The sequence below is a fragment of the Caballeronia cordobensis genome (assembly GCF_001544575.2).
In the GTDB taxonomy this organism is placed as follows: Bacteria; Pseudomonadota; Gammaproteobacteria; order Burkholderiales; family Burkholderiaceae; genus Caballeronia; species Caballeronia cordobensis.
In genome coordinates this window covers 1-57,671 of the sequence record NZ_FCNY02000028.1, presented here as the reverse complement: position 1 = coordinate 57,671, position 57,671 = coordinate 1, and the positions used below count along the sequence as shown (strand labels likewise).

45 protein-coding genes, 3 tRNA genes and 1 pseudogene (1 of these 49 running past the window's edge) are annotated in these 57,671 nt (G+C 64.9%); 20 read left to right on the top strand and 29 right to left on the bottom strand.

Annotation, left to right across the window (positions count from 1 at the left end; all coding sequences use genetic code 11):
• Positions 1-734, bottom strand: the 5' portion of a protein-coding gene (gene mltG / locus AWB70_RS34135; protein WP_014191309.1) for an endolytic transglycosylase MltG. 277 nt of this gene lie to the left of the window's left edge; only the first 734 of its 1,011 coding nucleotides appear in the window; the start codon lies at positions 732-734; its stop codon lies beyond the left edge, outside the window.
• Positions 735-838: 104 nt separating this feature from the next.
• On the opposite strand from mltG, the gene ygfZ reads away from it, so the two are divergent.
• On the top strand, positions 839-1,825 hold the full coding sequence (gene ygfZ / locus AWB70_RS34130; protein WP_053568078.1) for a CAF17-like 4Fe-4S cluster assembly/insertion protein YgfZ: 987 nt from the start codon (positions 839-841) through the stop codon (positions 1,823-1,825).
• A gap of 8 nt (positions 1,826-1,833) precedes the next feature.
• Positions 1,834-2,655 (top strand): NRDE family protein, encoded by an 822-nt coding sequence (locus AWB70_RS34125; RefSeq protein ID WP_053568077.1) that lies wholly within the window; start codon positions 1,834-1,836, stop codon positions 2,653-2,655.
• 5 nt (positions 2,656-2,660) lie between these two features.
• Here the strand turns inward: AWB70_RS34125 and AWB70_RS34120 are convergent, their stop codons facing one another.
• The 9 genes from AWB70_RS34120 to AWB70_RS34080 form a co-directional block, all read right to left on the bottom strand.
• A complete protein-coding gene (locus AWB70_RS34120) occupies positions 2,661-3,614 on the bottom strand; it encodes an alpha/beta hydrolase (RefSeq protein WP_053568076.1) in 954 nt (317 codons plus the stop codon).
• A 60-nt stretch (positions 3,615-3,674) separates the two neighbouring features.
• Complete coding sequence (locus tag AWB70_RS34115; protein ID WP_053568137.1) at positions 3,675-4,535, bottom strand: SDR family oxidoreductase; 861 nt, start codon at positions 4,533-4,535, stop codon at positions 3,675-3,677.
• Positions 4,536-4,563: 28 nt separating this feature from the next.
• On the bottom strand, positions 4,564-5,568 hold the full coding sequence (locus tag AWB70_RS34110) for an NADP-dependent oxidoreductase (RefSeq protein WP_045451942.1): 1,005 nt from the start codon (positions 5,566-5,568) through the stop codon (positions 4,564-4,566).
• 25 nt (positions 5,569-5,593) lie between these two features.
• The gene (locus tag AWB70_RS34105; protein ID WP_053568136.1) at positions 5,594-6,070 is read right to left on the bottom strand and encodes a PaaI family thioesterase; all 477 of its coding nucleotides are present in this window, start codon (positions 6,068-6,070) and stop codon (positions 5,594-5,596) included.
• 5 nt (positions 6,071-6,075) lie between these two features.
• On the bottom strand, positions 6,076-6,378 hold the full coding sequence (locus tag AWB70_RS34100; RefSeq protein WP_053568075.1) for a Dabb family protein: 303 nt from the start codon (positions 6,376-6,378) through the stop codon (positions 6,076-6,078).
• Between the two features lie 61 nt (positions 6,379-6,439).
• A complete protein-coding gene (locus tag AWB70_RS34095; RefSeq protein WP_053568074.1) occupies positions 6,440-7,618 on the bottom strand; it encodes an acetyl-CoA C-acyltransferase in 1,179 nt (392 codons plus the stop codon).
• On the bottom strand, positions 7,615-8,256 hold the full coding sequence (pncA, locus tag AWB70_RS34090; RefSeq protein WP_053568073.1) for a bifunctional nicotinamidase/pyrazinamidase: 642 nt from the start codon (positions 8,254-8,256) through the stop codon (positions 7,615-7,617). The genes AWB70_RS34095 and pncA overlap by 4 nt, the downstream gene beginning before the upstream one ends.
• Position 8,257: 1 nt before the next feature.
• Entirely contained in the window at positions 8,258-10,342 is a 2,085-nt protein-coding gene (locus tag AWB70_RS34085) for a 3-hydroxyacyl-CoA dehydrogenase NAD-binding domain-containing protein (protein WP_053568072.1), read from the bottom strand.
• 155 nt (positions 10,343-10,497) lie between these two features.
• Positions 10,498-12,156 carry a 3-(methylthio)propionyl-CoA ligase gene (locus AWB70_RS34080; RefSeq protein ID WP_053568071.1) on the bottom strand — a complete coding sequence of 553 codons (1,659 nt, stop codon included), beginning with the start codon at positions 12,154-12,156 and terminating at the stop codon, positions 10,498-10,500.
• A 94-nt stretch (positions 12,157-12,250) separates the two neighbouring features.
• Here AWB70_RS34080 and AWB70_RS34075 point away from each other — a divergent pair, with 94 nt between their 5' ends.
• From AWB70_RS34075 to AWB70_RS34055, 5 genes are all read left to right on the top strand, one after another.
• Positions 12,251-13,843 (top strand): protein adenylyltransferase SelO, encoded by a 1,593-nt coding sequence (locus tag AWB70_RS34075; RefSeq protein WP_053568070.1) that lies wholly within the window; start codon positions 12,251-12,253, stop codon positions 13,841-13,843.
• A 47-nt stretch (positions 13,844-13,890) separates the two neighbouring features.
• Complete coding sequence (msrB, locus tag AWB70_RS34070) at positions 13,891-14,307, top strand: peptide-methionine (R)-S-oxide reductase MsrB (protein ID WP_014191295.1); 417 nt, start codon at positions 13,891-13,893, stop codon at positions 14,305-14,307.
• A gap of 117 nt (positions 14,308-14,424) precedes the next feature.
• The gene (locus AWB70_RS34065; protein WP_014191294.1) at positions 14,425-14,961 is read left to right on the top strand and encodes a septation protein A; all 537 of its coding nucleotides are present in this window, start codon (positions 14,425-14,427) and stop codon (positions 14,959-14,961) included.
• Complete coding sequence (locus AWB70_RS34060; RefSeq protein ID WP_014191293.1) at positions 14,958-15,272, top strand: BolA family protein; 315 nt, start codon at positions 14,958-14,960, stop codon at positions 15,270-15,272. The genes AWB70_RS34065 and AWB70_RS34060 overlap by 4 nt, the downstream gene beginning before the upstream one ends.
• Before the next feature lie 85 nt (positions 15,273-15,357).
• Entirely contained in the window at positions 15,358-16,140 is a 783-nt protein-coding gene (locus tag AWB70_RS34055) for a peptidylprolyl isomerase (RefSeq protein ID WP_014191292.1), read from the top strand.
• A 58-nt stretch (positions 16,141-16,198) separates the two neighbouring features.
• Here the strand turns inward: AWB70_RS34055 and AWB70_RS34050 are convergent, their stop codons facing one another.
• Together AWB70_RS34050 and purL are read right to left on the bottom strand one after the other, a co-directional pair.
• A complete protein-coding gene (locus tag AWB70_RS34050; protein ID WP_053568069.1) occupies positions 16,199-18,700 on the bottom strand; it encodes a family 20 glycosylhydrolase in 2,502 nt (833 codons plus the stop codon).
• Positions 18,701-18,869: 169 nt separating this feature from the next.
• A complete protein-coding gene (gene purL / locus AWB70_RS34045) occupies positions 18,870-22,901 on the bottom strand; it encodes a phosphoribosylformylglycinamidine synthase (RefSeq protein WP_053568068.1) in 4,032 nt (1,343 codons plus the stop codon).
• 455 nt (positions 22,902-23,356) lie between these two features.
• Between purL and AWB70_RS34040 the strand changes: the two genes are divergently transcribed.
• The 3 genes from AWB70_RS34040 to pgi all read left to right on the top strand — a co-directional run bounded on the left by AWB70_RS34040 (position 23,357) and on the right by pgi (position 28,140).
• Positions 23,357-24,649, top strand: coding sequence for an FAD-dependent oxidoreductase (locus AWB70_RS34040; RefSeq protein WP_053568135.1), 1,293 nt, complete (start codon positions 23,357-23,359; stop codon positions 24,647-24,649).
• A 78-nt stretch (positions 24,650-24,727) separates the two neighbouring features.
• Positions 24,728-26,299, top strand: a complete 1,572-nt coding sequence (locus AWB70_RS34035) for an NAD(P)H-hydrate dehydratase (RefSeq protein WP_053568067.1) — start codon at positions 24,728-24,730, stop codon at positions 26,297-26,299.
• 206 nt (positions 26,300-26,505) lie between these two features.
• Positions 26,506-28,140, top strand: a complete 1,635-nt coding sequence (pgi, locus tag AWB70_RS34030; protein WP_053568066.1) for a glucose-6-phosphate isomerase — start codon at positions 26,506-26,508, stop codon at positions 28,138-28,140.
• A 42-nt stretch (positions 28,141-28,182) separates the two neighbouring features.
• Here the strand turns inward: pgi and AWB70_RS34025 are convergent, their stop codons facing one another.
• Complete coding sequence (locus AWB70_RS34025; protein WP_053568065.1) at positions 28,183-28,884, bottom strand: ABC transporter ATP-binding protein; 702 nt, start codon at positions 28,882-28,884, stop codon at positions 28,183-28,185.
• Between AWB70_RS34025 and AWB70_RS34020 the strand changes: the two genes are divergently transcribed.
• On the top strand, positions 28,883-29,554 hold the full coding sequence (locus AWB70_RS34020; protein WP_053568064.1) for an arylesterase: 672 nt from the start codon (positions 28,883-28,885) through the stop codon (positions 29,552-29,554). The two genes, AWB70_RS34025 and AWB70_RS34020, sit on opposite strands and share 2 nt — an antisense overlap.
• Positions 29,555-29,677: 123 nt before the next feature.
• Positions 29,678-30,016 (top strand): hypothetical protein, encoded by a 339-nt coding sequence (locus AWB70_RS34015; protein ID WP_045450482.1) that lies wholly within the window; start codon positions 29,678-29,680, stop codon positions 30,014-30,016.
• A gap of 79 nt (positions 30,017-30,095) precedes the next feature.
• On the opposite strand, the gene AWB70_RS34010 is transcribed toward AWB70_RS34015, so the two are convergent.
• The 8 genes from AWB70_RS34010 to tig form a co-directional block, all read right to left on the bottom strand.
• The gene (locus AWB70_RS34010) at positions 30,096-32,018 is read right to left on the bottom strand and encodes a peptidylprolyl isomerase (RefSeq protein WP_045450481.1); all 1,923 of its coding nucleotides are present in this window, start codon (positions 32,016-32,018) and stop codon (positions 30,096-30,098) included.
• Between the two features lie 294 nt (positions 32,019-32,312).
• Positions 32,313-32,389 (bottom strand) — tRNA-Asp (locus AWB70_RS34005).
• Between the two features lie 26 nt (positions 32,390-32,415).
• Positions 32,416-32,491 (bottom strand) — tRNA-Val (locus AWB70_RS34000).
• 75 nt (positions 32,492-32,566) lie between these two features.
• Positions 32,567-32,902, bottom strand: a complete 336-nt coding sequence (locus tag AWB70_RS33995; RefSeq protein ID WP_268760515.1) for an HU family DNA-binding protein — start codon at positions 32,900-32,902, stop codon at positions 32,567-32,569.
• A 224-nt stretch (positions 32,903-33,126) separates the two neighbouring features.
• Entirely contained in the window at positions 33,127-35,550 is a 2,424-nt protein-coding gene (gene lon / locus AWB70_RS33990; RefSeq protein ID WP_014191279.1) for an endopeptidase La, read from the bottom strand.
• Positions 35,551-35,734: 184 nt separating this feature from the next.
• A complete protein-coding gene (clpX, locus tag AWB70_RS33985; RefSeq protein WP_008349753.1) occupies positions 35,735-37,006 on the bottom strand; it encodes an ATP-dependent Clp protease ATP-binding subunit ClpX in 1,272 nt (423 codons plus the stop codon).
• Between the two features lie 172 nt (positions 37,007-37,178).
• A complete protein-coding gene (gene clpP / locus AWB70_RS33980) occupies positions 37,179-37,832 on the bottom strand; it encodes an ATP-dependent Clp endopeptidase proteolytic subunit ClpP (protein ID WP_014191278.1) in 654 nt (217 codons plus the stop codon).
• Between the two features lie 138 nt (positions 37,833-37,970).
• A complete protein-coding gene (gene tig / locus AWB70_RS33975) occupies positions 37,971-39,317 on the bottom strand; it encodes a trigger factor (protein WP_053568063.1) in 1,347 nt (448 codons plus the stop codon).
• A gap of 539 nt (positions 39,318-39,856) precedes the next feature.
• Between tig and AWB70_RS33970 the strand changes: the two genes are divergently transcribed.
• The gene (locus AWB70_RS33970) at positions 39,857-41,014 is read left to right on the top strand and encodes a glycerate kinase (RefSeq protein ID WP_014191276.1); all 1,158 of its coding nucleotides are present in this window, start codon (positions 39,857-39,859) and stop codon (positions 41,012-41,014) included.
• Here the strand turns inward: AWB70_RS33970 and AWB70_RS33965 are convergent, their stop codons facing one another.
• The 3 genes from AWB70_RS33965 to AWB70_RS33955 all read right to left on the bottom strand — a co-directional run bounded on the left by AWB70_RS33965 (position 41,015) and on the right by AWB70_RS33955 (position 45,344).
• The gene (locus tag AWB70_RS33965) at positions 41,015-42,445 is read right to left on the bottom strand and encodes a PepSY-associated TM helix domain-containing protein (protein WP_053568062.1); all 1,431 of its coding nucleotides are present in this window, start codon (positions 42,443-42,445) and stop codon (positions 41,015-41,017) included. It lies immediately after the preceding gene.
• A gap of 41 nt (positions 42,446-42,486) precedes the next feature.
• Positions 42,487-44,844 (bottom strand): TonB-dependent receptor, encoded by a 2,358-nt coding sequence (locus tag AWB70_RS33960; protein WP_053568061.1) that lies wholly within the window; start codon positions 44,842-44,844, stop codon positions 42,487-42,489.
• A gap of 92 nt (positions 44,845-44,936) precedes the next feature.
• The gene (locus AWB70_RS33955) at positions 44,937-45,344 is read right to left on the bottom strand and encodes a DUF2946 domain-containing protein (RefSeq protein ID WP_053568060.1); all 408 of its coding nucleotides are present in this window, start codon (positions 45,342-45,344) and stop codon (positions 44,937-44,939) included.
• Between the two features lie 191 nt (positions 45,345-45,535).
• On the opposite strand from AWB70_RS33955, the gene AWB70_RS33950 reads away from it, so the two are divergent.
• Positions 45,536-45,622: transfer RNA gene (locus tag AWB70_RS33950), tRNA-Leu, on the top strand.
• A 43-nt stretch (positions 45,623-45,665) separates the two neighbouring features.
• On the opposite strand, the gene AWB70_RS33945 is transcribed toward AWB70_RS33950, so the two are convergent.
• Complete coding sequence (locus tag AWB70_RS33945) at positions 45,666-46,052, bottom strand: DUF5594 family protein (protein ID WP_045450474.1); 387 nt, start codon at positions 46,050-46,052, stop codon at positions 45,666-45,668.
• A gap of 201 nt (positions 46,053-46,253) precedes the next feature.
• On the opposite strand from AWB70_RS33945, the gene AWB70_RS33940 reads away from it, so the two are divergent.
• Positions 46,254-47,096 carry a squalene/phytoene synthase family protein gene (locus AWB70_RS33940; protein WP_053568059.1) on the top strand — a complete coding sequence of 281 codons (843 nt, stop codon included), beginning with the start codon at positions 46,254-46,256 and terminating at the stop codon, positions 47,094-47,096.
• Here the strand turns inward: AWB70_RS33940 and AWB70_RS33935 are convergent.
• Both AWB70_RS33935 and AWB70_RS33930 read right to left on the bottom strand, forming a co-directional pair.
• Entirely contained in the window at positions 47,093-48,019 is a 927-nt protein-coding gene (locus AWB70_RS33935) for a DUF1501 domain-containing protein (RefSeq protein WP_053568058.1), read from the bottom strand. The two genes, AWB70_RS33940 and AWB70_RS33935, sit on opposite strands and share 4 nt — an antisense overlap.
• A gap of 15 nt (positions 48,020-48,034) precedes the next feature.
• On the bottom strand, positions 48,035-48,427 hold the full coding sequence (locus AWB70_RS33930; protein WP_235024411.1) for a hypothetical protein: 393 nt from the start codon (positions 48,425-48,427) through the stop codon (positions 48,035-48,037).
• 245 nt (positions 48,428-48,672) lie between these two features.
• Between AWB70_RS33930 and ompR the strand changes: the two genes are divergently transcribed.
• From ompR to AWB70_RS33910, 4 genes are all read left to right on the top strand, one after another.
• Positions 48,673-49,398, top strand: coding sequence for a two-component system response regulator GluR (ompR, locus tag AWB70_RS33925; RefSeq protein WP_008349770.1), 726 nt, complete (start codon positions 48,673-48,675; stop codon positions 49,396-49,398).
• A gap of 60 nt (positions 49,399-49,458) precedes the next feature.
• Positions 49,459-50,823 carry a two-component system sensor histidine kinase GluS gene (locus AWB70_RS33920; RefSeq protein WP_014191268.1) on the top strand — a complete coding sequence of 455 codons (1,365 nt, stop codon included), beginning with the start codon at positions 49,459-49,461 and terminating at the stop codon, positions 50,821-50,823.
• 197 nt (positions 50,824-51,020) lie between these two features.
• Entirely contained in the window at positions 51,021-51,569 is a 549-nt protein-coding gene (locus AWB70_RS33915) for a peroxiredoxin (RefSeq protein WP_014191267.1), read from the top strand.
• A 98-nt stretch (positions 51,570-51,667) separates the two neighbouring features.
• Entirely contained in the window at positions 51,668-52,192 is a 525-nt protein-coding gene (locus AWB70_RS33910; RefSeq protein ID WP_053568057.1) for a carboxymuconolactone decarboxylase family protein, read from the top strand.
• A 6-nt stretch (positions 52,193-52,198) separates the two neighbouring features.
• On the opposite strand, the gene ispF is transcribed toward AWB70_RS33910, so the two are convergent.
• Positions 52,199-52,690, bottom strand: a complete 492-nt coding sequence (ispF, locus tag AWB70_RS33905) for a 2-C-methyl-D-erythritol 2,4-cyclodiphosphate synthase (RefSeq protein WP_053568056.1) — start codon at positions 52,688-52,690, stop codon at positions 52,199-52,201.
• A gap of 30 nt (positions 52,691-52,720) precedes the next feature.
• Positions 52,721-53,443, bottom strand: coding sequence for a 2-C-methyl-D-erythritol 4-phosphate cytidylyltransferase (ispD, locus tag AWB70_RS33900; protein WP_053568133.1), 723 nt, complete (start codon positions 53,441-53,443; stop codon positions 52,721-52,723).
• 116 nt (positions 53,444-53,559) lie between these two features.
• On the opposite strand from ispD, the pseudogene mfd reads away from it, so the two are divergent.
• Positions 53,560-57,056, top strand: a pseudogene (gene mfd / locus AWB70_RS33895) (transcription-repair coupling factor).
• The last annotated feature ends 615 nt before the right edge of the window (positions 57,057-57,671 follow it).

The following is a 57,671-nucleotide window of genomic DNA, read 5'->3' as shown; positions in this document are numbered from 1 at the left end:
TGCAGCGGCATGCCGATGCGCAGCCGGTTCGCGAACACCGCCGCGACGAGCGGCCGGTCCTGCGCGCGCCCGGTTTCCTTCTCGACGATCGACGCCATGATGAGCGCTTCATAAGGCGTCTTGTAAGGCAGATTCTGCGCGCGCGTGTTCCATGCTTCGGTCAGGCGCGTCTGCATCAGCCGGTACGCGCGTTTGTAGACGGTGAGATCGCTCGTGCCTTTATCGAAAAGATAGGTGTCGGGGAAGAACAGCCCCTCCGCCGACGCCTTCTCCACTTCCGCCGCGCCGATCGCGCGCAGCAGGTCGATGTCGGTCATGCCGGCCGTGTCGTGTTTGAGCGCGGGATTGCCGTCGAGTTCGCTGCGCATTTTCTGCAGCGTCCAGCCTTCGATGACGGTCGCGACATACTCGTTCACGTCGCCGCGCGCGATCTTTTGCAGCACTTCGTAAGGCGTGATGCCGCTCTTGAAAGCGTAATTGCCCGACTTCAACTGTGCGGAGAGGCCGAGCACGCGCGTCATCAGCACGAAAAGCTCCGGTTCGACGGGCACGCCGCCGCGGTTCAACTGGGCGCTCACGCTGCGCAGGCTGCTGTGGGGCTTGATGGTGACGTCGAGTTCGGGCGTCGACAGTTCCATCGGGCGGTTGGCCCACCACCAGACGCCGCCCGCGACGGCCGCCGCGAGCATCGCGGCGAGCACCGCCGCCACGACGCATTTCTTCAAAAAGGTCATGCGAAACACGCTTGAGATAAGACCAATATAATAACTTGCCGCCTGCGCCCAGGCCGCATTCGCCGGCCCCGGCCCAAACGATAGGATTGACAGCCGCCTACTCCATGAATTCCCAGACCACAGCTCTCGCCGCTTCCGACTTCGAATCCGTCAAGACCGCCGGCGCGTACATGCCGCTCACCCAGTTCGGCGTGATCGACGTCAAGGGCGAGGACGCCGCCGCTTTCCTGCACACGCAAATCACGAACGATGTCCAGCATCTCGACGCCTCGACGGCGCGTCTCGCGGGCTATTGCTCGCCGAAGGGCCGGCTGCTCGGCTCGTTTCTGATGTGGCGCACGGCGGAGGCCGTGCGGCTTCTGATCGCCCAGGACGTGCAGGCCGCCGTGCAAAAACGCCTGTCGATGTTCGTGCTGCGCTCGAAGGTCAAGCTCACCGATGCCACGCCGGAAACCGCCGCCGTCGGTTTCGCGGGCGATGTGCGTGCGGCGCTGTCCGGCATTTTCGATGCGCTGCCCGACGGCGTGCACGTGAAGGTCGAAGGCCCGCACGGCTCGCTGATCCGCGTGCCGGACGCGGCGCATCGGCCGCGCTTCCTGTGGGTCGGACCGAAGGCCGATGTGGAGGCGCAGCTCTCGAAGCTCGAAGGCAAGCTCGCGCGCGTGCCCGAAGCGATGTGGGACTGGCTCGATATTCACGCGGGCGAGCCGCGCATCACGCACGCAACCGTCGAGCAGTTCGTTCCGCAGATGGTGAACTTCGACGTCCTCGGCGCCGTGAACTTCAAGAAGGGCTGCTATCCGGGGCAGGAGATCGTTGCGCGCAGCCAGTATCGCGGCACGATCAAGCGCCGCACCGCGCTTGCGCATGCCGAGTCCGCCACGCCCGGCGCCGAACTGTTTCACTCCGACGATCCGGGCCAGCCGTGCGGGCTCGTGGTCAACGTGGCGCCCGGCGAAGGCGGCGGCGTGGACTGTCTCGTCGAGGTCAAGCTCGCGGCGCTGGATAGCGGTACGGTGCATGTCGGTTCCGCGTCCGGCCCGGCGCTCGCCTTCGTGCCGCTGCCCTACGCTTTCCCCGCCGACGCCTGAGCACGCACATGTGTCTGATCGTATTCGACTGGCAGCCGGACGCTTCGCAGGAAAACGGCCGCGCGCTGCTGACGCTGTCGGCCAATCGCGACGAGTTCTTTCGCCGTGACACCGAGCCGCTGCATTGGTGGAGCGAGGCGCCGGGCGTCCTCGCGGGCCGCGATCTGACGGGCGGCGGGACGTGGCTCGGCGTGTCGGGCGATGGCCGCTTCGCCGCGCTGACCAACTATCGCGCGCCCAGCGAGATGCGTCCGAATGCGCCGACGCGCGGCACGCTCGTGAGCGCGTTTCTCGCGGGCGAGCGCGTCGCGCCGATGGACTATCTGCGCGGCGTCGCGCGTGAGGGGCATCGCTACAACGGTTTCAATCTGCTGTGCGGAGATTTCACGCGGCGCGAGCTCGGCTGGTACGGCAATCGCGCCGATGCGCCGCCCGTTCTGCTCGAAGCCGGCGTGCACGGCTTGTCCAATAGTCTGCTCAACACGCCGTGGCCGAAGCTCGTCGCGCAACGCGAGGCGCTCTGCGATCTGATTCACGCCGACGAGCATCCGACGCTCGATGTGCTCATCGACACCTTGCGCGATCCGCGCATCGCGAACGACGAGCATCTTCCAACGACCGGCATTTCCATCGAGCGCGAGCGCGTGCTCTCGGCGGCGTTCATCGAATCGCCGGATTACGGAACGCGCAGCACGACGGCGTTGCGCGTGATGCCGTTAGCGCGCGGGCTGTCGCTCGAGATCAAGGAGCGCAGCGACGATGACGGTTCGCATCGCCTCGTGCGGCCGGGAGCGTTCGAGCGGGCGTTCGGGTTCGGGATCGAAGGCTAAACGGATCACGCCAGCGCGGCCCGCAACGCCTCCACCGCGTCCGCATGCGCCTGCGCCACGTCCGGCACGAACCCGCCTATCTTGAAGAATTCGTGGATCATGCCTTCATAGCACATGAGCGTGACCGGCACGCCCGCTTCGCGAAGCATCGATGCGAACGCGATGTCTTCGTCGAATAGCGGATCGTGGTCCGCCGCCGCGATCCACGCCGGCGCGACGCCCTTGAAATCCGGCACGCCGCTCGCCGCATCGAGCGGCGCGAAGCGCCAGTCGTCGCGGTCGCAGTCATCTCGCAGATACTGGTCGAAGAACCATTGAATCGTCTCGCCGGAAAGCAGATAGCCTTCCGCGAGCCGCGCATGCGACGCGCTCTTTTGCCATGCGCTCGTGCCCGGATAAATCAGCAATTGCATCCGCAAGTCGATGCCCGCATCGCGCGCGAGCACGGCGCAGACGATGGCGAGCGTGCCGCCCGCGCTATCGCCGCCGATGGCGAGCCGCGCGGGATCGATCCCGAGCGTCGGCGCTTCGCCGTGCAGCCAGCGCAGCGCGTCGAAGGCATCGTGGACCGCGACGGGAAACTTGTGCTCAGGCGCGAGCCGGTAATCGACCGATACGACGGCACAGCCCGCATCGTGCGCGAACTTCCGGCACAGCGCGTCGTGCGTCGCCACGCTGCCGACCGTGAAGCCGCCGCCGTGAAAATACAGCAGTCCCGCGGCAGGTTGCGCCCAGCCCGGCTCCGTCGGATGGTAGATGCGCACGCCTATGGTTTCGCCGTCGCGCACGGGAATGCGCAGGTCTTCGACGCTGAACATCGGCAGCGGCGCGATATCGAGAATCTGCGCGCTCATCGCATAGGCGGCGCGCGCCTGCTGCGGCGTGAGCGTGTGGTACGGCGGGCGATTGGCGCGCGCGACCATCTCCAGAATTTGCGCGATCTTGGGATTGAGCGGCATCGGCGAAGAAGCTTGAAAGAAGCGACGAAGGGTCACGATGATGCCACGAAGCGCGCCCCGTCAGCGCGGACGTTTCAGCGACATCGGATCGGTGGGCGCGCGCAGTTGCGCGATATCGTCGAGCCGAAGCTGCACCGACGGCATGATGGCCGGATGCGTGATGACGTAGAAACGCCCTTCGCGCACCGCGTCGAACGCCGCTTCGGCGACTTCGCGCGCGGTGAGCTTGCCGCCCTCCACCGCTCGCGTCAGTTGCCGCGCCGCGAGCTTTTGCGAGGCGGTGTAAGGCGCCTCGTTGGCGAGCGCTTCGGGCCGCGAACGTTCGGCGTCGGCGATGCCCGTCGGCACGAACGCCGGGCACAGCAGCGACACGCCGATGAACGGCGCGCCCGCCAGCCGCAAGTCGTGATACAGCGTTTCGGTCATCGCGACGACGGCATGTTTCGACGCGTTATAGACGCCCATGGCGGGCGCCGCGAGCAGACCGGCCACCGACGCCGTGTTGACGATATGCGCGGGCTCCTTGCGTTCGAGCATGATCGGCACGAATGCGCGCAAGCCGTTCGCGACGCCCATCACGTTCACGCCGAACACCCATTGCCAGTCGTTCGCGCTGTTTTCCCAAACGAAGCCGCCCGCGCCGACGCCCGCGTTATTGAAGAGCAGATGCACGCCGCCGAACGCATCGAGCGTGGCGCGTGCGAGCGCCTGAACCTGCGCGCTGTCGGATACGTCCGTCGGCACGCCGATCGCGTCGCCGCCTTGCGCGCGCACCGCTTCGACGGTCGCGGCGAGCGCGGCGGCGTCGAGATCGGCGAGCACGAGCTTCATGCCGAGCGCCGCGCCCTGCTTCGCGAACTCGCGCCCGAATCCGCTGCCCGCGCCCGTGATGACGGCGACCTTGCCTTCGAAGCGATCCACCTGCGACTCCTTGCGAATCAATCGCGCGTCAAATGAGCTTGACGAGTTGCTTGCCGAAGTTCTTCCCGCGCAACAGGCCGAGAAACGCTTCGGGCGCATTGTCGAGCCCTTGCGCGATGCTCTCCCGAAAATGCAGCTTGTTCGTCGCGAGGCGCTCGCCGAGTTCCTTCAACGCCTGTGGCCAGATGTCCAGATGCTCGTAGACGATGAAGCCCTGCAGCTTCAGGCGTTGCGTGAGGATGAGTCTTGGCGCATCCATCGGCAAGGGCTTGCCGTCGTAGCCGGAAATCATGCCGCACACCGCGACGCGCCCGAACGCGTTCATGCGCGCGAGCACGGCATTGAGCACTTCGCCGCCGACGTTCTCGAAATAGCCATCGACGCCATTCGGTGTCGCGGCTTTCAGATCTTCGTAGAGCTTGCCCGCCTTGTAGTCGACGCATGCATCGAAGCCGAGCGTCTCGACGACATAGCGGCACTTTTCCTCGCCGCCCGCGATGCCGACCGCGCGGCAGCCGGCCGCCTTCGCCAGTTGCCCGACGACGCTGCCCACCGCGCCGCTCGCCGCCGAGACGACGACCGTCTCGCCCGCCTTCGGCTCGATGATGCCGTTGAGTCCGTACCACGCGGTGACGCCCGGCATGCCGAGCGCGCCGAGATACGCGGAAAGCGGCACGCGCGAGGTATCGACCTTGTTCAGCCCCTTGCCGTCGGACGTGCCGAACTCCTGCCAGCCGAGCATGCCGACGACGTTGTCGCCCGCCTTGAACGCGGCGTTGCGCGACTCGGTCACGACGCCCGCGGTGCCGCCGATCATCACTTCGTCGAGCGGCTGCGGCGCGGCGTACGATTTCGCGTCGTCCATGCGGCCGCGCATGTACGGATCGAGCGACAGATAGTGATTGCGCACGCGCACTTCGCCGTCCTGAAGCGGCGCGAGCGGCGTTTCGACGAGCTTGAAATTCGACACCGACGCCTCGCCTTGCGGCCGCGAGACGAGCAAAATCCGACGGTTGATCTGTGCGTCTGTCATGCGCATGCTCCTTCGCAAAAATGGTTTAGGCGTCGCTCGGTCCGGGCATTGCCTTCGGATCGGAACGCATCTTCTGTTTGACGATGTCGCGCCCGACCGCGAGCCGCTTCATGTACTTGAACGTGCCGAGCGCTTTCGCGACGAAATGACCTTCGCTGTCGCGGATCTCGCCTTCGCAATAGGCCATCGTCGTCGAGCGGTGCAATACGCGCCCGTAACCGCGCAATTCGCCGCGCCCCGGCTGCATGAAGTTGACCTTCATCTCGACGGTCACGACGCCGATGCCGTCGCCCGCGATGCTGCGCGCCGCGAGCGCGAGCGCGCTGTCGAGCAGCGTCATGGTGACGCCGCCGTGCGCGATGCCCCACGTATTCATGTGCTCGTCGCGCAGCGGCATGCGCACTTCGCTTTCGCCGTCCTTCGCCTTGACGAGCACGACGCCGAGCGCGTCGATGAACGGGCTTTCGATGGACACGCCGCCTGCGGATTCGGAAGAGGACATCGTGCTCACACTTCGTAATCGACGCACTGACGTTCGTCGCGGATCGCCGCGACGAAGTCCTTCAGCGCCTGATGCTTCGGATGAACCTGATACGCTTCGAGCGCGGCTTTGTCGTCGAAATCGGAGACGAGCACGACGTCATACGTGCAGTCGAAACCCGGCTGCGCGGTGCCGACTTCGAAATGCCCCTGGCCCTTCACGATGCTGCGGCAGGTTTCCAGCTTCGCCTTCAGCTTCTCCGCGTTTTCCGCACGGCTCGCGCCCTCGGCGTTTTCTTTCAGCTTCCACATGACGATGTGACGTAGCACGGCGGCTCCTTCATTGCGAGTGAATCCCGAAGCGTAGCAAAAAACCTCGGATCGCAACGCCTCACACGATTTCGAAGAGCCCCGCCGCGCCTTGCCCGCCGCCGATGCACATCGTGACCACGACGAACTTCGCGCCGCGCCGCTTGCCTTCGATCAGCGCGTGGCCCGTCAGGCGCGCGCCCGACACGCCATACGGATGCCCGACCGCGATCGCGCCGCCGTTCACGTTGAGGCGCTCGTCGGGAATGCCGAGCTTGTCGCGGCAATAGAGCACCTGCACGGCGAAGGCTTCGTTCAGTTCCCACAGGTCGATATCGTCGACCGTGAGGCCCGCGCGCCGCAACAGCTTCGGCACCGCGAACACCGGGCCGATGCCCATTTCGTCCGGCTCGCAGCCCGCGACCGCGAAGCCCCGGAAAATGCCGAGCGGCTGCAAGCCCTGCTTTTCCGCGAGCGCCGCGTTCATCACCACGCACGCCGACGCGCCATCGGAGAACTGGCTCGCGTTGCCCGCCGTGACGACGCCGCCCGGCAGCGCCGTGCGAATCTTCGACACGCCTTCGAGCGTCGTGTCGGCGCGGATGCCTTCGTCGGCGGCGAGCGTGACTTCCTGCGTGAACATGCGGCCCGTCGCCTTGTCGGCGAGACCGGCGAGCACGGTGATCGGCACGATTTCGTCGGCGAACTTGCCGGCCGCCTGCGCCGCCGCCGCGCGCTGTTGCGAGCGCGCGCCGTACGCGTCCTGCCGCGCCTTCGAGATGTCGTAGCGCCGCGCGACGTTCTCGGCGGTTTGCAGCATCGACCAGTAGATTTCGGGCTTGTGCCGGGTAAGCCAGCCTTCGGTCAGCATGTGGCGGTTCATCTCGTTCTGCACGCACGAGATCGATTCGACGCCGCCCGCGACGAAGACATCGCCCTCGCCCGCCATCACGCGCTGCGCGGCGAGCGCGATCGTCTGCAGGCCCGACGCGCAGAAGCGGTTCACCGTCATGCCGGGCACGGAAGCCGGCAACCCCGCGCGCAAGGCGATCTGCCGCGCGATGTTCATGCCCGTCGCGCCTTCCGGATTCGCGCAGCCCATAATCACATCCTCGACGCGCCCAGGATCGATACCCGCGCGCTCGACGACCGCCTTCGTCACATGGCCGCCGAGCGTCGCGCCGTGCGTCATGTTCAGCGCGCCGCGCCAGGACTTGGCGAGCGCGGTGCGCGCCGTCGATACGATGACTGCATCGGTCATGTGGTCTCCCTTGCCTTCACGATGTTGTCAGACTGCACGCGCTTCACGCCGGCCGCGTGCATGTCTTGCCAGGCCTTGTCGAGCGAGCCGTTCAGATCGATCGCCCGGCACGCGTCTTCGATCACGGTGACCTCGAAGCCGGCGGCGCGCGCATCGAGCGCGGACCACGCGACGCAATAGTCGGTCGCGAGTCCCGCGAGCCACACGCGTGTCGCGCCGACATCGCGCAGATAGCCTTCGAGGCCGGTCGGCGTCACACGATCGGCTTCGACGAAGGCCGAATAGCTGTCCACTTGCTCGTGGTGCCCCTTGCGCACGACGAGCCGCGCGTGCGGCACGTGCAAGTCGCGATGCAGCGCCGCGCCTTCGGTGTCCTGCACGCAATGCACCGGCCACAGCACCTGTTCGCCGTAAGGCAGCGTCATCGTCTCGAACGGCTGGCGTCCCGCGTGATTCGCTGCGAACGACACGTGCGAACGCGGATGCCAGTCCTGCGTCAGCACGACATGCGAGAACGCGCGCGCGAGGCGATTGACCACGGGCACGACTTCGTCGCCGCGCGCGACGGCGAGCGCCCCGCCCGGCATGAAGTCATTCTGGATATCGACGACGAGGAGCACGTCTTCGACGGGTTTCATCTCAGTCATTGAAGCGTCCATTCGATGTAGCGAGTTCGGTCACGCGCGCGGACGGCTGCCACGCCTCGCCGTTGGCCTGTTTCGCGTATTGGCGGATCGCGCGCTCCACGTTGTAGAGGCCGATGGTGTCCGCGTAGAGCATCGGCCCGCCGCGCCATAGCGGAAAGCCATAGCCCGTCAGATAGACCATGTCGATATCCGACGCCTTCGCGGCGATGCCCTCTTCGAGAATCTTCGCGCCTTCGTTGACGAGCGCGAGCACGAGCCGCTCGACGATTTCCTCGTCGCCGATCCTGCGCCGCGCGATCCCGCGTTCGTTCGAATACGCGACGATCATCGCATCGACGGCCTGCGACGGCAGCGCCTCGCGTTTGCCGGCCTGATAGTCGTACCAGCCCGCGCCGGTCTTCTGCCCGAAGCGGCCCGCCTCGCACAGTGTGTCAGCGATGCCCGAATAGTGCAGAGCGGGCTGCTCGCGATAGCGGCGCTTGCGAATCGCCCAGCCGATGTCGTTGCCCGCGAGATCGCTCATGCGGAACGGGCCCATCGCAAAGCCAAACTTCTCGATCGCGCGATCGATCTGCGCCGGCAGCGCGCCTTCTTCGAGCATGAAAAGCGCCTGGCGAATGTATTGCTCGATCATGCGGTTGCCGATGAAGCCGTCGCACACGCCCGACACCACCGCCGTCTTGCGGATCTTCTTTGCGAGCTGCATGACGGTGGCGAGCACGTCCTTGCCGGTCTTTTCGCCGCGCACCACTTCGAGCAGCTTCATCACGTTGGCGGGGCTGAAAAAATGCATGCCGATGACATCGCCAGGGCGCTGCGTGAACGATGCGATGCGGTTCAGATCGAGCGTCGAGGTGTTCGATGCCAGAATCGCGCCCGGCTTCGCGCATTGATCGAGCTGACGAAACACGCTTTCCTTTACGCTCAGGTCCTCGAACACCGCTTCGATGATGAGATCGGCGTCGGCGAGATCGCCATAGACGAGCGTCGGCGTGATGAGCGCCATGCGCGCTTCGGCTTGTTCCCGCGTGAGCTTGCCCTTTGCGGCCTGCGCTTCGTAATGGCCGCGAATCGTGGCGAGGCCGCGGTCGAGCGCCTCCTGCTTCGTTTCGAGCAGCGTGACGGGAAGGCCCGCGTTGAGGAAGGTCATCGCGATGCCGCCGCCCATCGTGCCCGCGCCGACCACGCCCACGCGAGCGATCGTCCTGACCGGTGTGCCCGGCGGCACGTCGGCGATCTTGCCCGCCGCGCGTTCGCCGAAGAACGCGTGACGCAGCGCGCGGCTTTCCGACGTCTGCACGAGCGAGAGAAAGCATTCGCACTCGAAAGCGAGACCGCGTTCGAAGCCTTCCTTCACGCCCTTCTCGATCGCGTCGATGCACTTGTGCGGCGCCGGGAAATGCTTCGCGGCGGCCGCGACGCCATTCCTCGCGAACTGAATGAAACCCTCGGCGTTCGGATGCTCGATCTTGCGATCGCGGACTTTCGGATGCTCGCTGCCCTTGTCGGCGGCCTGGCTGGCGAGCGACAGCGCGGCTTCAAGCAGATCACCCTCGGCGAGTTCGTCGAAGAGCCCGGTTTGCGCGAGCTTTTCGGACAGAACCGGCGTGCCCGACACGATCATGTTCAGCGCCATCTCCAGCCCGACCACGCGCGGCAAGCGCTGCGTGCCGCCCGCGCCGGGCAAGAGCCCGAGCTTCACTTCCGGCAGCGCGATCTGCGCGCCGGGCGACGCGACGCGGTAATGCGCGCCGAGCGCGAGTTCGAGACCGCCGCCCATCGCGACGGCGTGAATCGCCGCGACCACGGGCTTCGCGCTGGCTTCGAGCGCCTTGATCACGGTGGTAAGCGTCGGCTCCTGCGTGGCTTTCGGCGTGTTGAATTCGGTGATGTCCGCGCCGCCCGAAAACGCCTTGCCCGCGCCGATGATGACGATGGCGCGCACGTTTTCATCACCATTCGCGCGCCCGATGCCTTCGACGATGCCGAGGCGCGTCGAATGCCCGAGCCCGTTGACGGGCGGATTGTCGAGCGTGATGACGGCCACGCCGCCGCGGATCGTGTAGTCCACTGCCATGAAGGTGTCTCCTGTCGACCGATACCGGATTTATAGCGGGATCGAAGCAGAATACACAAAAAAGAACGATCGTTCAAATACCGCGGAAACAAGGCGAAAAAAGAAAAACCCCGGCGCCGCGCGAACGGGCCGGGGTCTTTCGAAGCGAAGAAAGTTCAAGCGGGATTTTCGGCGGCGTTCGGCAACACATACTCCCGATACAACTCCCGCAGCCTGACCTTCTGCAGCTTCCCCGTCGCGGTATGCGGCAGTTCGTCGGCGAACACGACATCGTCCGGAATCCACCACTTCGCCACCTTGCCCTCGAAGTGGGCGAGCAGTTCTTCGCGCGTGAGGGTCGCGTCCGGCTTCAGCACCGCCACGATCAACGGCCGCTCGGTCCACTTCGGATGCGCGCACGCAATGCACGCCGCTTCCGCGACCTGCGGATGCGACACCGCGATGTTCTCCAGATCGATCGAGCTGATCCACTCGCCGCCGGACTTGATCACGTCCTTGCTGCGGTCGGTAATCTGCATGAAGCCGTCCGGATCGATGGTCGCGACATCGCCCGTCGGGAACCAGCCGTCGACGAGCGGCGAATCGTCGCGACGGAAATAGCGGTCGATGACCCACGGACCGCGCACGTACAGATCGCCGAACGACTTGCCGTCCCAGGGCAGCTCGCGGCCGTCGTCGCCGACGACTTTCATGTCGACGCCGAATATCGCGTGACCCTGTTTCTCCAGCGAATGGCGCTGCGCGTCGAGCGGACGCTGCTTCTGCTTGAACGACAGCCGCGAGAGCGTGCCGAGCGGCGACATCTCCGTCATGCCCCACGCGTGAATCACCTGCACGCCGTAGTCTTCCTCGAAGGTGCGCAGCATCGCGGGCGGGCACGCGGAGCCGCCGATCACCGTGCGCTTCAACGTCGAAAAACGCGCGTCGTGCTGCTTCATGTGAGCGAGCAGGCCCATCCAGACGGTCGGCACGCCGGCCGAATAAGTGACGCCTTCGGCCTCCATCAACTCGTAGAGCGACTTGCCGTCGAGGTCCTTGCCGGGAAACACGAGCTTCGCGCCGACGAGCGGCGCCGCGTGCGGGATGCCCCACGCGTTGACATGGAACATCGGCACGACAGGCAGGATCGCATCGCTCGACGACGCGCCCATCGCATCGGGCAGTGCCGCGCCGTACGCGTGCGGCACCGTCGAGCGATGCGAATACAGCGCGCCCTTCGGATTGCCCGTCGTACCGGAGGTGTAGCAGAGAAACGAGGCCTGCCGCTCGTCGAGCATCGGCCATTCGTAGTTGCCGTCGTGCGCGCCGATGAGCGTCTCGTAGCTCAGCACCGGCACACTGAGGTTCGACAGATGTTCATCGATGCACGCGGCGTCGCCAAGCGCGATCCAGCCTTTCACGTTCGGACACTGCGGCGCGACGAGCTCGACGAGCGGAGCGAACGTCATGTCGAAGAAGACGTAGGCGTCTTCCGCGTGATCGATGATGAACGCGATCTGATCGGGAAAGAGCCGCGGGTTGATCGTATGGCAGACGGCGCCCATGCCCGAGACGCCGTAATAGCATTCCAGATGTCTGTAGCCGTTCCATGCGAGCGTGCCGACGCGCTCGCCCTCTTCGACGCCCAGCGCGCTCAGGGCCTGCGCGAGTTGCTTCGCGCGCTTTTCGCAATCGCGATACGTGTAACGGTGGATGTCGCCTTCGATGCGGCGCGACACGATCTCGTTGTCGCCGAAGTGACGCGAAGCATGAGACAGCAGGGACGACGCGAGCAGCGGTAATTCCATCATCTGGCCGTAGAGCGGCGACGTCATAAGCGATGATCTCCGTGGTGTCGAGCGACGTGTGGCGCTCCTGCAGGCCCGCGGGCGCGGAATTACAATATCGTTTAACTCAGAGGCGCTCAACATGTCGTTTTCCCCAAGCAATGCCGTGCGCGCGGCGCGCGACGAGACGCCCGCCGGCGCGCGTTCCATGAACGAAATCGCCAGCGCGATACGCATCGGCCAGCCCGGTTCGTTTGCCGCGCTCGGCACCGCTTTCCTGACCCGTTTACCCGCCGCGCCGGTCGAAGATCCCTACCTCGTCGGGCTTTCGCGCGAGACCGCCGAATCGCTCGGCTTCGATTCCGACGTCGCGACGGGTGCCGAAAAGCATGCATTCGCCGCGTACTTCGCCGGCAATCCGACGCGCGACTGGCCGGCCGATTCGCTGTCCTATGCCGCCGTGTATTCGGGCCATCAGTTCGGCGTCTGGGCGGGGCAACTCGGCGACGGCCGCGCGCTCACGCTCGGCGAGGTAGAGCGCGATGGCGAGCGCCTCGAAGTGCAGCTCAAGGGCGCGGGGCGCACGCCCTATTCGCGCATGGGCGACGGCCGCGCGGTGCTGCGTTCGTCGATCCGCGAGTTTCTCTGCTCGGAGGCGATGCACCATCTCGGCATCCCGACGACGCGCGCGCTCGCCGTCATCGGCGCCGATCTGCCGGTGCGCCGCGAGACCATCGAGACGGCCGCGATCGTCACGCGCGTCGCGCCGAGCTTCGTGCGCTTCGGGCACTTCGAGCATTTTTATTCGAACGACCGCGTCGAGGATTTGCGCAAGCTCGCCGATCACGTGATCGACCGCTTCTATCCGCATTGCAGAAACGCCGAGGATCCATACCTCGCGCTGCTCGACGAAGCCGTGCGCACGACGGCCGATCTGATGGCGCAATGGCAAGGCGTCGGCTTCTGTCACGGCGTGATGAATACCGACAACATGTCGATCCTCGGCCTCACGATCGATTACGGCCCGTTCGGCTTCATGGACGCGTTCAACGCGCATCACGTCTGCAATCACTCGGATACGCAGGGGCGCTATTCCTACGGCCGCCAGCCGCAGGTCGCGTACTGGAACCTCTTTTGTCTCGCGCAGGCGCTCGTGCCGCTCTTCGGCGCGAATCTGCCGGAAGAAGGCCGCGCCGAACGCGTCGTCGAGGAGGCGCAGAAAGTGCTCGAAGGCTACAAAGAGCGTTTCGGGCCGGCGCTCGTCGCGACGATGCGCGCGAAGCTCGGCCTCGCCACCGAACTCGAAGGCGACGACAAGCTCGCCAACGGGCTCTTCGAAATCATGCACGCGAATCGCGCGGACTTCACGCTGACGTTCCGGAACCTCTCGAAGCTCTCGAAGTCCCACGCGAGCGGCGACGCCCCCGTGCGCGATCTCTTTCTCGACCGCGCCGCGTTCGATGCGTGGGCCGCGCTTTATCGCGAGCGCCTCGCGCACGAACCGCGCGACGACGCGGCGCGCGCGGCGGCGATGAATCGCGTGAATCCGAAGTACGTGCTGCGCAATCATCTGGCGGAACAGGCGATCCGCCGGGCGAACGAAAAGGATTTCTCGGAAGTGGCGCGCCTCCTGGACGTGCTGCGCCGCCCCTTCGACGAGCAGCCGGAAAACGAGGCCTACGCCGGCCTGCCGCCCGACTGGGCGGGCGCACTGGAAGTGAGTTGTTCTTCCTAGCATCGCCCTCATATACGAGGCCTTCGAGGCCAGAAAAGGACCGACAGATGAGCAAAGACGACACCCCGACCAGCTATCCGCTGCAGAAAGACGACGCGACGTATCGCCGCGAGCTCGACGACATGCAGTATCAGGTCACGCGCCACGCGGTGACCGAGCGCCCCTTCACCGGCAAATACTGGGATCACGACGAGCGCGGCATCTACGACTGCGTGTGTTGCGGCACGCCGCTTTTCGAGTCCGACACGAAATTCGACGCCGGTTGCGGCTGGCCGAGCTATTTCAAGCCGATCAACGGCGAGGTGATCCAGGAGAAGACCGACCGCACGCACGGCATGCTGCGCATCGAAGTGCTGTGCAAGAACTGCGGCGCGCATCTCGGCCATGTGTTCGAGGACGGCCCCGCCCCGACCGGTTTGCGGTATTGCATCAACTCGGCTGCGCTACAATTCGAACCCAAGTAAGCGCCAGGTCCGCGTCACGCCGTACCTGAAACGTCGCACCGGCGCCCGCCGCTTCTCGCGGGCGCTTTTTTCGTCGCGCGCCCGCCGTCATCCGATGCCCATCACGTCCGCACGCCAATGAAATTTCTGTTCGATCTGTTTCCGATCATTCTCTTTTTCGTCGCATTCAAGGTGTGGGGCATCTACACCGCGACGGCCGTGGCGATCGCGGCGACGCTCGTGCAGATCGCGTGGGTGGCGTTCCGGCATCGCAAGGTCGATCCGATGCTGTGGGTGAGCCTCGGCGTGGTCGTCGTGTTCGGCGGCGCGACGCTCGTGCTGCACAACGACACCTTCATCAAATGGAAGCCGACCGCGCTTTACTGGCTGTTCGCGTTCGCGCTGATCGTCGCGCAGCTCGGCTTCAGAAAGAACCTGATCGAAGCGATGATGGGCAAGCAGATCGTCCTGCCGCATCGCGTGTGGGGACAATTGAACGTGGCGTGGGCGGTGTTTTTCGCGCTGCTCGGCATCGTGAATCTGTTCGTCGCGTATAACTTCACGACGGACCAGTGGGTGAACTTCAAGCTCTTCGGCGCGACGGGCTGTCTCGTCCTGTTCATCGTCGCGCAGAGCTTCTGGCTCGCGAAATACATGAAGGAGGACGGACAATGAGCGCATCGTTCGATTTCACGAGCGCATCGGCGGCGGAAAAGATCGCGCATCTCGAAGCCCGCCTGAACGCGGCGCTCGCACCGCAATCCGTGCATATCGACGACGACAGCGCCGCGCACGCCGGCCATGCGGGCGCGGCCTCGGGCAGCCACTACACGGTGACGATCGTCGCCGATTGCTTTGCCGGCCGCGCGCGCGTGGCCCGGCATCGACTCGTGTATGATGCGCTGGCTGAGGAATTGCGACGCGGCGTGCACGCGCTCGCGATCCGGGCTTACACGCCGCAGGAGTTCGCAGAACAATTCGAATAGACGCGCGGTTCCGTGTGTTCATCCGCCCTCTTGCCTCTTGAATCTCGCCTGTAAAGGCGTCCGTTTGCTCAGTTAGGAACCTCCGATGACTTTGAAAAAAACCCGCGTCTGGGTGTTGCTGGCTGCATTCGCGGCTGCGCCCGCGTTTGCGCAAAACATCGCCGTCGTGAACGGCACGCCGATTCCCACGTCGCGCGCCGATGCGCTCGTCAAGCAGCTCGTCGCACAAGGTCAGCAGGATTCGCCGCAGCTTCAGCAGGCGGTGCGCGAGGAACTCATCAACCGCGAAATCCTGATGCAGGAAGCCGCGCGCGAAGGCATTCCGACGCGCCCCGACGTGAAGGCTCAGATCGCCGTGGCGCAGCAGACCGTGGTGCTGCGCGCGCTGATCGAAGACTTCGTGAACAAGAACAAGCCGACCGACGCCGAAATAAAGGCGCGCTATGACCAGCTCGTCAAGCAGAACGGCGGCGGCAAGGAACTGCATCTGCATCACATCCTCGTCGACAACGAAGCGCAGGCGAAGGATCTGATCGCGAAGATCAAGGGCGGCGCGAGCTTCGAGGATCTCGCCAAGCAATATTCGAAGGACCCGGGATCGGGCAAGAACGGCGGCGATCTCGACTGGTCCTCGCCTTCCGCGTATGTGCCGGAATTCGGCGCGGCCGCCGAGAAGCTCAAGAAGGGCGAAGTGACGCCCGAGCCGGTGAAGACGCAGTTCGGCTACCACGTCATCCGTCTGGACGATTCCCGCGAGATCGCCCCGCCGCCGCTCGATCAGGTGAAGGCGCAGATTTCGCAGCAGATCCAGCAGGAGAAGCTGCAGACGTTCGAGGAAGGCCTGCGCAGCAAGGCGGTGATCAAGTAAGTTTTTTCTGTAGCTGGTCACGCAAAGCCGCCCTCGGGCGGCTTTTCTCATTGCGCGGTCAACTCCCCGCGCCCTCGCGCATGACGGCTCCCGCGCGCTTGAGCTTGGCCAGCTCGCGGTTCTGCACCACGCTCGCGAACCCCGCCCAATCCCGCGCGAGTGCGGCTTTATCGACCTTGTCGGTGTCGCCGAGCTTGTAGCGCTCGCCATCCCGATACGGCCGCTCCCACTCCGCCCGGTGCCACGCGCGTTCCGCAAGCGCCAGAAGACGCGGATAGACCATGTATTCGAACTGCGGGTCCGTGCGCATCACTTCAGCCCACGCCTGCCCCTGAATGCCTTCGATGTGCGGTGCCGGGCCCGCGCTCGTCACCTCGAACGGCTTGCCATCACGATCGGCCATGATTTCGGCGTTTTGCGGCAGATTGTCCGGCGCGAGCGAGAACGTCTTGAAGCTGTCGGTGCCGTGCGAGCCCCAGTAATAGCCGCGTTCGCGCTGATCGAAGGCATACGGGAAGTCGAAGTACAAATAGTCCGGCAGCGCGAGCACCGTCTTGTAGCCCTGCCCGCTCAGCGCCTGCACGGTGTCCGACGCGCCCCAGAAAATCGTGTCCCACATCGTGACCATCGTGTTCGATGTCGCGAAATCCTGCGGGCCCTTAGCGTGCTTGATGCCGTCCTGCCAGGCGGCCATCGTGCCGATGCCGTTGTTGCGCACGATCTGGCTCACCTGGCGCGCGAACATCGACGGCAGTTCGTCGACGGAAGCCGCCTTGCCCGACGCGATCAGCGCCGCGCATTGCGGCGAGCGGCCCCACGGCTTGTCCTGCGCCGCGAGATTGACGTGGCCCTTGCCGGGGTCCGTGCCGTCGAGCGGCTGGAAGCCCGCGCCGAGCAGAATGTTCTTGGCTTCGTCGCCGCCGAAGTGCCACACGGAGAGCGGCGCGCCGGCCTCGCGATGCATCGCCGCGATTTCGCCGATGACCTTCGACGCGAAGCGCTGCGCGCCATCCCCGCACGGATTGATGAAGCTGCGCCGATCGTAGAACTGGACCGTCGTCGCGTTGGAGGTATCGGCGGGATCCAGCAGACGGTAGGCGTTCGCGCCGGTCTTGTCGCCTTTCGCGCTCAGACGCTGAAACCGCGCTTCCATCGAGACGACCGCGGCGCGCGCGTGGCCGGGCATGTCGATCTCCGGGATGATCTCGACGAAGCGGTCCGCCGCATAACGCACGAGCGCCACGTAGTCGGCGCGGCTCAGATAGCCACCGCCCGAGCGATTGTCCGGGCCGGAGGCGAGCTGCGGCACGAGGCAGCGCGTTTCGGTGAGATCGTGGCAACGCTTCGCGCCGATATCGGTGAGTTCGGGCAGGCCGGGAATCTCGATACGCCAGCCTTCGTCGTCGGACAGATGCAAATGCAGGCGATTGAGCTTGTACGCGCCCATCTGGTCGATGAGGCGGCGCAGCGTCGCGGGCTGGCGGAAGTTGCGCGCGACATCGACGTGCATGCCGCGATGCGTATAGCGCGGCGCGTCTTCGATCGTCATCGCCGGAACGTTGCCGCCGCCCGCGGGCGTGAGTGACAGGAGCGTCTGCGCGCCGTAGAAGAGTCCGGCGGCGTCGAACGCGTCGATGTTTGCGCCGCCCTGTGCGATCGTCAGGCGATAGCCGCCCGCGCGTGCGATATCGGTGGGCAGCGAGCCGCCCGCGATCTGTCCGTTCACGCGCAGGGCCGCGCCGGTGAGACCGAGCGTCGCCGCGCGTGCTTCGAGCGCCGCGCGTTGCGACGACGTCAGGCCGGACCTCGACAACTCGATGCCGCCGATCTGCGCCACGCCTTCATTGGGCGTCGAGCGCAAAACGGCCGGCAGCGCGCGCGCCGCGACTTGCTGCGCCGACGGCAGCGCGGCCTCGGCCCGAGCGCGTTGCACTTGCGCGGGCGTCGCGGCGAACGCGGCGGCGTCGTCGGCGCTTGGCGGAATACGGTCGACGTAGCGGGTTTCGTCGTCGGTATCGTTGTGCTTGAGGATGGCGGGCGCCGCGTTGCCGTCGGCGACGACATACGCGCGCGGCAGCAGATCGCTATAGCGCTGGTACCAGTATTCGCCGACGAACGGCACTTCGATGCGCTCGCCCGCGCCAAGGGTGAACGCACCCGCGCGTGGCGTCAGCGCGTAGAGATCGCCCGTGATGTGCTTCCACGCGAACGCGGGATGCTCGACCATCAGAATGCGCCGGATGCTGTGCACATACAGCGTCCAGCCGCCCGCGGCGATGCTGCGTCCGCCGTCGTTTTCCAGAATCAGCTTGCCGCGCGCGCAACTCGCCCAGTCCGCGCCGAGGTCCGCGCAGTTCGTGCCGGATTTCGCGGCGTCGTTGGTGTCGATTGCGACGCGCACCATCAGGTTGTCGCCGAGCAAGGCCGCGCGCGCTACCGGCGACAGATTCGCCGAGTCCGAATCGGAACTGCCGCCGCACGCCGTCAGCAGGCACGAGACCGCGACGGTCATGCTCGATAAAATTAGCTTAGCTAAGTAATTTGATAATACTTGTTTCATGTCTCCTCCGGGTGCCGCCGCCGATCGCGGCGTGTCGCGGACTATACCCGGAACTTACGGGCGCATTATTTTGGGATATGTGTCGACTGGCAGCAACGATATCGCCCGCGCAAAACAAAACACCCCGAAGCGCTCACTTCGGGGTGTTTGCATGAAACGACAACCGCGATCAGCCGAGGAAGCGTCGCGCGTTCTGGAACACGCGCAGCCACGGGCTGCCGTCGGTGGTCCAGTCCTCGGGCGTCCAGCTCATCTGCACGTTGCGATGCACGCGCTCCATGTGCGGCATCAGCACGGTGAAGCGGCCATCGGGCGTCGTCACGGACGTGATGCCCTGCGGCGAGCCGTTCGGATTGAACGGATACTGCTCCGTCGCGTTGCCGCGATGATCGACGTAACGCATCGCGACGAGCGCCTTCGCCGGATCGCCCTGTTGCGAGAAGTCCGCGAAGCCTTCGCCGTGCGCGACCGCGACCGGAATGCGCGAGCCTTCCATGCCGGCGAAGAACATCGACGGCGAGCTTTGCACTTCGACCAGCGAGAAGCGCGCTTCGAACTGCTCCGACTTGTTGCGCGTGAACTTCGGCCAGTTTTCCGCGCCGGGAATCATCGACGCGAGGCTCGACATCATCTGGCAGCCGTTGCAGATGCCGAGCGCGAACGTGTCCGGACGCGCGAAGAACGCGGCGAACATGTCGGCGAGTTGCGCGTTGAAGCGGATCGTCTTCGCCCAGCCTTCGCCCGCGCCCAGCACGTCGCCGTAAGAGAAGCCGCCGCATGCCACCGCGCCCGCGAAATCGGCGAGCGTCGCGCGGCCTTCGAGCAGGTCGCTCATGTGGACGTCGTGCGCGTCGAAGCCGGCGCGATCGAACGCATAGGCCGTTTCCAGATGCGAGTTCACGCCCTGCTCGCGCAGGATCGCGACGCGCGGACGCTTGTTCGTCGCAATGAACGGCGCGGCCACGTCTTCGGCGGGATCGAACGTCAGCGCGGGCGAAATGCCGGGATCGGCCGCGTCCAGCAGCGCCTCGTATTCGGCATCGGCGCATGCGGGGTTGTCGCGCAGCCGCGCAATGCGCCAGCTCACCTCGCTCCACGCGCGATGCAGATCGACACGCGGCGCATCGAAAATCTTCTTCGCGTCGCGATAAATCTCGATCGCGCCGCTCTCGTTGGGCTTGCCGATCACATGCGAGCACGCCGACAAGCCGTGTTCGCGCAGCGCGACGAGCACCGCATCGCGGTCGGCGCCGCGCACCTGAATCACCGCGCCGAGCTCTTCCGAGAACAGCGCGCGGATCGTGCGATCGTCGCGGCGGCCGCTCGTCTGCTTCGCCCAGTCCTTCGCGTCGCCGTAATCGGATTCGTGTTCGGCGTCGAGCGTCAGCATGTCGACGTTCAGCGACACGCCCACATGGCCCGCGAACGCCATCTCGCATACGGTCGCCCAGAGGCCGCCGTCCGAACGGTCGTGGTACGCGAGCAGCTTGTCGTCGGCGTTGAGCGCCTGAATCGCAGCGAAGAAGCGCTTCAGGTCTTCGGCATCGTCCACGTCGGGCACCGCGTCGCCGACCTGCTGCGTGACTTGCGCGAGGATGCTGCCGCCCATGCGATTGCGTCCGCGTCCGAGATCGATCGCGATGAGCACCGTGTTCGTGTCCTGGACGAGCTGCGGCGTCAGATGACGGCGCACGTCTTCGACCGGCGCGAACGCGCTGATGATGAGCGACACCGGCGAGACGACTTCCTTCGCCACGCCGTCCTGCCACTTGGTGCGCATCGACAGCGAATCCTTGCCGACCGGAATGCTGATGCCGAGCGCCGGACACAGTTCCATGCCGATCGCCTTCACGGTGTCATACAGCGCGGCGTCTTCGCCCGCGCTGCCGCACGCGGCCATCCAGTTCGCGGAAAGCTTCAGCTTGTTCAGCGATTCGATCGGCGCGGACGCGATGTTCGTCACCGCTTCGCCCACCGCCATGCGGCCGGACGCGGGCGCGTCGATGACGGCGAGCGGCGTGCGCTCGGCCATCGTCATGGCTTCGCCGCGAAAACCGGCGTAGTCCATCGTCGTGACCGCGCAATCGGCGACGGGCACCTGCCACGGACCGACGAACTGGTCGCGCGCGGTCGTGCCGCCGACCGAGCGATCGCCGATCGTGATAAGGAACGACTTGCTCGCGACCGTAGGATGCTTCAGCACATCGACCGCGACTTCCGACAGCGCGAGGCCCGTCACATCGACGGCTTCGAAGCGCTCGGCTTCGCGCTTCACGTCGCGATGCATCTTGGGCGGCTTGCCGAGCAGCACGTCCATCGGCATATCGACGGGTTCCTGGCCTTCGTTGGCGTCGTCGATCAGTTTCAACTGACGCTCTTCCGTCGCGACGCCGACCACCGCCACCGGGCAGCGCTCGCGTTCGCAGATCGCCTGGAACGCGGGCAGATCGTTCGGGGAAATCGCCAGCACGTAGCGTTCTTGCGCTTCGTTCGACCAGATTTCGCGCGGCGACAGTCCGCTCTCTTCGAGTTGCACCTTGCGCAGTTCGAAGCGCGCGCCTTTGCCCGCGCCATCGACGAGTTCCGGGAACGCGTTCGAAATGCCGCCCGCGCCGACGTCGTGGATCGACAGGATCGGATTGCCCTCGCCCATCTGCCAGCAAGTGTTGATCACTTCTTGCGCGCGGCGCTGGATTTCCGGATTGCCGCGCTGCACCGAATCGAAATCGAGCTCGGCGGTATTCGCGCCGGTCGCCATCGACGACGCCGCGCCCCCGCCCATGCCGATGCGCATGCCCGGCCCCCCGATCTGGATCAACAGCGTGCCCGCCGGCAGATCGTTCTTGTGCGTGTGCTGGTCCGAAATATTGCCGATGCCGCCCGCGATCATGATCGGCTTGTGATAGCCGCGCACGCGTCCCGCGACGTTCTGCTCGTAGGTGCGGAAATAGCCGCCGAGGTTCGGGCGGCCGAATTCGTTGTTGAATGCCGCAGCGCCGATCGGCCCGTCGATCATGATCTGCAACGGCGATGCGATCCGCTCGGGCTTTCCATACGGCTCATGTGTTTCGGACGGATTGCGCGTGGCCAGAGGCACGGCGGAGTCGCGGGCGTTTTCCCATTTCTCGCGCGCATCGGGCAAATCGAGGTTCGACACCGTGAAGCCCGCGAGGCCGGCCTTCGGACGCGCGCCGCGGCCCGTCGCGCCTTCGTCGCGGATTTCGCCGCCGGAGCCGGTCGCCGCGCCCGCGAACGGCGAGATCGCGGTCGGGTGATTGTGCGTTTCGACCTTCATCAGCGTGTGGGTCATTTCGACGTGCCGCTGATAGTGCTCGCCCTCGCCGCGCGGGAACCAGCGCTCGGCCACGCTGCCCTGCATGATCGCCGAATTGTCCGAATACGCGACGATCGTGCCGGCGTGATTCAGCTTCTCCGTATTGCGGATCATCTGGAACAGCGACATGTCCTGCTTCTCGCCGTCGATGGTCCATTCGCCGTTGAAGATCTTGTGGCGGCAGTGTTCGCTGTTCGCCTGCGCGAACATCATCAGTTCGACGTCGGTCGGATTGCGCTTCAAGGCTTCGAACGCGCTCACCAGATAGTCGATCTCGTCGTCCGCGAGCGCGAGGCCGAGTTCGGTGTTCGCCGCTTCGAGCGCACCGCGGCCCGCGCCGATGATATCGACCGTCTGCAAGGGCTTGGCCGGGAGTTCATCGAACAGATGCAGGGCCGAATCGCGCGACGCCGCGACGCTTTCGGTCATGCGGTCGTGCAAGACAGAGGCGACTTGCGTGCGCGCTTCGTCCGAGAGCGCCTTCTTGCCGCCCAGAAAGCCGCTCTTCATGATGACCGAGTACTCGACGCCGCGCTCGATGCGCCGCACCCTGTCGAGCCCGCAATGATGCGCGATGTCGGTTGCCTTGCTCGCCCACGGCGAAACGGTGCCGAAGCGCGGCACGACCATGAAGGTCTCGACATGGCCGCGCTCTTTCGATTCGTCGAACGGCGCGCCGTAATGCATCAGCGCCTCGATGCGGCTCGTGTCCTCGTCCGTGAGCGGCTCGGTCGAGTTGACGAAATGCAGGAACTGACCGCGCACGCCGACGATATTCGCGTCGATGCGGGCGAGTTTTTCGAGCAGGCGGGTCTGACGGAAATCGGAGAGGGCCGAAGCGCCGGGGAAACACGAGAAGTGGGCCATTGTGACGGTGCGTCGATGACGTCTGTGTGCCGCTCGCGCGACGCTCGCTTCGCAGAATTCGGAAAATCGGATTCGAGCACGCAATACGGCGGGAGGCGAAAGGAAGACCGCGATTATAACCCGGATGCGCGTCTCGAAATCGGGTCGGAGGCTCGCCCTGGGCGCGGCGCGGCGGCGGCCGGGCGTCACGCGCCGCGCCGTTGCGCATCCCGAAATAGCGCGGCGGCGAGTCGGCCGCCCGATCCGCAGCCGGTTCGGGCGGCGCGCGGCGTGCGGCACACGGTCCCCCGCAAACGAATTTGGCGCTATCATGGCGCGCTTTCTCCGGGTACGGCGCGCGCCGCGTCAGGCCGTTCGCCCGTCGTTTCATCGTCAAGCCGCGCGGCCTCGGGCGCTTCCACGCGCGCGTCACGCCACGCTGCACTGCAATCTCGCGCCTTCGGGCACAAAAAGTCATGGATGTCATCGTCATCGGCGGAGGAATCGCCGGCATCGCCACCGCCTATCAGTTGCATGCGGCCGGTCACCGCGTCTGCGTGGTCGAGCGCCACGCGACCGTCGCGCAAGGCGCAACCTATGGGCAAGGCGGCGCGCTCCTGCCCTCGCCGCTCGATGTCTGGTTCGGCCCGACCTTCATGGCGTCGAGCCGGGCGAAGCAAAGCGGCATGATGGTGAAAACCGGCTTCGATTCCGCCGCGCGGGATTTCCTCAAGCAGCACGCGAGCTTGCGCGATCCCGACGCATTCACCGCGCAGTACGCGCGCCTGCAGCCGCTCGTCGCGATGTCGCGCGGCGTGCTGGCCGATATCGAAAGCCGCCTCGAACTCGATTTCGAGCAGCGCCGCGGCGTGCTGCACGTGTTTCGCCAGCAACGCGAGCTCGATGAAGCGCAGCCGGCCATCGCCCTGCTCAAGGCGTGCGGCGTGCCGCATCGCGTGCTGACGCCCGAGGAATGCGTCGCGGTCGAGCCGTCGGTGCCGGATCATCCCGAATTCGCGGGCGCCGTGCTGCTGCCCGAGGAGCGCACGGCGAACTGTCCGCTTTTCACCAAGCAGCTCAAGCAGGTGCTCGAAGACGAAGGCGTGCAGTTCCGCATGCATCGCGCGGTCGCGGCGCTGCGTCTGGACGGCGCGCGCGCGGCGGTCGAGCTGGCCGTGCCGAACGAAACCAGAAAGCGCAGCGCCGACGTCGAACTGATCGCCGCCGATGCGATCGTGGTCGCGGCGGGCGCGGGCACGCCGGCGCTCATCGGCGCGAACCCGTCGGCGGCGTCGCTGTTTCCGCTGCGCGTGCACACGCTCACCGCGCCCGTCGCCTATGAGGAGCGCGCGCCGCATCTCACGGTGGTCGATTCGATCAAGCGCATTACGATGACGCGCGTCAACCAGCGGCTGCGCGTGGGCGGCGCGGGCGTTTTCCAGAGTGCCGCCAAGGCCGGCAAGCCGCTCGACGCCGCGCTGTCCCGCCGCGCGCTCGACCTGCTCGGCCAGGGCACGCACGACTGGATTCCGGGCGCGGCGCGCGTGTCGGCTGCGCGCGCGTGGGATGGCGTGCGCCTCATGACCGTCGACGGCGTGCCGATGGTCGGCGCGACGCGGCATCCGCGCCTCTTCGTAAGCGCGGCGCACGGCCCGGCGGGCTGGGGCCTCGCGTGCGGGTCTGCTAAAGTGATCGCGGACCTCGTTTCCGGCGTCACGCCCGATCTGCCCGCCGATACCCTCGCCGCGCTGAGCCCCGAACGCTTCTAGCGGACCGGCGCGCCGGGCACGATCGCAGCACACGCCGGGTCGTCGAACGATTCGATTCCCGACACGCCTGCCGCCGCCATGACCGCCGCCCGTTCCCCCTACTTCACGCCCAAAGACGATCCCCTCGCGCTCCAGACGCTCGCCGAGCTGCGCACGCTCGAAGCGCGCGCAGCCGCGGCGCTGCCGCCGCATACGCTGATGGCGCGCGCGGGCGCGGCGGCCGCCCAGTGTCTCATCGACGCTCTGGACCACGATCCCGATGCCCGCGCCCTGCCCGTGTGGCTGGTCGCGGGCCCGGGCAACAATGGCGGCGATGCGCTCGTGATGGCGGAGCGGCTGCATCGCGCGGGCATCGCGGTGCGGGTGTGCATGCCGGTGGAAGTGAAACCCGACGATGCCCGCTGGGCGCTCCAATCTGCGCGCGCGGCGGGCGTGCCGATCGACGCCGAGGCGCCCGCCTCCTTCGACGGTTACGGCTGGCTCGTCGACGGCATGTTCGGCATCGGCCTCACGCGTCCGCTCGAAGGCGTGTTCGCGGAAATCGCCGCGCGCATGACGCGCCGGGCTCGGCAGTTGCACGACGGCGGCCGCGTGCTCGCGCTCGACGTTCCAAGCGGCCTGAACAGCGACACCGGTGCGCCGGTGAACGGCGGCGACGCCGTGCGCGCCACCGCCACCATTACCTTCATCGGGGCGAAGCCGGGGCACTTCACGTCGCTCGGACGCGATCTGACCGGCAAGCTCTTCGTCGCGACGCTCGACATCGACGCGAGCACCGCGCCGTCGATCGTGCTCAACGTGCCGGCGCTCTTCGGCGCGTGCATGCCGCCGCGCGACAACGCGACCAACAAGGGCACCTTCGGCTCGCTCGCCGTCATCGGCGGCGATACGGGCATGTGCGGCGCGCCGATTCTCGCCGCGCGCATGGCGCTCTTCGGCGGCGCGGGCAAGGTGCATGTTGCGTTCGTCGGCGAAGGTTTTCCGCCTTACGATCCGCCGCATCCCGAACTGATGCTGCATCGCGCCGACGGTTTCGCGCTCGAAAAAATGGACGCCCTCGCGATCGGTTGCGGCATGGGGACGACCCCGCGCGCCACCACCTTGCTCGCCGACGTGCTGAAGCTCGACATCCCGAAGCTGCTGGATGCCGACGCGCTCAATCTCGTCGCGCAGGACGAGGCGCTCGCCTCCGAGGTCGCGGCGCGCGGCGCGCAGGGCGATCCATGCATCCTGACGCCGCATCCGCTCGAAGCCGCGCGTCTGCTGCATACCGATGCGAAGGCGGTGCAGGCCGATCGCATCGCCGCCGCGCGCCAGCTCGCCGCGCGCTATGGCGCCATCGCCGTGCTGAAGGGATCGGGCACGGTGATCGCCTCGCCGGATGGCCGCGTCGCCGTGAATCCGACCGGCAACGCCGGACTCGCGACGGGCGGCACCGGCGACGTGCTCGGCGGATTGATCGGAGCATTGCTCGCGCAGAAACTGCCGGCATACGAGGCGGCGCTCGCCGGCGTCTGGCTGCACGGTCTCGCCGCGCAAACCCTCACCGACGGCGGCACCGGCCCGGCGGGCCTGACCGCGGGCGAACTCGCACCCGCGGTGCGCGGTCTCATCAACCGCCGCTTTTACGCGGAGCATGCGCAAAGCTGACGCCGCTCACGCGCATCGAGCGCGGCCGCTGTGACGCTTTGCAAGCATCCGTTCACGCATCGTCGCTATACTCTTTTTGATTCGGGCAACCGCGGCCTTAGTTGATGTGCAGTCGCGTTCACCAGACACGACACGCACGCACAGGCAAGCCGAGCCGCAATCGCACGAACGTATTCCTCTGTCACCTTCAGACTATCGGACCGCTCATGACCCAACCCTCGATGCTCAATTCGCTTCCTGCCTGGTCGGCGCTCCAGTCGCATCTCGATGCCATCTCCGGCGAGCGCCTGCGCGACTGGTTCGCCCCGGAAAACGACACCGCGCCCACGCGCGCCGAACGCCTGACCTTCGAAGGCGGCGGCCTCGCAATCGACTTCTCCAAGAACCGCGTCAAGGACGAAACGCTCAAGCTGCTCGTCGAGGTCGCGCAGCAAGCCAAGGTCACCGAGCGGCGCGATGCCATGTTCCGTGGCGACATCGTCAATATCACCGAGCATCGCGCGGTGCTCCATACGGCGCTGCGCGCGCAGTCGCCGGACGCGCCTTTTTACGATCAGGTGCAGAAAGAAAAGGCCAGGATGGCCGCTTTCTCCGATAAGGTCCGCGACGGCGCGTGGACCGGCTATACCGGCAAGCGCATTCGCCATGTGGTGAACATCGGCATCGGCGGGTCGGATCTCGGGCCGAAGATGGTCGTGCATGCGCTGCATCATCTCGCATCGAAGGAACTCGATACGCACTTCGTATCGAACGTCGATGGCGCCGATCTCTGGAACGTGCTGCAGCAAGTGGACGCCGAAGAGACGCTTGCGATCGTGGTCTCCAAAACGTTCACCACGCTCGAAACCATGACCAATGCGCACTCGATGCGCGACTGGTTCCTCAAGTCGGGCTGCCCCGAAGATCAACTGGCGAAGCATTTCGTCGGCGTGTCAGCGAACCCGGCCGAAGTCGTCAAATTCGGCATCGCGAAAGAAAACGTGTTCGAAATGTGGGACTGGGTCGGCGGCCGCTACTCGCTATGGTCGGCGGTTGGGCTGTCGATCATGCTGTCGGTCGGGCCGAAGCATTTCGACGAACTGCTGCAAGGCGCGGCCGCGATGGACGAGCACTTCCGCACGGCGCCGCTCGACAAGAATCTGCCCGTGCTGATGGGCATGATCGGCATCTGGTACCGCAATTTCTTCGGCTCGCAAAGCGACCTGATCGCGCCGTATTCGCAGGCGCTGCACTATCTGCCTTCGTATCTCCAGCAACTGGAGATGGAAAGCAACGGCAAGTCCGCGCGCCTCGACGGCAAGATGGTCGACTATCCGACCGCGGCGGTGATCTGGGGCGAGCCCGGCACGAACGGTCAGCACGCGTTCTTCCAGATGCTGCATCAGGGCCCGACGCTGATTCCGATCGACTTCATTGCCGTGCTGACGCCGGAGCATCCGCTCGTCGATCATCACGCGAAGCTGCTCGCGAACTGCTTCGCGCAAAGCGAGGCGCTGATGCTCGGCCGCACGCTCGAAGAAGCGAAGAAGGTCGCGGGCCCCGGCAAGGAAGAACTCGCGACGCATCTGAGCTTCCCCGGCAACCGTCCGACCACGACGATCATGCTCGATGCGCTCACGCCGCAAACGCTCGGCGCGCTCATCGCGCTTTACGAGCACAAGGTGCTGGTTCAGGGCACGGTGTGGGACGTCAACTCTTTCGATCAATGGGGCGTGGAACTCGGCAAGATTCTCGGCAAGGTCGTCGAGGCCGATATCACCGCGCAAAGCGCCGATCCGAAGAAGCACGACTCGTCGACTTCGACGCTCATCGAGCGGGCGCGCAAAGCGTTGAAGCGCTGATCCCGCCGATGCACACGCAAGCCCGCAGCGATGCGGGCTTCGTCATACGCTCAGGCCGTTGACGAGCCGCCCGGCTTCGATCGTTACCGTGGCGTCGCAGCGCTCCGCGAGTTCAGGGTCGTGCGTGACGAGCACGAGGGTCGCGCCGTTGCGGCGGTTCATTTCGAACATCAGATCGATGATCGCGTAGCCCGTGGCGGCGTCGAGGCTGCCGGTGGGTTCGTCGGCGAACAGCACGGCCGGATGCGTGACGAACGCGCGGGCGAGCGCAACCCGCTGCTGCTCGCCGCCGGACAGCAGCTTCGGATAGTGGCTCGTGCGCTGCGATAGGCCGACCTGATCGAGCAGCGACCGTGCGCGCGCGGCGATTTCAGCGTGCGGCATCTCGGCGCGCAATTCGAGCGGCAGCATCACGTTTTCGAGCGCGGTCAGATGCGGCATCAACTGGAACGACTGAAACACGAACCCGACGGCGCCGCTGCGCAACGCGGCGCGTTCGTCTTCGTTCAGGTTCGTCAGATCCTTGCCCAACAGACGAACCGAGCCTTGGCTCGCGCTGTCCAATCCCGCAAGCAGTCCGAGCAATGTCGATTTGCCCGAGCCCGACGCGCCGACGATCGCGACACTGCTGCCCTTCGCGATCGACAGATCGATCTGATCGAGAATCGTGAGCTCGCCTGTCGCGTCCTTCACCCGCTTGCTTAATCCCCGTACTTCGATGACCGGTTCGATATTGTTTTGCATGGACACTTTGAAAAAGAGCTTGCGCGGCTTCGTGCCCGCGATTGCGCTGGTGGCAACGGGCATCGCGCCCGCGCACGCCGCGGAAGTTCAGGCGGCCACCCAGACGAAACCCGCGATCGTCGTGCTGGGCGATAGCCTCTCGGCCGAATACGGCTTGCCGCGCGATACCGGCTGGGTGAATCTCTTGCGCGAGCGGCTGGCGAAGGAGCGTTTCGATTATAGCGTCGCCAATTCGAGCATCAGCGGCGACACCACGAGCGGCGGGCGCGCACGGCTCACCGCCGTGCTTTCGCGCATCAAGCCCGCCGTGGTGATCGTCGAACTCGGCGCGAACGATGCGCTGCGTGGCGTGCCGCTCGCGACCACGGAGACGAATCTGCGCGGTATTGTCGATGCATCGCAGGCCGCGCATGCGAAGGTTTTACTCATCGGCATGTACGTTCCACCCAATTACGGCCCGGACTACACGCAAAAGTTCCACGCCGTCTACGAGCGTATCGCGAAGGAGCGCAACGTGCCGCTCGTGCCCTTCCTGCTTGCCGGCATTGCTGACAAACCTGCCATGTTTCAGTCCGATCAGATCCATCCGACGGTGCAGGCCCAGCCTTTGCTGCTGGATAACGTCTGGCCAACCTTGAAACCCTTGCTGGGCGCCGCCGCCGTTCATTGACCGCGACGCCGGCCGCGACAGCTTTTTATCGACGCGGAACACGGCCACGATTCAGATATCTGAGACTTTCGCGTAACTCTTATAACCCCGCTCTTTTGTCGAGCGACTCTACAAGGAGGTCACGTGAAATACTTCCCTCTTCTCGCCCTGACCGTTGCGATCTCGGCCTGTGCCGCGCAGCCGCCCGCCGTGCAGCAAGTCGGCACGAGCCAGAAGGCGCCGAACGTGGTCGCGCAATGCGTCGCCCAGAAGTGGGCCGACAAGTCGCAGCAGCAAGTCGTGTCGCAGGACACGCTCGCGGGCGACAAGGCCGTCGACGTCTACGTCCCCGGCCAGCAGCCGCCCAATGGCGCGGCGGCCGTCGTTCGTCCGGCCACGACAGGCGCGGGCACGTGGGTCGGCTTCCGCGCGTCGGGCGCGGCCGGCAGCCAGGCGACCGGCGACATTCAGGCCTGCCTGTAAGCGACGCTTAGCCGTATCTCAAACAAAAGCCCCGCGACCTTTCGGACGCGGGGCTTTCTTGTATGCCGATGCGGATGGATCAGTTCGATGTCGGCGGCGGCGACTGGCTCAGCTTGACCTTCGAACGCGCCTTCAGCGAGCTCAGATAGGCCTCCATTTCAGCTTGCGCGTAGACTTGCGCGACTTGCTGCTGCGCACCCGCGAGACGGTCGGCCGCGACGGGCGTGGCTTTGTCGATGCCGTTCACGCGATAGATCGCGTAGCCGTCCGCACCGAGATCGACGCCGACATACGCGGGCAGCTTCGATGCATCCGCCTTGAAGATCGCGGATAGCGCCGCGGGCGGCAAGCCTTGCGCGTCGTTGCGCGACACCGTGACGGGCGACGTGAAACCATCGGCCGACTTCGACTTCTGCAGTTCCGCGAGCTTCGCCTCGCCTTCCTTCTTCGCCATCGCGGCGGCCAGGTCCGCGACGACCTTCTTGCGCACCTCGTCCTTTACGACGTCGAATGCGGGAACGCTCGACGCCTTGTAATCCGTCACGCGTGCGGCGATCAGCGTGTTGTTGCCGACATCGATCGCCTGCGTGTTGTTGCGGTCCTTCACCGAGTCCGGCGCGAAGATGGCCGCCAGCAGCTTCGGGTTGTTGAGTGGATTGTCCTGCGGCAACTGCGGATTCGGCTTCGGACCCACGGTCGCGGTCTGGATCGCGAGCTTGTATTTGTCCGCCGCCGGTTGCAGCGACTTCGCCTTTTCGTAGACGAGATCGGTGAAGCCTTGCGCGGCGTCGGCGAAGCCCTTCGTGCCCTGCTGCGCCGTGTAGTCCTTCGCGAGCGCGTCCTTCACTTCATCGAACGGCTTCGTGATGGACGGCTTCACGTCGGTCGCCTCGATGATGTGATAGCCGAAGTCCGACTCGACGATATTGCTCACCTCGCCCTTCTTGAGGCCGAACGCGGCGTCATCGAACGCCTTGCCGCCCGCGATCTGGCCGCGTGCGAAGTAGCCGAGATCGCCGCCCTTGTTCGCCGAACCTGGGTCCTCCGAGTTCTTCTGCGCGATCTGCGCGAACTGGTCCGGATGCGCCTTCACTTGCGCGAGCAGTTCTTCGGCTTTCTGCTTTGCCTTCGCTTTATCGGCGGCGCTCGCGTCTTTCGGCGCGTTCACGAGAATATGGCTCGCGCGCACTTCCGCTTCGGTGCGATAGCGCTGGATGTTGTCGTCGTAGTACTTCTTCAGATCGGCGTCGCTCGGTTTGGAGGCCGCCGCGATCGTCGACGGCGACAGCACGAGGTACTGAATCGTCGCGGTTTCGGGCGTCGCGAATTCATTGCGATGCGCTTCGTAGAACGCCGTGAGTTGCGCGTCGGTCGGCTGGATTTTCGCGGCGTAATCGGCCGTGCGCAGCGACAGGCCCTGCACGGAGCGCTTTTGCTCGGCGAGTTCCGTGAGGCTTTGCGCGAGCGACTTCGACGTGAACGACGAGCCCTGAATGCTGCCTGGAATCTGCTCGGTCGCGAGCGTATAGCGCATGCGCTCGTCGTACTGCTCGGGCGTCATGCCCTGCATGGCGAGCAGTTGCTTGTAACGGTCGAGATCGATGCTTCCGTCGGGCTTTTTCAGCGACGAGATCACCGGATCGGTCATGAGCGCGCGACGCACGGCGTCATCCGATGCGGTCAGATGCAGTCGCTGCGTTTCGTCGGCCATCGCCCGCTGCTGCACGAGGCTGTCGACCATTGCGGCGCGCGTTTCGGGCGTGTCGAACATCTTGGCGTCGAACTGGGCGCCGAGCATCGAGCGCGCGCGGTCCACTTGCTGGCGGAAGGCGCTGTCGAATTCGGCACGCGTGATCTTGTGGCCGTTGACGCTGGCGACGTAAGAACTCTCGTCGAAGTAATTGCTGAAACCCTGAATCCCGACCATGCCCAGACCGGGCACGATGATAAGGATCAGCAAGGCCATCATCAGCCGCTGGTGATTTCGGAAGAAGTCGAGCATGCGTAGCGCTGCGTTGTCAGAACAAAACGCTCGATATTACAACAGTGGCGGAGGAAAAGGCGAAAGGCGGGAGCGGATCGGTTTCTTCGAAGGATCGGGCGCGTGGAGCGTGAACCGTTGCAAGCGGGAGATTGCTTTATTTATCAATCGCTTAAAGTGCGATCGAAGCAATTTGCGTGATCCGCGTTTCGTGTCGCGTAACGATAATTAGCACTCTTGATCGACTGCCAGTTGCGCTACGCAAACAAAAAATCCCGCACGCTTTTCAGCGGACGGGATTTTCTGATTGATTCTTGGCGGAGCGGACGGGACTCGAACCCGCGACCCCCGGCGTGACAGGCCGGTATTCTAACCAACTGAACTACCGCTCCTGGGTAGCGCGCAATGAACAGAGACCTGGTGGGTGCTGAGAGGCTCGAACTCCCGACCTACGCCTTGTAAGGGCGCCGCTCTACCAACTGAGCTAAGCACCCGGTCCGCAAATTCACTTGGTTTGCGCTGCGCTGAAACCGGGCTTCGTGTTGAAAGCGCCGTATCCAGCGAGTCCGCTAGTTTAGCGCATCCTTCAACGCTTTGCCAGGGCGAAATTTCGGGACCTTCGCGGCCTTGATCTTGATCGCGTCGCCGGTGCGCGGGTTGCGTCCGGTGCGTGCCGTGCGCTTGCCCACCGCGAACGTGCCGAAGCCGACGAGCGTCACCGTGCCGCCCTTCTTCAGCGTTGCGCGCACGCCGCCGATGACCGCGTCGAGCGCGCGGCCGGCGGCGGCCTTGGAGATGTCGGCTTGCTGCGCGATATGGTCGATCAGTTCCGTCTTGTTCATCGTATTCCCCGAATCAGAATTGGCACGTTGTAGTCGATGTGGCCATGCATCGACGTCAGCCATCGATGCGGCCAGTCATGTCGATAAGTCTGGATGCGGCGCTCATTTAACTTAGCCGAAAGACGCGTGTCAACGGGGGTTGAGCCTGATTCGGCGCGGTTTGCCGGCGCATTAGAGAACGTATTCGAAAATGCCGCGCGCAAAAAAGAAAACCCGCGGGGATGAACCCGCGGGTTTTTAGCAACGATCACTCAACACAGCGGGGAACGCCGTGTTGCGCGAAGCGTTTAGTGCTTCACGACCTCGCCCGAAGCCGGCGCATCTTTCTGCGTTTCGGCAGCGACCGGCGTCGATTTGGCTTCGTCTTCCGGCAGCGACTCCGGCGTGCGCTCCAGTGCCAGTTCCAGCACGCGATCGATCCATCGAACCGGCACGATCTCGATGGCGTTCTTCACGTTGTCGGGAATGTCGGCCAGATCCTTCGTGTTTTCCTCGGGGATCAGCACGAGCTTGATGCCGCCGCGATGCGCCGCCAGCAGCTTCTCCTTCAACCCGCCGATCGGCAGCACTTCGCCGCGCAGCGTGATTTCGCCCGTCATCGCGACATCCGCGCGAACCGGAATACCCGTGAGCACCGACACCAGCGCCGTGGTCATCGCGATACCGGCGGACGGACCGTCCTTCGGCGTCGCGCCTTCGGGCACGTGGATGTGGATGTCCTTCTTCTCGAACGACTCATCCGTGATACCCAGACGGCGCGAACGCGAACGCACCACCGAGCGTGCCGCTTCGACCGATTCCTTCATCACGTCGCCGAGCGAACCCGTGCGGATCACGCCGCCCTTGCCGGGCATGACCGCCGCTTCGATCGTCAGCAGATCGCCGCCGACTTCCGTCCACGCGAGACCCGTCACCTGGCCGATCTGGTTGTCCTTCGCGGCCAGACCGAAGTCGTACTTGCGCACGCCGAGGAAGGTGTCGAGGTTGGAGCCATCGACCTTCACCGCGCCTTCGGCCTTCTTCAGCAGCAACATCTTCACGACCTTGCGGCAGATCTTCGATATTTCACGTTCGAGCGAACGCACGCCCGCTTCACGCGTGTAGTAACGAATGATGTCGCGGATAGCCTGTTCCGTGACGTCGATCTCGCCTTCCTTCAGGCCGTTGTTGCGCTTCTGCTTCGGCAACAGATAACGTTGCGCGATGCTGACCTTCTCGTCTTCCGTGTAACCCGACAGACGGATGACTTCCATCCGGTCGAGCAGCGGCGGCGGAATGTTCAGCGAATTCGACGTCGCGACGAACATCACGTCCGACAGGTCGAAGTCCACTTCGATGTAGTGGTCCGCGAACGTGTGGTTCTGCTCCGGATCGAGCACTTCGAGCAGCGCGGACGCCGGATCGCCGCGGAAATCCATGCCCATCTTGTCGACTTCGTCGAGCAGGAAGAGCGGATTGCGCACGCCGACCTTCGCCAGGCTTTGCAGGATCTTGCCGGGCATCGAACCGATGTACGTACGGCGGTGCCCACGGATCTCGGACTCGTCGTGCACGCCGCCGAGCGCCATGCGCACGAACTTGCGGTTCGTCGCGCGCGCGATCGACTGGCCGAGCGAGGTCTTACCCACGCCAGGAGGCCCGACGAGGCAGAGAATCGGCGCCTTCACCTTCTCGACGCGTTGCTGAACCGCGAGATATTCGAGGATGCGTTCCTTGACCTTTTCGAGACCGAAATGGTCTTCGTCGAGCACGCGCTCCGCGTTCGTGAGGTCGTTGTTGACCTTGCTCTTCTTGCGCCACGGCAGGCCGATCAGCGTGTCGATGTAGTTGCGCACGACGGTCGCTTCCGCGGACATCGGCGACATCAGCTTGAGCTTCTTGAGCTCCGCATCGGCCTTCTTCTTGGCTTCCTTCGGCATGCGCGCGGCGGTGATGCGCTTCTCGAGTTCTTCGAGATCCGCGCCCTCTTCGCCTTCGCCCAGTTCCTTCTGGATCGCCTTGACCTGCTCGTTCAGGTAGTACTCGCGCTGGCTCTTTTCCATCTGGCGCTTCACGCGGCCGCGAATGCGCTTCTCGACTTGCAGAATGTCGATTTCGGCTTCGAGCTGGGCGAGCAGATGTTCGAGACGCTCGATCACAGGGAACATCTCGAGGATGTGCTGCTTCTGGTCGAGCTTGAGCGGCAGATGCGCGGCGATGGTGTCCGCAAGACGACCCGCTTCATCGATACCCGACAGCGACGTCAGTATCTCCGGCGGAATCTTCTTGTTGAGCTTCACGTACTGATCGAACTGCGAGACGATCGCGCGGCGCAGCGCTTCGGTTTCAGCGCTGTCGGCGTGATCGGGCTCGAGCGGCATCACGTCGCAGGAGAACTGCGTTTCCTGCTCTTCGATCGAAAGCGTTTTCGCGCGCTGCAGCCCTTCGACGAGCACTTTCACCGTGCCGTCGGGCAGCTTGAGCATTTGCAGGATGTTGGCGACACATCCCACTTCGTACATGTCCTTTTCGGTCGGCTCGTCCTTCGCCGCCGTTTTCTGGGCGACGAGCATGATGTGCTTGCCGCCTTCCATCGCGGCTTCGAGGGCCTTGATCGACTTGGGCCGCCCCACGAAGAGCGGAATCACCATATGCGGGAAAACGACTACGTCGCGCAGCGGGAGCAGCGGCAGCGTAATGCGTTCCTGCGGGAGGAGTTGGGTTCCTGACATTTCATTTCCCCATTAATGGAATCAGTTCAGTCGTAAGTAAGGCCGTTCAGAGCTATTGCAAGCCTTTATCGGAAGGGAAAAGTCGTTAGTCAAAGATCGCGTCAGTAACATCCACATTAAACCGGAAAAAATAAAAGGCCGTTCACGTCGCCATGAACGGCCTTTCGCCGACACACAGCCTGCTTCAGTTCGAACCAGCTACTTTCGGCGCGTCTTCGTAGATGAGCAGCGGCTTGCCGTCGCCGTCGATCGTGTTGTCGTCGACGATCACCTTCGAAACGCCTTTCATCGTCGGCAGTTCGTACATCACGTCGAGCAACGCCTGTTCCAGAATCGAACGCAGGCCGCGCGCGCCGGTCTTGCGGCGAATCGCCTTCTGCGCGATGGCCTGAAGCGCCGCCGGGCGGATTTCAAGTTCGACGCGCTCCATCGCGAAGAGCTTGTGATACTGCTTCACGAGCGCGTTCTTCGGCTCGATCAGAATCTTCACGAGCGCGGCTTCGTCGAGCTTGCCGAGCGTCGCCACAACGGGCAGACGACCGATCAGCTCGGGAATCAGACCGAACTTGATCAGATCTTCCGGCTCGACTTCGCGCAGCACTTCGCCCGCGTCGCGGTCCTGCTTGCTCTTCACGCTCGCGCCGAAACCGATTCCGGTTTTCTCGGTGCGATCGGTGATGACTTTTTCCAGCCCGTCGAACGCGCCGCCGCAGACGAACAGGATGTTGGTCGTATCGACCTGGATGAAGTCCTGATTCGGATGCTTGCGTCCGCCCTGCGGCGGCACCGACGCCATCGTGCCTTCGATCAGCTTGAGCAGCGCCTGCTGGACACCCTCGCCCGACACGTCGCGCGTGATGGACGGGTTGTCCGACTTGCGGCTGATCTTGTCGATTTCGTCGATGTAAACGATTCCGCGCTGCGCCTTGTCGACTTCGTAGTTGCAGTTCTGGAGCAGCTTCTGAATGATGTTCTCGACGTCCTCGCCGACGTAACCGGCTTCGGTCAGCGTCGTTGCGTCCGCGATCACGAACGGCACATTCAGCATGCGTGCAAGCGTCTGCGCGAGCAGCGTCTTGCCCGAGCCGGTCGGCCCGATCAAGAGAATGTTGCTCTTCGACAGCTCGATATCGTCCTTCTTGTCGAGATGCTTGAGCCGCTTGTAGTGGTTGTACACGGCCACCGCGAGAATCTTCTTCGCGCGTTCCTGGCCGATCACGTACTGATTGAGGATATCGCTGATTTCCTGCGGGCTCGGCAGGTCGGACTTGGTCAGCCCGGCCTCTTCCGCCGCGCCGGCCGCTTCGTCGCGAATGATCTCGTTGCACAGGTCGATACATTCATCGCAGATGAACACCGACGGCCCAGCGATGAGTTTCTTGACCTCATGCTGGCTTTTTCCGCAGAACGAGCAATACAGCAGCTTTTCGCTACTGGAACCTTTTTTGTCCGCCATAAATGTGTAAGCCTCCGGACACTCTTGTTACATGATACGCCCATCGATTCCCCCTCGCAGATTCGACCCCGCGAGGGCAAACGAAGCGCGTTTGGCGTTGCGCCGCGTGCGCGACATCGTCACTGTGCCGGCTCGTCTCCGAGGGGCCGGCGCGGCGCCGCTCCGGACGCCTTCAGGGACGCTTGTGAAGCACCTGGTCGACGATGCCGTAAGCCTGTGCGTCGTCGCCCGACATGAAGTTGTCGCGATCCGTGTCGCGCGCGATGCGCTCGACCGGTTGACCCGTGTGATGCGACAACAACTGGTTCAGACGTTCCTTCAGGTACAGGATTTCCCGCGCCTGGATTTCGATGTCCGATGCCTGGCCACGCGCGCCGCCGAGCGGCTGGTGAATCATCACGCGTGCGTTCGGCAGCGCGACGCGCTTGCCCTTCGCGCCCGACGCCAGCAGGAACGCGCCCATGCTCGCGGCGAGACCCATACACAGCGTGGACACGTCCGGCTTCACGAACTGCATGGTGTCGTAGATCGCCATGCCGGCCGAAACCGAGCCGCCCGGGCTGTTGATGTACAGGCTGATGTCCTTGTCGGGATTCTCGCTTTCGAGGAACAGCAACTGCGCGACGACCAGATTCGCCGACTGGTCGTTCACTTCACCGACGAGAAACACCACGCGCTCCTTGAGGAGACGCGAGTAGATGTCATAGGCACGCTCGCCGCGGCCGCTCGTTTCCACGACCATCGGAACGAGGCCGAGCGCCTGGGCTTCGAAGTCCCGCGGTGCGTGGGACGCCAACGTGTCGAGCAATTCAGCGCGAAAGGTCATGCAATTTCCTTGTTCGGAATAAGGGTACTGAACGACAAAGGAACATCGACTAGAACGGCATGCAAACGCCCAAACTTTAATGCAAAAAAGGCGTGCGAGCCGTCATCCGACGACTCCGCACGCCCCCTGCCTCACGCGTCAGGCTTGCGCCGTTGCGCTGGCCAGTTCCTCGAAGCTGACTTCCTTGTCGGTCACTTTGGCCTTGCCCAGGACGAAATCGACGACGTTGCTTTCCACGACGTACGCTTCCATCTCGGCGAGGCGCTGCTGGTTCGAATAATACCAGCGGACGACTTCCTTCGGGTCTTCGTAGCTCTTGGCGAATTCGTCCACTTCAGCGCGGATCTGCTCGGGCTTCGCCTGCAGTTCGTTCGCCTTCACCAGCTCGGCCAGCACGAGGCCCAGCTTCACGCGGCGCTCGGCCTGCTCGGCGAACATTTCGGCCGGGATCGGCGCGTCGGCGGCGTTCGGCACGCCGCGCTGCTGCAGATCCTGACGCGCCATTTCGACGAGGCGCTGCTGATCCTGCTCGATCAGCGCCTTCGGCACGTCCAGGTCCGAAATCTTCAGGAGCGCGTCCATGACCTGGTTCTTCACGATCTGCTGCGTGCGGCGCTTGGCTTCGCGCTCCAGGTTGTCCTTGATTTCGGTGCGCATCTTCGTGAGATCGCCGTCTTCGATGCCGAGCGACTTCGCGAAATCCGCGTCGATTTCCGGCAGGTGCGGCCACTCGATCTTCTTGATGGTGATCGTGAACTGCGCCGTTTTGCCCGCCACGTCCTTGCCGTGGTAGTCGTCCGGGAACTTGAGGTCGAATTCCTTCGATTCGCCGACCTTCAGGCCGGTTGCAGCCTGCTCGAACTCGGGCAGCATGCGGCCTTCGCCCAGCACGAACGCGAAGTCTTCCGCGCTGCCGCCTTCGAATGCCACGCCTTCGATCTTGCCGACGAAGTCGAGCGTCACGCGGTCGCCGTCCTTGGCCGCGACGTCACCACCGCCGTCGCCGTGCTCGCCGGCTTCGCCGCGTGCGTGGAAGTGCACGCGCTGCTTGCGCAGGATGTCCAGCGTGCGGTCGACTTCCGCTTCGGAGATGGTCGTGACCGTACGTTCGATCTCGGCGTTCGCGACGTCGCCCAGCTGCACTTCGGGATAGACCTCGAAGGTCGCGTCGAACGCGTACTGGTCTTCCGTGCCTTCGGCCTTCGGCGCGAAGCTCGGCTGGCCCGCAACGCGCAGGTTCTCGGCGCGCGTGACGTCGAAGAATTCCTTGCCGACCTTGTCGCTCAGCACTTCGGCTTCGACCTGGCCGCCATACTGCTGCGTCACCATCTTGAGCGGCACCTTGCCCGGGCGGAAACCCGGCATGCGCACGTTCTTGGCCAACTGGCGGATACGCGAATCGACTTCCTTCTGCACCGAATCTTTCGGCAGGGAAATGGTCACGCGGCGTTCGAGCTTGCCGAGGTTTTCAACAACGTTAGCCATGGCTGAAATCGTCCTAAAGTAAATCGTGAATTCGGTGTTCGGTTCTTCCGCGGTTCTAAAGGCGCGGGTCCGGATGCGAGCTCTGCGCGAGCCGGCCGAAATCGACGCCTGGCGCCGTAAGACCCGCGCAGAGCGCGTCTGCCAGGTCTGCACGGTAGTGCCGGATCGTCGTCCGACACGGTGTCAGTCAACAGAGCCAAGTATTCTAGCAAACAAATTCCGCGTGGCCCGGACAAGGGCATGCGATCCGGCCGGTTCGACGCGATTTCGCCAGAAAAGCGCCCGATTTTCCGCCGGATTTCGGCGTAAATCCGCGTTTTGCCGGCACGCGCGCGCGGGCACAATTCCGGTTATCGGCACGCCGCTATTTTGCGGCGCGAGCCACGCTGATAAGCTTGCCGGCGCATGATTCACGCGACGAAGCCGCCTGCCGCGCGATGCATTGCCGCACTGCATGAAGCGCATGCGGCGAAGGCATACATTGGGCCTCGCCGCGGCTTTTCAATCGAACCCTTCCACATCAGAACATTCGAGACACCATGCCCAACGCCACGCCTGTCACGTCCGCTGCTCCCGTCGTCGTCATCGCTCCCGATTCGTTCAAGGGCTCGCTTTCCGCCGAAGGCGTCGCGAACGCCATTGCGGAAGGCATCAGGCGCGCGCGGCCGGACGCCGACATCCGCATCCGCCCGATGGCCGACGGCGGCGAAGGCACGCTCGACGCGATGCTCTCGGCGGGCGGCGAGCGCCGCATGCTCAACGTGCGCGGCGCGGCAGCCGCGCGCCGCGACGCCGCGACCGGCCTGCTCGCCGACGGCGGCGCGATCGTGGAGACGGCGGAAGTCGTCGGCATCACCGATCCGGACGGCATGGCCGTGCCCGTCACCGAGCGCAGCACGCTCGGCATGGGCGAGGCGATCCGCGCGCTGCTCGATTCCGGCGCGCGCACGTTCTACGTCGCGCTCGGCGGCAGCAGCACGAACGACGGCGGCGCGGGCCTGCTCGTCGGCCTCGGGCTCAAGCTGTTCGATGCGAACGGCAAGGAACTCGCGCCGGTGCCCTCGGCGCTGGCGCAGATTGCGCGCATCGATGCCTCGGGGCTCGATCCGCGTGTGAAGGAGGCGCAGTTCGTCGGCATGTCCGACGTCGACAATCCGCTGACGGGCGACCACGGCGCGACCGCGGTTTTCGGACCGCAAAAAGGCGTAAGCGCGGAGCAAGTGGCGACCATCGACGCCGCCCTGACCCATTTCGCCGATCTGCTCGAACCGGCGATGGGCGTCGAAAAGCGCAACGAACCGGGCGCGGGCGCGGCGGGCGGCCTCGGCTTCGCGCTGCACATGCTCGGCGCGCGCTTCGAGACGGGCGCGGAAGTCGTCGCGCGCGAGATCGGGCTCGATGCCGCGCTCGAAGGCGCGAACTGGCTGATCACGGGCGAAGGCCGCTCGGACGTGCAGACGCTGCACGGCAAGGCGCCGTTCATCGCCTGCAAGCACGCGCGCGCGGCGGGCGTGCCGGCTTCCCTGCTCTCCGGCGCGGTCGATTCGGCCGCGCTGCCGCGTCTTTCCGAATTTTTCAGCGGCTGCTTCTCGCCCGCGCCGGGCCCGATCACGCTCGATGTCGCCATCCGCGACGCCGCGCGATTGCTCGCGAACGAAGCCGAGCAACTCACGCGGCTGCGCTTCGGCGCGGTCTGATCAGGCGGGCGCGCGCTTCGCACCGAATGCGAGGCGGTCGATGCACCAGACCGCGAGCATCGTCGCGCCCATCAACGGGAAAATCATGCCCAGCACGGTCAGCGAGCCGCGCCAAACGCGCATCGGCGGGCGCTTCGCGGGCCGAGCCGGTGCGCCGAGCGCGCGGGCGGGCCGGCGCTTCATCCACATGACGAAGCCCGTCACCGCGAGCGCCGCGAGTCCGAGCGAGATCGCCGAACTGACGAGCTGATTCGCGAAGCCGAAGTAGCGCCCCATATGCAGCGACGTTCCGTACGAGATCCATTGCGCTACGCGCCCGTAGCTGCCGTAACCGATGTCGGAAAGCACGCGCCCGCTGTACTGATCGATGTGCAGCGTGCGTTCCGCGCGCGGATCGGCGGGGAAGTACGACACCGTGTAGACGCCCGTCGGCGTGGTCGGCAACGCGATGCCGTAGTCGTCGGCGACGCCCTGCTTCGCGGCGAGCGTCACGACGTCGTCGAGCGAAACGCGTTGGGTTTGCGCCGATGCCTGCGCGCTGTCCGGCACCTGCGTCGCGCCGACGGCCCACGGCGTCTGATGCAGCGGCAGATCGTCCATCTTCATGTTCATGCCGTGCATCGCGTGTTCATCGTTCGATGCCGATGCCGATGGCGCCGTCGAGCGCACATGCGCTTCGCCCCACGCGCCCTTCGGATACCCGAGCGACGCCGATGTCGCGAGCGCCTTGAACTCCTTGCCCCATGAACCCGACCACGGCAGCCCGGAGAGCACGAAGAACAGCGCGCCGAGCGCGAGCCAGATGCCGCCGACCGCATGCAGATCGCGCCACCACGCGCGGCCCGTCAGCGAGAGCCGCGGCAGCCACACACCGCCCTTGCTTTGCCGGCCGGGCCACCACAGCGCGATGCCCGTGCCGATCATCACGAGCGTCCAGCAGCCGGCAAGCTCCATCACGAGCTCGCCGGTTTTGCCGAGCATCAGGCCGCGATGCAGATTGCGCACCTGCTTCATCAGCCGATGCTCGACGGAAAGCGTGCCGAGCACCGCGCCATCGTACGGATTCACGTACACGCTTTCGCTCTCGCCCGAAGGCAGCCGGAACACGAACTCGGCGCTCCTCGCGCGGTCGGTTTCGATTTGCGCGAGCGTCGGCACCGCGCCGCGCGGCTCGCTCGCGGCGGCCTTCGCGAGCAGGACATCGCGCGAAAGCTGGGGACCGTGCGAGTCCGCGACGACCATCCTGTCGCGATACAAAAGCGGCTCGATCTGCGGCTGAAAACAATAAATGGTGCCGGTGATGGCGAGCACGAGGAGCAGCGGCATCACGAAAAGCGCCGCATAGAAATGCCAGCGCCACAGCGTGCGGCGATGCGCGATGACTTCCACTTCCGGCGTGGCCGCGGCGGCGTTCAAATTGGGTGCGAGCATGACGATTCTCGTTGAATGTGTGCGTTTTCCGTGGGAGGTCATCAGATGCCGATGCGCCCTTCGAGATAAAACGTGCGCCCCGCGTACGGGTGGAACACGTAGTAGCGCCTGTCGAACAGGTTGTCGACGCCAACGCCCAGCTCCGTGCGCTTGGTCGGTTTCCATGTGAACTTCGCGTCGACGACCGCGTACGTGCTCGTGCCGCCGTACGTGTTCGGATTGACGTCGGTGTTCGTGAGCGTGTTGTATTGCCGCCCCGAATACCGTACCGCGAGCGTGGTGGCCGTATTCCCGGGCGTGTGATACGTCGCCGCCACGTTCGCGCGCCACAGCGGAATGCGATAGAAGTACTTCCCGACCGATGCCGGATTGTTCGCGTTGGCGAGAATCTTCGACTGCGTGTACGCCGCGTTCGCGATGAGGTCGAGTCCGCGCAGCAGCACGTCCTGCCCTTCGTAGGCGAATTCGACGCCGCGCGAGCGCACCTTGTCGATGTTCTGGAAGTTGGTGACGTTCGGAATGACGGTCGTGTTGGTCTGGCTCAGGATCGTGTTCTTCACGTCGTCCTGAAAGAGCGTGAAGCGGTACAGGCCGTTGCCGCGCACCCATTCCGCCGTCAGCTCCTTCGACAGATCGTCTTCGGGCTTCAGGTTCGGATTGCTGTTGACGATGGAGATACCGTTGATCTGCCCTTGAAACAGTTCGCCGACGGTCGGAAACCGGTACGCGCGCCCGATCGACGCGCGCAAGGTCAGATCCTGCGTGACATCGAACGACAGCGACGCTTTCGGCGACCAGTGGCTCTCGCTCGCGTCCGGATAGCCGAGCGCGGTCGCACCGACCGCGCGTGCGCCGTCGTACGCGTTCCAGTTCTCGTAACGCACGCCGTAGGTGAACGCCCAGCGCGGCAAGAAACGCCACGCGTCCTGCGCATACACGGCCTGCGTGCGCGTGCGTCCGCCGAACGAGTTGGCGAAGGAGACGCCGCCGCCATCGCGCCACGCGTTCGTGTTCGACGTGACGTTGTCGAGAAAATAGTTGTCGTAGTGATACCCGAACGACAGCGCGTGCGCGGTGAGACCGGCACGCGCGGTCGGCGTCCAGCTCGTGCGCAGGTCGAGCGATTTCCAGCCCGAGCCGCTGCCGTCGGTCAGCGTGCCGGGGCCGTCGCCGGGCACGCCCGAATTCGCGGTGCGCGCGATGCTCTGCGTGATGTCGAAGTACGACGCGACCGCCTCGGCGTTCCATCCGGTCGCGTTGTGCGTGCGCAGGGATGCGCCGTAGAGAAAGTTTTCGCTCGATCCCATGCTCGGCGCGAACGTCGCGGCGGGCAGGTTGTATTCGAATCCGCCGATGTTCACGCGCCCGCTGTACACCGGATTGCCGGCGGCGTCGCGCAGGAAAGTCTGCGTGTCGCTGTTGTACTTCTGATGCCAGTACCCGAGCGTGAAACCCGCCTGCAGTGTGTTCGTGATGTCGTAGGCGAGCTTGACGCGCAACTGATCCTGAAACGTGCGCTCGATCGCCTCGCTCGACGTGCCGAGCACCGCGGTGCGCGCGTTGAACTGGTCGTTATAGAAGTACGCGCCGGTGACCGGCGTGGCGGCGGCGCTCGCGGGCGTCTTCGATTGCGCGAGCGTCGCGAACTGCAGCGGCTGCCCGGTGTTCTCCAGATGATCGACGCCGATCAGAAACGAGAACTTGCCGATCTTGTCGCCGATCGTCGCCGTCGTGTTCGTGCCGTTGAAGTTGCGGTTCACGCCGAACAGATCGAAGTGCTGCGTGAAGCCCTGCACTTTCGCGTCGGCTTCGAATTGCGTCGGCATGCGCGTCGTGATCGCGACCGTCGCGCCGATCGAGTTGCCCGGATAAAGCGCCGAGTACGGGCCGTAGATGACGTCGGTGCGCTCGATGTCGTCGGCGAAGACCATCGACCAGCGCGGCGCGAAGGTCCATGTGTTGCCGAGGAAGTTGCTGAGCAGGAGGCCGTCGGCGTAGACCAGTCCGCGCGCGGTCTGGGCGTTGCTCGTGCCGCGCACGGCGATGGTCGCGTTCGGGTCGCCGATGAAGCGCTTGCGCACGGCCATGTTCGGCGCGTACTTGAGCACGTCCTCGGGTGTCGTCACGTTCCAGTACTGAAACTGGTCCGCGGTGACGGTATCGACGCTGGCGGGCAGATTCGGATCGAGCGACGACGCGCGCGGCGCCGCCTGTGCGGTGACGACGACCGGCGCGAGCGTGGCGTCGTCTTGATGGGCGGGCGCGTTGTTATCGCCTTCGCCGGGAGCCGCCGCGGACAGCGCCGCGTGCGCCATGAGCGAGAGCGGCAGCCAGGCGCGCGAACGCGCTGCGGCGCGATGGCGCGAACGCCGTCGCGCTCGCGTGGTGAGCGTGAACATCGTGAAATCCTGAAAGAACTGACGAGCGATCGCGCACGTTCGCGGCGCTCATGCGCGCGGCGAACGTCGAGGCGATCGGACGGAAGACGGTTTCAGGACAGAACAGGCGGCGCGCGCGGACTCGCGGCGTTGAAGGACTTCGATACGACGGCGCGGCTATGCACGGACGCCACGACGCGCGTGACGCGCTCGATGCGCACGGCGTCATGGCCGAACCCGACGGCGACCGGCAGATTGTGCGCGAGCAGCCCGCAATACGAGCAGGCGTCGAAATGGCTGGCGGCGTCGTGACTGCCGGCGTGATTGCTTGCGTGACCGCCTGCGTGCGCGGTGTCGCCCTCGTCCGCCTGCGATGCATCGACGGCGCACAGCACCGCTTGCGGATCGCTCGCGGCAGCGCGCTCGGCGAGCGTCTGGCTGATGACCGGCGCGACAATGGCAAGCCACATGGCGGCAATGCCGAGCCATGCGACGAAGCGATTGCGCGCGTTGCGAGTCATGAGGGAAAGGCTGGGTGCCGAAGCGGAAGAATTGAACGAGATTGTAGGCAGGCAACGGACAAGCTGCAATCGTGCGATGCGTATGACTGGAATCGGATGCCTAACCGCCGCGACGCAATTTCGCAGACATCGCAAGACGAATCAGTTAGAATTTCGGGCTTGGCACAATGGACCGGTGCCGAATGCAGCGTGCGAGGATGGCGAAATTGGTAGACGCACCAGGTTTAGGTCCTGACGCCCGCAAGGGTGTGCGGGTTCGAGTCCCGCTCCTCGCACCACAACGAAACCCCTTTCATCGGCAAAGGGGTTTTTTTGTTTGCGTCAGATACTGATCTCGCCGACTTCGACCATCATCACTTCGCCTTTCGCTTGCGAACGGCCCGCGAAATCGACACCCGACATCTCCATCAGCCGCCTGATCTCCTCGGGCATGCGCTCGCTTGCGCGCGCGGCGGCCACGGGCCTGTCGACGTGCGAGAGAAACCGCCGGGCGCACGAAGGCTGCCAGTACACGAAGACGTTGAGCGGAAACGCGAGTGGCGCGTCGGCGCGGCGTTGCGCGGTGATATGCAGCCCGAGCGTCGGCGAAACGTGCATCTGACGCGGACACACGCGGAAATCGAAGCCGAAATCCGTGGCCACGCTGCGCACGAGGTACGGCAGGCATGTATCGCCGAACTGCCTGTTCTCGGATTTGCTCAAGCCCATGCGCGCCTCCTCTCGGTTGCGCCAGTGTGGCGCGCGCAAACGTTCGACGTCGGTGCTTCGGCGCACACACGCGCGCAGGCTGCGCGCGACGTTCAGCGCCGCCGCGCCTCGCCGGATAAAATGAGCGGCCGTGTTTGCGCGAAGTGTTTGCGCAAACCGCCAAGACCACAACGACCTTCGAACTCCCCACCCGCCCCGTTCGTGAACTTCGACGACTATTGCCAGCAAAAGGCCGCGCCCGAAGGCTCCGGCACGTACTACGCGCTGCGCCGCGCGCCGGCATCGAGCCAGCCGCTCCTGACCGCGCTCTACGCGCTCTATCGCGAGCTCGAAGAGACCGTGAAGGAAACCAGCGACCCCACCATCGGCCGCACCAAGCACGCATGGTGGCAAGGCGAACTTGCCCGGCTCGACGGCGGCGAACCGACGCATCCCGTCACGAAAGCCTTGAAGGCGCATGCGGGCGACGCCGCGCATCCCGTTCTCGACGATGCCGGGCGTGCGTCGCTTGCCGAAGTCGTCGACGGTTTCGGCATGGATCTGGACCAGGCGCGCTATCTCGACTGGCCGGGCCTCAGGCGCTATCTGGAGCAGACCGGCGGCGCGTTCGCGACGGCCGTCGCCCGCGCGAGCGCGCGCGATCCGCAAGGCGCGGCGGCCTGGGCCGCACCGCTCGGCTCGGCGCTGCTGCTCGCCGAGCGCGTTCAGGAGATCGGCGACGACGCCCGGTTCGGCCGCATCTATATTCCCATCGACGAGTTGCAGCGCTTCAACGTGACCGCGGCGGACATCATCAATCGCAAGTACAGCGATGCGTTCTCGGATCTCATGCGCTATCAGACCGATCGCGCCCGGCGCGCGCTCGGCGATGCACTGGCGGCGATTCCCGCCGCGGAACGCGCGACGCAACGCGTGCTGCGCGCGCGTGCCGCACTGTCGCTTGCGCTGTTCGATGAAATCGAGCGCGAGAACTTTCAGGTGCTGCATCAGCGTATTTCGCTCACGCCGATCCGCAAGCTGTGGATCGCATGGAAAACGCGCTAGGCGCGCAGAACCGGCAGCGGCTCGAAGCGCCCTTCCAGGATCGATGCGCGGTCGTGCGGCCAGCATGCGCCGAGCACGGTCGCACACAGTCTCCTGAAGTCGATGCCGACGGGCACGCCGCCGTCCGCGTTCAGCCGGTCGAGTTGCGGCCCCGGTCCGAATAGCCCGCCGCGCACGCGCGCGCCCATCAGGAAATGCGGCGCGGCCGCACCATGATCCGTGCCGCCCGCGGCGTTTTCACGCGCGGTGCGCCCGAACTCCGAGCGCGTCATCACGAGCGTGCGATGCCACGCGCCGGATGCGATCAACGCCGCGCGCAGCGAGGCGAGCCCTTGCGCGAGCCGGGCAAGCAGCGCCGCATGCCGGCGCGCCTGGTTCTCGTGCGTATCGAAGCCGTGCAGCGTGAGGTGAATCACGCTGACGTCATTGGCCGCGCCATGCGTCGATGCGAGGCGCGCGGCGGCATCGAACGAAGCGGCGGTCACGCGCGTGTGCGACGCGTTCGCGCGCGCGATCCAGTCATCGTGGCGATATTCATCCGCATGCGACGCCGTGTCCCAGATCTGCCGTGAACGAAAGTGCGACCGGTTCGGCGCGTCGTAGCCGACGCCCTGCACGATCGCAAGCTCGTTCGCGCGCCACGCGCTCATCAACGGCAGCAACGACGGATGCAAGGCCGTGCGTTCATCGAGCGCGATGACGCGCTCGCGAGGCAGCGCGAGTCCGGGCCGCAGCACACGATAGCGCGGGTCTGAAAAAGGGATGACGGTGTTGAGCCCATCGTTGCCGCCGTCGAGATCGACGAGCACGAGCGCCCGAATGGAAGACGATGAATCCAGGTGGCCGGAAGCGGAAATCTCGCCGATGCCGCCCGCGCATCCTGCGAACGCGCCGGCAATCGAAAGGAATTGACGTCGGTTCATCGCGGTGCGCGCCGCTTACCGCTTGTAGAGATCGCGCACGGCTTCTTCGATGTGCTGGCGCAAGAGACGACGCTCGTCGGCAGTCATCACCGTGTGGCGCGGCGGGCGCGCGGGCGGCGCCTGATCGGCTTGCTGAACGGGCTGCATGGCGGAAGCCTTGGCGTCGTGGTCGCGGCCCGTAGACGGCGCACCCTTGCCCAGGCGTTGTTGCGCGCGAATCATGCGGCCATCGAAGCGGCCGCGCGAATTCGGGACGCTGCTATCGACAGCATTGCCGTCGCGGGTGAAGCCGGTGGATTGCGCATAAGCATGAGGCGTGCTCAGTACTGCGTAGAGCGCACTGGCGATAAGTGTCTTTCTGAGAATGCGCTCGGTGCGCACGGGTCCGCGCTGCCGCGCTCCCTTCATATTGTTCCCTTCGTTGCTCGACAACCGGACAGCCTCAGTCTTTTCGCGCACGTCTTAGGAAGGGCTTGGTCGGGCCGCAAGACGCACTGGTCTAATGGAGTATCTACCGAATGGCGGGCTCAGGTAAAGCAGTGTACGCAGCAAACCCTTAGGTCGTGCCACAGCCTCCGTAAATTTTGTAACCAACTGTTACACTCGCTTTTGTTACAAACTCGGCGTTTGATCAAACGCGCTAAGATGCCGCCATGGAAACCAAGAACCCTTCAAAAATTCTCGTAGTCGACGACGATCCGCGCCTGCGCGATCTGCTGCGGCGCTATCTCGGTGAACAGGGCTTCAACGTGTACGTCGCGGAAAACGCGCCGTCGATGAACAAGCTCTGGGTGCGCGAACGTTTCGATCTGCTCGTGCTCGATCTGATGCTGCCCGGCGAAGACGGTCTTTCCATCTGCCGTCGTCTGCGCGGCAGCAACGATCGCACGCCGATCATCATGCTCACCGCCAAGGGCGAGGATGTCGATCGCATCGTCGGTCTCGAAATGGGCGCCGACGATTACTTGCCGAAGCCGTTCAATCCGCGCGAGCTGGTTGCGCGCATCCACGCGGTGCTGCGCCGTCAGACGCCGTCCGAACTGCCCGGCGCGCCGTCCGAAACCACCGAAGTGTTCGAGTTCGGCGAGTTCGCGCTGAACCTCGCCACGCGCACGCTCACGAAGAACGGCCAGGAAATTCCGCTGACCACCGGCGAATTCTCGGTGCTCAAGGTGTTCGCGCGTCATCCGCGTCAGCCGCTTTCGCGTGAAAAGCTGATGGAGCTCGCACGCGGCCGTGAATACGAAGTGTTCGATCGCAGCCTCGACGTGCAGATCTCGCGTCTGCGCAAGCTGATCGAGCCGGATCCCAGCAGTCCGCGTTTCATCCAGACGGTCTGGGGCCTGGGCTACGTCTTCATTCCCGACGGCGCGGCCTGATTCACTTGAGCGAGTTTCGCCACGCTTTATCCCCTTCACAGAGCTGAGCCCGACAGACCCATGCGCATCGACAGGCGGCTACTGGCGCTCGCGTTCGGCGGCCTGTTCTGGCGAACCTTCGCGCTGATCGCGCTGCTCATCGCCGTCAGCCTGACGGCGTGGTTCCAGAGCTTTCGCGTGATCGAGCGCGAGCCGCGCGCGCAACGCGTGGCGCTGCAGCTCGTCGCCGTGGTCAAGCTCACGCGCACCGCCCTGCTCTATTCCGACCCCGATCTGCGCCGCGCGCTGCTTCAGGATCTGGAGAGCAACGAGGGCGTGCGCGTCTATCCGCGCGAAACCACCGACAAGTACAAGCTCCAGCCCGACGAATCGCTCAACCGGCTGATCGAACGCGACGTGCGCGGGCGGCTCGGCAACGAGACGATCATCGCGCAATCGGTCAACGACATCCCCGGCGTGTGGATCAGCTTCAAGATCGACGACGACGATTACTGGGTCGCGCTCGACCGCGATCAGCTCGACACCGTCACCGGCCTGCAATGGGCCGGCTGGGGCGTGTTCGCGCTGGCGCTGTCGCTGTTCGGCGCGGCCTTCATCACGAGTCTCGTGAACCGGCCGTTCGCGCGCCTCGCGCTCGCGGCGCGCAAGCTCGGTTCGGGGCAGTCGCCCGAGCGTCTGCCCGAGCGTGGCATGGGCGTCGCGGCGGAAACCAATCGCAGCTTCAACCAGATGGTGCAGGATCTCGAGCAGCTCGAAGCCGACCGCGCGCTGATGCTCGCCGGCATCTCGCACGATCTGCGCACGCCGCTTGCGCGCCTGCGTCTCGAAACCGAAATGAGCCCGTCGGACGAAGCGACCAAGCTCGCCATGATCGACGACATCGAGCAAATGGACATGATCATCGGGCGCTTTCTCGACTATGCGCGGCCGATGCAGCGCATGCCCGAGGCGGTGGATCTTTCGATGATCGCAGGCGAACTCGCCGCGCGTTTCCAGGCCGACGAGGGCGTGGTAATGCGCACCGATCTCGCGCAGGGCGCGGTGATCGAAGGCGATCCGACGGACGCGCGCCGCGTGGTCGGCAACCTGCTGGAAAACGCGCGCAAGTACGGTCGCAGCGAGCACGACGACGTCGCGCGCATCACGCTGCTCACGCGCGTCGCGCACGGCAAGGTCGAACTCTCGGTGATGGACGAAGGCCGCGGCATCCCCGACGATCAGGTCGCGCTCATCACGCGCCCGTTCTATCGCGTCGACGCCGCGCGCACGCAGGCGAACGGCACGGGCCTCGGCATGGCGATCGTGCAGCGGCTCGTCACGCGGCAACGCGGCACGCTGCGCCTGCGCAACCGCACGCCACTTCCCGGCTTCGAAGTGACGATCGACTTCCCGCCCATGAAAGGCGGCGCGCGCTTCGAGACCTGACCCGCGCGCCCCGCGCCGCTTTGCGAAAAGCTATCCCGCCCATTAGCCAAATACTATTGAGGCGCTCCTTTAAATACCGTTAAGATGAACCAGGCTCACGCGCGGCACGCCTGGCACGGGCGTGTCATGCGCGCGTTACGGCGATCCAGTAGTTTGGTTGGAGATTGTCCTCTCAACGATTCCACAGGAGTTAGCGCATGAAGACCGTTGGCGATAAAGTCGAAGCATTCACCGTCACCGCTGCGAAGCCGGGCTTCAATCATCACGAAGAGAACGGCCAGTCCGCTTTCGAGGAAGTCACCGAGCAGTCCTTTCCGGGCAAGTGGAAGATCATCTATTTCTATCCGAAGGATTTCACGTTCGTGTGTCCGACGGAAATCGTCGAGTTCGCGAAGCTGGCGAAGGATTTCGAGGACCGCGACGCGGTGTTGCTGGGCGGCAGCGTCGACAACGAGTTCGTCAAGCTGGCGTGGCGTCGCGAGCACAAGGACCTGAACAAGCTGAACCACTACGCGTTCGGCGACGTGAAGGGCGAACTCATCGATCAGCTCGGCGTGCGCGACAAGGAAGCCGGCGTGGCCCTGCGCGCCACGTTCATCATCGATCCCGACAACGTGATTCAGCACGTGTCGGTCAATAACCTCAACGTGGGCCGCAGCCCGGAAGAAGTCCTGCGTATTCTCGACGGCTTGCAGACGGACGAGCTGTGTCCGTGCAACCGCGCTGTCGGCGGCGCAACGCTGTAAGCGCTTCCGATCGCTGCCGATTCCGCAAAGCCCGCCATCCGGCCGAACGCGTGTTCGGCGCTGGCGGGCTTTTTAACGTCATCGAACAGGAGAAAACAATGGAATTTCTGTCTGCGATCAAGGAGCAGGTGCCCGACTATGCGAAGGACATCCGCCTGAACATCGACGGCACGATCGCCCGCTCGTCGCTCGAAGGCAATGACGCAGTGGGCGTCGCGCTGGCCGCCGCGTTCGCCGCGAAGGCGACGAAGCTCGTTGGCATCATTCGCAATGCGGGCGTGCTGTCGCCGGAAGAGACGAACGCCGCGCTCACCGCGGCTGCCCTGATGGGCATGAACAACGTCTGGTATCCGTATCTGGAGATGGCCGGCAACGCCGATCTCAGGACGCAGCCCGCAAACCTGCGCATGAACGCGTACGCCTCGCATGGCGGCGTCGACAAGCGGCGCTTCGAGATGTACGCGCTCGCGGCGTCGATCATCGGCAAGTGCCATTTCTGCGTGAAATCGCACTACGAGAATCTCGTTGCCGAAGGCATGTCGACGACGCAACTGCGCGACGTCGGGCGCATCGCGGCGGTGATCAACGCGGTGGCGCTGACCATCGAAGCGGAAGGGAAATAGCGCCCGTTATGCGTCGATCGACGTGCGCCGCAGCAGCACCGCGGCCTGCGCCTCGATGCCCTCTTTCCGGCCGAGATAACCGAGCTTCTCGTTGGTCTTGGCCTTCACGTTCACGCGGTCGATCGAAAGATCGAGATCGGCGGCGATGTTCGCGCGCATCGCGTCGATATGCGGGCTGAGCTTCGGCGCCTGCGCGATGATCGTGCTGTCCACGTTGGCGATGGCGAATCCCGCGTCCGTCACGCGCTTCATGGCTTCGCGCAGCAGCACGCGGCTGTCCGCGCCCGCGAATTCGGTCGCCGTATCCGGAAAGTGCCGGCCGATATCGCCAAGCGACGCCGCGCCGAAAAGCGCGTCCGTGATGGCGTGCAGCAGCACGTCGGCGTCGGAATGGCCGAGCAGGCCGCGTTCGTAAGGAATCGTCACGCCGCCGATGATGAGCGGCCGGCCCTCGACGAGCTGGTGGACGTCGTATCCTTGTCCGATTCTGAAATCCATCGATCCAAACCTTGCAGTAGAAGTTAGCGGTTAGGGCTTCGCGGAAAGAATCGCGCCCGCGAGCGCGAAATCCTCCGGATAGGTCACCTTGAAGTTGCGCAAGCTGCCCTGAACTAGCTTCGGCGAGTGCCCGAGCCATTCGATGGCGCTCGCTTCGTCCGTCAGGTCGTGGCCGTCGTGCCGCGCACGCTCGATCGCCTCGCGCAGCATGCCGAGCCGGAACATCTGCGGCGTTTGCGCCTGCCAGAGACCGTCGCGCGATTCCGTCCGGGCGATGCGCGTGCCGGTATCGGGCGCATCGGGCATGTTCGGTGCGACGCGTTTCAACGTATCGGCGACCGGCAGCGCCAGAATGCCGCCGACCGCGTCGTCGCGCAGTGCCGCGACGAGCTTGCGGATCAGCTCGGGCGTGATGCCGGGGCGCGCGGCGTCGTGCACGAGCACCCAGTCGTCGGCGCGCGCGCCGAAATTCGCGAGCGCCACGAGTCCGTTGTACACCGACGCCTGCCGCGAGGCCCCGCCGCAGCGTTCCACCGCGAAGCGCAGCCCGGCGAAGCGGCGGGCGTCGAAATGGTGGTCATCGGGTGCAAGCACAACGAGCGTCTGCGAGAATTCGGAGCACGCGTCGAACGCCGCGAGCGTGTACGCGAGCATCGGGCGGCCCGCGACCATCTGGTACTGCTTCGGCATCGGCGCGCCCGAACGGCTGCCGGTTCCGGCGCAGGGAATCAGTGAAAACAGGCGGGGAGTCACGGGCAAATTCACTGGCAAATGAGGGGCGCAAGTCAAAGTTGAAGCCCGGATTTTATAATACGTCTTTCGCGACCACGTCCCGCGCGCCTTTTCGGCGTTGCGCCAGGGACGGTTCAATGCCTACCCTATGTCCACCAAAGCGTCCACCCAAGCCGTCAACGCGCAGTCCAGCGCTCCCATCGCGCTCGTGAAGGCGGGTCAGCGCTTCGTCTTCGACGGCGCGTCCGGCTCCTCCGATGCCCTCGCCATCGCGCGCTATCACGCCGCCTATCGCGAGCGCGTGCCGCTCCTGACGGTCGTCACCGCGGGCGCCGTCGATGCGCAGCGTCTCGCCGCCGAGATCCCCTACTTCGCGCCGGATGCGCGCGTGCGTCTTTTGCCCGACTGGGAAACGCTGCCTTACGACACCTTTTCGCCGCACCAGGATCTCGTCTCCGAGCGTCTCGCGACGCTGCACGATCTCGGCGAAGGGCGCTGCGACATTCTCATCGTGCCCGCGACGACGGCGCTGTACCGCATGCCGCCGGCCTCGTTTCTCGCGGCCTACACGTTTTCGTTCACGCAGGGCGAGCGCCTCGACGAAGCGAAGCTCAAGGCGCAATTGACGCTCGCGGGCTACGAGCACGTGAGCCAGGTCGTGCGCCCGGGCGAGTACTGCGTGCGCGGTTCGCTGATCGATCTTTATCCGATGGGCTCGGCGCTGCCTTATCGCCTCGACCTGTTCGACGATCAGGTGGACTCGATCCGCGCATTCGATCCCGACACGCAGCGCAGCCTCTACCCGGTGCGCGACGTGCGCCTGTTGCCGGGCCGCGAGTTTCCGTTCGACGAAGCCGCGCGCACCGCATTCCGCAGCCGCTGGCGCGAAGTCTTCGAGGGTGACCCGAGCCGCTCGCAGATCTACAAGGACATGGGCAACGGCGTGCCGTCGGCGGGCATCGAATATTATCTGCCGCTGTTTTTCGACGAAACCGCGACGCTCTTTCACTATCTGCCCGAAGGCTCGCAACTTGTGTTCGTCGGCGACATGGACGCGGCGATCAAGCGCTTCACGCACGACACGAAGCAGCGTTTCGACTTCCTCTCGCACGACCGCGAGCGCCCGCTGCTCGAACCACGCCGGCTCTTTCTGACCGACGACGACTTCTTCACCTTCGCAAAGCCCTTCGCGCAGCTCAAATTCCCTGCGACGCCCGAGGGCGGCTGGTCGGTGCCGCTGCCCGGCCTCGCGATCGACCGTCACGCCGACGAGCCGCTGCTTGCGCTGCGCCATTATCTGGAGCAGACGGACAACCGCGTGATGCTCGTCGCCGAATCGGCGGGACGGCGCGAGACGATTCAGCAATTGCTCGCGGACAACCACCTGCGCGGCGAGTCGCGCGACACCTTCCTCGAATGGCTCACCGCCGACGCGAAGTTCACGCTCGGCATCGCGCCGCTTGCGAACGGCTTCGTGCTGCCATCCGAGAAGCTCGCGATCGTCACCGAAACCGAGCTATACGGCCCGCTCGCGCGCCGTGCCGGACGGCGACGTCAGGAACAGGCGAGCAATGTCGATTCGATGGTGCGCGATCTCGCCGAACTGAAGATCGGCGATCCGGTCGTGCATGCGCAACATGGCATCGGCCGGTACATGGGCCTCGTGTCGATGGACCTCGGCGAAGGCGAAACCGAGTTCCTGCACCTCGAATATCAGAACGACGCGAAGCTGTACGTGCCGGTCGCGCAGTTGCACGTGATCTCGCGCTATAGCGGCGCGGACCCGGACAGCGCGCCGTTGCATCAGCTCGGTTCAGGCCAGTGGGAAAAGGCGAAGCGCAAGGCCGCGCAGCAAATCCGCGATACCGCGGCCGAACTGCTGAATCTGTATGCGCGCCGCGCATCGCGCGAAGGCTACGCGTTCAAGCTCGAACCGCGCGATTACACGAAGTTCGCGGAGAGCTTCGGCTTCGAGGAGACGCCCGATCAGGCGGCGGCGATCGCGTCGGTCATCGGCGACATGACGAGCGGCAAGCCGATGGACCGGCTCGTGTGCGGCGACGTCGGCTTCGGCAAGACGGAAGTCGCGTTGCGCGCCGCGTTCATCGCGGTGATGGCGGGCAAGCAGGTCGCGATTCTTTCGCCTACGACTCTGCTCGCCGAGCAGCACACGCAGACCTTCACCGACCGCTTCGCCGACTGGCCCGTGCGCATTGCGGAGCTGTCGCGTTTCAAGACCGGCAAGGAAGTCTCGACGGCGATACAGCAGATCAACGAAGGCAGCATCGATATCGTGATCGGCACGCACAAGCTCTTGTCGAGCGATGTGAAGTTCAAGCGGCTCGGCCTCGTGATCATCGACGAGGAGCATCGCTTCGGCGTACGGCAGAAGGAGGCGCTCAAGGCGTTGCGCGCGGAAGTCGACGTGCTCACGCTCACCGCGACGCCGATTCCGCGCACGCTCGGCATGGCGCTCGAAGGCCTGCGCGATTTCTCCGTGATCGCGACCGCGCCGCAGAAGCGGCTGGCGATCAAGACCTTCGTGCGCCGCGAGGAAGACGGCGTGATCCGCGAGGCCATGCTGCGCGAACTGAAGCGCGGCGGGCAGGTGTACTTCCTGCACAACGAAGTCGAGACGATCGAAAACCGCCGCGCGATGCTGGAGGCCCTCGTGCCCGAGGCGCGCATCGCGGTGGCGCATGGACAGATGCACGAGCGCGAGCTTGAGCGCGTGATGCGCGATTTCGTCGGGCAGCGCGCGAACGTGCTGCTGTGCACGACCATCATCGAGACCGGCATCGACGTGCCGAGCGCGAACACCATCCTCATGCATCGCGCGGACAAGTTCGGTCTTGCGCAGTTGCATCAGTTGCGTGGGCGCGTGGGGCGCTCGCATCACCAGGCGTATGCGTACTTGCTCGTGCACGATCCGCAGTCGCTGACGAAGCAGGCGCAGCGCCGCCTCGAAGCGATTCAGCAGATGGAGGAACTCGGTTCGGGCTTCTATCTGGCGATGCACGACCTCGAGATTCGCGGCACCGGCGAGGTGCTGGGCGACAAGCAGTCGGGCGAGATTCAGGAGATCGGTTTCCAGCTTTACACCGACATGCTGAACGATGCGGTGCGCGCTTTGAAGGAAGGACGCGAGCCGGATCTGAACGCGCCGCTCGCGGCGACGACCGAGATCAATCTGCACGCGCCGGCGATTTTGCCCGCCGATTACTGCGGCGATGTGCAGGAGCGTTTGTCGCTGTACAAGCGGCTGGCGAACTGCGAGTCGAGCGATGCGATCGACGGCATTCTCGAAGAGCTCGTCGACCGGTTCGGCAAGTTGCCGCCGCAGGCGCATGCTTTGGTCGAGACGCATCGGTTGAGGCTGGCTGCGAAGCCGCTGGGCATTTCCAAGATCGATGCGGCGGAGTTGTCGATATCGTTGCAGTTCATTCCGAACCCGCCGGTGGATGGGATGAAGATCATCGAGATGGTGCAGAAGCATAAGCACATCAAGTTGGCGGGGCAGGATAAGCTGCGGATCGAAGCGCGGAGTCCGGATTTGGCTGTGAGGATTTCGACTGTCAAGGAGACGCTGCGGGCGCTGGGGGGGCCGGTTAGGCAGGCGCTTGCCGCGCGGTGAGGTTTTTTTGTTTTTGTTTCTGTTTCTGTCGGTGGGTCCCGTTTTCGTGTCGGTCTATTAGCACTGCCCCTCCCCGGGGCGGGGGTAACTTTCTTTGCTGCTGCAAAGAAAGTCACCAAAGAAAGCAGCTTTGTCACCGCCCGCGGTCACACGCACGTTGGCCACTCTTCTCCTCGGGGAACGGCCCTCGCCTAAAGAGTGCCCCCATAGGCCCAAGCGGGCTTGGATCGCACACGATCCGTCACATCGCACCACACAACAAACTGGTACAGCCATTTCAAGCTCCGGCCCGCTCCGCGGCCGACCGGCTTATCGGGTTTGCGTGCGCATTCGTGTCCCACTGGTTTCCCTCGCATACCCCACGGCAGCGCGCAGCGCTGTGCCGAAGCTATTTCGTGCTGAACCAGCGCGCTAGAAGTTATGGCGTGTCAGACCGTGCGCGATCCACGCCCGATTGGGCCTTCGAGGGCACTCTTTAGGCGAGGGCCGTTCCCCGAGGAGAAGAATGGCCAACGTGCGTGTGACCGCGGGCGGTGACAAAGCTGCTTTCTTTGGTGACTTTCTTTGCAGCAGCAAAGAAAGTTACCCCCGCCCCGGGGAGGGGCAGTGCTAATA

What these genes read in the sequence shown, in the direction of transcription:
- ygfZ (WP_053568078.1), top strand. Translation starts at nt 839, where the DNA reads ATGAATTCCCAGACCACAGCTCTCGCCGCTTCCGACTTCGAATCCGTC.
- AWB70_RS34125 (WP_053568077.1), top strand. Translation starts at nt 1,834, where the DNA reads ATGTGTCTGATCGTATTCGACTGGCAGCCGGACGCTTCGCAGGAAAAC.
- AWB70_RS34120 (WP_053568076.1), bottom strand. Translation starts at nt 3,614, where the DNA reads ATGCCGCTCAATCCCAAGATCGCGCAAATTCTGGAGATGGTCGCGCGC.
- AWB70_RS34110 (WP_045451942.1), bottom strand. Translation starts at nt 5,568, where the DNA reads ATGACAGACGCACAGATCAACCGTCGGATTTTGCTCGTCTCGCGGCCG.
- AWB70_RS34105 (WP_053568136.1), bottom strand. Translation starts at nt 6,070, where the DNA reads ATGTCCTCTTCCGAATCCGCAGGCGGCGTGTCCATCGAAAGCCCGTTC.
- AWB70_RS34095 (WP_053568074.1), bottom strand. Translation starts at nt 7,618, where the DNA reads ATGACCGATGCAGTCATCGTATCGACGGCGCGCACCGCGCTCGCCAAG.
- pncA (WP_053568073.1), bottom strand. Translation starts at nt 8,256, where the DNA reads ATGAAACCCGTCGAAGACGTGCTCCTCGTCGTCGATATCCAGAATGAC.
- AWB70_RS34085 (WP_053568072.1), bottom strand. Translation starts at nt 10,342, where the DNA reads ATGGCAGTGGACTACACGATCCGCGGCGGCGTGGCCGTCATCACGCTC.
- AWB70_RS34080 (WP_053568071.1), bottom strand. Translation starts at nt 12,156, where the DNA reads ATGACGTCGCCGCTCTACGGCCAGATGATGGAATTACCGCTGCTCGCG.
- AWB70_RS34075 (WP_053568070.1), top strand. Translation starts at nt 12,251, where the DNA reads ATGTCGTTTTCCCCAAGCAATGCCGTGCGCGCGGCGCGCGACGAGACG.
- msrB (WP_014191295.1), top strand. Translation starts at nt 13,891, where the DNA reads ATGAGCAAAGACGACACCCCGACCAGCTATCCGCTGCAGAAAGACGAC.
- AWB70_RS34065 (WP_014191294.1), top strand. Translation starts at nt 14,425, where the DNA reads ATGAAATTTCTGTTCGATCTGTTTCCGATCATTCTCTTTTTCGTCGCA.
- AWB70_RS34060 (WP_014191293.1), top strand. Translation starts at nt 14,958, where the DNA reads ATGAGCGCATCGTTCGATTTCACGAGCGCATCGGCGGCGGAAAAGATC.
- AWB70_RS34055 (WP_014191292.1), top strand. Translation starts at nt 15,358, where the DNA reads ATGACTTTGAAAAAAACCCGCGTCTGGGTGTTGCTGGCTGCATTCGCG.
- AWB70_RS34050 (WP_053568069.1), bottom strand. Translation starts at nt 18,700, where the DNA reads ATGAAACAAGTATTATCAAATTACTTAGCTAAGCTAATTTTATCGAGC.
- purL (WP_053568068.1), bottom strand. Translation starts at nt 22,901, where the DNA reads ATGGCCCACTTCTCGTGTTTCCCCGGCGCTTCGGCCCTCTCCGATTTC.
- AWB70_RS34040 (WP_053568135.1), top strand. Translation starts at nt 23,357, where the DNA reads ATGGATGTCATCGTCATCGGCGGAGGAATCGCCGGCATCGCCACCGCC.
- AWB70_RS34035 (WP_053568067.1), top strand. Translation starts at nt 24,728, where the DNA reads ATGACCGCCGCCCGTTCCCCCTACTTCACGCCCAAAGACGATCCCCTC.
- pgi (WP_053568066.1), top strand. Translation starts at nt 26,506, where the DNA reads ATGACCCAACCCTCGATGCTCAATTCGCTTCCTGCCTGGTCGGCGCTC.
- AWB70_RS34020 (WP_053568064.1), top strand. Translation starts at nt 28,883, where the DNA reads ATGGACACTTTGAAAAAGAGCTTGCGCGGCTTCGTGCCCGCGATTGCG.
- AWB70_RS34025 (WP_053568065.1), bottom strand. Translation starts at nt 28,884, where the DNA reads ATGCAAAACAATATCGAACCGGTCATCGAAGTACGGGGATTAAGCAAG.
- AWB70_RS34010 (WP_045450481.1), bottom strand. Translation starts at nt 32,018, where the DNA reads ATGCTCGACTTCTTCCGAAATCACCAGCGGCTGATGATGGCCTTGCTG.
- AWB70_RS33995 (WP_268760515.1), bottom strand. Translation starts at nt 32,902, where the DNA reads ATGGCTGACGTCGATGCATGGCCACATCGACTACAACGTGCCAATTCT.
- lon (WP_014191279.1), bottom strand. Translation starts at nt 35,550, where the DNA reads ATGTCAGGAACCCAACTCCTCCCGCAGGAACGCATTACGCTGCCGCTG.
- clpX (WP_008349753.1), bottom strand. Translation starts at nt 37,006, where the DNA reads ATGGCGGACAAAAAAGGTTCCAGTAGCGAAAAGCTGCTGTATTGCTCG.
- clpP (WP_014191278.1), bottom strand. Translation starts at nt 37,832, where the DNA reads ATGACCTTTCGCGCTGAATTGCTCGACACGTTGGCGTCCCACGCACCG.
- tig (WP_053568063.1), bottom strand. Translation starts at nt 39,317, where the DNA reads ATGGCTAACGTTGTTGAAAACCTCGGCAAGCTCGAACGCCGCGTGACC.
- AWB70_RS33970 (WP_014191276.1), top strand. Translation starts at nt 39,857, where the DNA reads ATGCCCAACGCCACGCCTGTCACGTCCGCTGCTCCCGTCGTCGTCATC.
- AWB70_RS33965 (WP_053568062.1), bottom strand. Translation starts at nt 42,445, where the DNA reads ATGCTCGCACCCAATTTGAACGCCGCCGCGGCCACGCCGGAAGTGGAA.
- AWB70_RS33960 (WP_053568061.1), bottom strand. Translation starts at nt 44,844, where the DNA reads ATGTTCACGCTCACCACGCGAGCGCGACGGCGTTCGCGCCATCGCGCC.
- AWB70_RS33955 (WP_053568060.1), bottom strand. Translation starts at nt 45,344, where the DNA reads ATGACTCGCAACGCGCGCAATCGCTTCGTCGCATGGCTCGGCATTGCC.
- AWB70_RS33945 (WP_045450474.1), bottom strand. Translation starts at nt 46,052, where the DNA reads ATGGGCTTGAGCAAATCCGAGAACAGGCAGTTCGGCGATACATGCCTG.
- AWB70_RS33935 (WP_053568058.1), bottom strand. Translation starts at nt 48,019, where the DNA reads ATGAACCGACGTCAATTCCTTTCGATTGCCGGCGCGTTCGCAGGATGC.
- AWB70_RS33930 (WP_235024411.1), bottom strand. Translation starts at nt 48,427, where the DNA reads ATGAAGGGAGCGCGGCAGCGCGGACCCGTGCGCACCGAGCGCATTCTC.
- ompR (WP_008349770.1), top strand. Translation starts at nt 48,673, where the DNA reads ATGGAAACCAAGAACCCTTCAAAAATTCTCGTAGTCGACGACGATCCG.
- AWB70_RS33920 (WP_014191268.1), top strand. Translation starts at nt 49,459, where the DNA reads ATGCGCATCGACAGGCGGCTACTGGCGCTCGCGTTCGGCGGCCTGTTC.
- AWB70_RS33915 (WP_014191267.1), top strand. Translation starts at nt 51,021, where the DNA reads ATGAAGACCGTTGGCGATAAAGTCGAAGCATTCACCGTCACCGCTGCG.
- AWB70_RS33910 (WP_053568057.1), top strand. Translation starts at nt 51,668, where the DNA reads ATGGAATTTCTGTCTGCGATCAAGGAGCAGGTGCCCGACTATGCGAAG.
- ispF (WP_053568056.1), bottom strand. Translation starts at nt 52,690, where the DNA reads ATGGATTTCAGAATCGGACAAGGATACGACGTCCACCAGCTCGTCGAG.